Source organism: Amycolatopsis sp. NPDC004378 (assembly GCF_053602455.1).
In genome coordinates, this window is record NZ_JBSGDR010000015.1 from 1 (window position 1) to 55,580 (window position 55,580).

At 71.6% G+C, this 55,580-nt stretch carries 55 protein-coding genes; 25 read left to right on the forward strand and 30 right to left on the reverse strand.

Going from position 1 to position 55,580, the window contains the following annotated elements:
• Nucleotides 1-234: 234 nt before the first annotated feature.
• The 6 genes from pheT to infC form a co-directional block, all read right to left on the reverse strand.
• A complete protein-coding gene (pheT, locus tag ACWEN0_RS33820; RefSeq protein ID WP_451982955.1) occupies nt 235-2,796 on the reverse strand; it encodes a phenylalanine--tRNA ligase subunit beta in 2,562 nt (853 codons plus the stop codon).
• Nucleotides 2,796-3,857, reverse strand: a complete 1,062-nt coding sequence (gene pheS / locus ACWEN0_RS33825; RefSeq protein WP_451982957.1) for a phenylalanine--tRNA ligase subunit alpha — start codon at nt 3,855-3,857, stop codon at nt 2,796-2,798. Before pheS ends, pheT begins: the two co-directional genes overlap by 1 nt.
• 172 nt (nt 3,858-4,029) lie before the next feature.
• Complete coding sequence (locus ACWEN0_RS33830; protein WP_451983513.1) at nt 4,030-4,845, reverse strand: TrmH family RNA methyltransferase; 816 nt, start codon at nt 4,843-4,845, stop codon at nt 4,030-4,032.
• Nucleotides 4,842-5,219, reverse strand: a complete 378-nt coding sequence (rplT, locus tag ACWEN0_RS33835) for a 50S ribosomal protein L20 (protein ID WP_072480094.1) — start codon at nt 5,217-5,219, stop codon at nt 4,842-4,844. Before rplT ends, ACWEN0_RS33830 begins: the two co-directional genes overlap by 4 nt.
• Nucleotides 5,220-5,287: 68 nt before the next feature.
• Nucleotides 5,288-5,482, reverse strand: coding sequence for a 50S ribosomal protein L35 (gene rpmI / locus ACWEN0_RS33840; protein WP_072480095.1), 195 nt, complete (start codon nt 5,480-5,482; stop codon nt 5,288-5,290).
• Nucleotides 5,483-5,548: 66 nt separating this feature from the next.
• On the reverse strand, nt 5,549-6,151 hold the full coding sequence (gene infC, locus ACWEN0_RS33845) for a translation initiation factor IF-3 (RefSeq protein WP_451983515.1): 603 nt from the start codon (nt 6,149-6,151) through the stop codon (nt 5,549-5,551).
• 205 nt (nt 6,152-6,356) lie between these two features.
• Here infC and ACWEN0_RS33850 point away from each other — a divergent pair, with 205 nt between their 5' ends.
• The 3 genes from ACWEN0_RS33850 (at nt 6,357) to ACWEN0_RS33860 (ending at nt 8,475) form a co-directional block, all read left to right on the forward strand.
• Complete coding sequence (locus tag ACWEN0_RS33850; RefSeq protein ID WP_451982960.1) at nt 6,357-6,716, forward strand: DUF1844 domain-containing protein; 360 nt, start codon at nt 6,357-6,359, stop codon at nt 6,714-6,716.
• A gap of 122 nt (nt 6,717-6,838) precedes the next feature.
• Complete coding sequence (locus ACWEN0_RS33855; RefSeq protein ID WP_451982963.1) at nt 6,839-7,483, forward strand: GntR family transcriptional regulator; 645 nt, start codon at nt 6,839-6,841, stop codon at nt 7,481-7,483.
• A complete protein-coding gene (locus ACWEN0_RS33860) occupies nt 7,480-8,475 on the forward strand; it encodes a 1-aminocyclopropane-1-carboxylate deaminase (protein WP_451982966.1) in 996 nt (331 codons plus the stop codon). The genes ACWEN0_RS33855 and ACWEN0_RS33860 overlap by 4 nt, the downstream gene beginning before the upstream one ends.
• A 32-nt stretch (nt 8,476-8,507) precedes the next feature.
• Here the strand turns inward: ACWEN0_RS33860 and ACWEN0_RS33865 are convergent, their stop codons facing one another.
• The 3 genes from ACWEN0_RS33865 to ACWEN0_RS33875 are packed head-to-tail and all read right to left on the reverse strand — an operon-like array spanning nt 8,508 to nt 10,617.
• Nucleotides 8,508-8,891: a RidA family protein gene (locus tag ACWEN0_RS33865; RefSeq protein WP_451982969.1), complete on the reverse strand. Its 384-nt coding sequence runs from the start codon at nt 8,889-8,891 to the stop codon at nt 8,508-8,510.
• The gene (locus ACWEN0_RS33870; protein WP_451982972.1) at nt 8,891-9,649 is read right to left on the reverse strand and encodes an IclR family transcriptional regulator; all 759 of its coding nucleotides are present in this window, start codon (nt 9,647-9,649) and stop codon (nt 8,891-8,893) included. Before ACWEN0_RS33870 ends, ACWEN0_RS33865 begins: the two co-directional genes overlap by 1 nt.
• Nucleotides 9,646-10,617: a sugar kinase gene (locus ACWEN0_RS33875; protein WP_451982974.1), complete on the reverse strand. Its 972-nt coding sequence runs from the start codon at nt 10,615-10,617 to the stop codon at nt 9,646-9,648. Before ACWEN0_RS33875 ends, ACWEN0_RS33870 begins: the two co-directional genes overlap by 4 nt.
• A 113-nt stretch (nt 10,618-10,730) precedes the next feature.
• On the opposite strand from ACWEN0_RS33875, the gene ACWEN0_RS33880 reads away from it, so the two are divergent.
• The 8 genes from ACWEN0_RS33880 (at nt 10,731) to ACWEN0_RS33915 (ending at nt 20,662) form a co-directional block, all read left to right on the forward strand.
• Nucleotides 10,731-12,029, forward strand: a complete 1,299-nt coding sequence (locus tag ACWEN0_RS33880) for an amino acid deaminase (RefSeq protein ID WP_451982977.1) — start codon at nt 10,731-10,733, stop codon at nt 12,027-12,029.
• On the forward strand, nt 12,029-13,615 hold the full coding sequence (locus tag ACWEN0_RS33885) for an N-acyl-D-amino-acid deacylase family protein (protein WP_451982980.1): 1,587 nt from the start codon (nt 12,029-12,031) through the stop codon (nt 13,613-13,615). Before ACWEN0_RS33880 ends, ACWEN0_RS33885 begins: the two co-directional genes overlap by 1 nt.
• On the forward strand, nt 13,612-15,000 hold the full coding sequence (locus ACWEN0_RS33890; RefSeq protein WP_451982983.1) for a GntP family permease: 1,389 nt from the start codon (nt 13,612-13,614) through the stop codon (nt 14,998-15,000). The genes ACWEN0_RS33885 and ACWEN0_RS33890 overlap by 4 nt, the downstream gene beginning before the upstream one ends.
• Before the next feature lie 62 nt (nt 15,001-15,062).
• Entirely contained in the window at nt 15,063-16,190 is a 1,128-nt protein-coding gene (locus tag ACWEN0_RS33895) for a lactonase family protein (RefSeq protein WP_451982986.1), read from the forward strand.
• 30 nt (nt 16,191-16,220) lie between these two features.
• The gene (locus ACWEN0_RS33900; RefSeq protein WP_451982989.1) at nt 16,221-17,504 is read left to right on the forward strand and encodes an extracellular solute-binding protein; all 1,284 of its coding nucleotides are present in this window, start codon (nt 16,221-16,223) and stop codon (nt 17,502-17,504) included.
• Nucleotides 17,504-18,451, forward strand: coding sequence for a carbohydrate ABC transporter permease (locus tag ACWEN0_RS33905; RefSeq protein ID WP_451982992.1), 948 nt, complete (start codon nt 17,504-17,506; stop codon nt 18,449-18,451). Before ACWEN0_RS33900 ends, ACWEN0_RS33905 begins: the two co-directional genes overlap by 1 nt.
• Nucleotides 18,448-19,290, forward strand: a complete 843-nt coding sequence (locus tag ACWEN0_RS33910) for a carbohydrate ABC transporter permease (RefSeq protein WP_451983517.1) — start codon at nt 18,448-18,450, stop codon at nt 19,288-19,290. The genes ACWEN0_RS33905 and ACWEN0_RS33910 overlap by 4 nt, the downstream gene beginning before the upstream one ends.
• A gap of 1 nt (nt 19,291) precedes the next feature.
• Nucleotides 19,292-20,662, forward strand: coding sequence for a beta-N-acetylhexosaminidase (locus ACWEN0_RS33915; protein WP_451982995.1), 1,371 nt, complete (start codon nt 19,292-19,294; stop codon nt 20,660-20,662).
• 22 nt (nt 20,663-20,684) lie between these two features.
• Here ACWEN0_RS33915 and ACWEN0_RS33920 read toward each other — a convergent pair whose 3' ends face one another.
• The 4 genes from ACWEN0_RS33920 to ACWEN0_RS33935 form a co-directional block, all read right to left on the reverse strand.
• Nucleotides 20,685-20,927: a hypothetical protein gene (locus ACWEN0_RS33920; protein WP_451982998.1), complete on the reverse strand. Its 243-nt coding sequence runs from the start codon at nt 20,925-20,927 to the stop codon at nt 20,685-20,687.
• Between the two features lie 18 nt (nt 20,928-20,945).
• The gene (locus ACWEN0_RS33925; RefSeq protein WP_451983001.1) at nt 20,946-22,694 is read right to left on the reverse strand and encodes a M64 family metallopeptidase; all 1,749 of its coding nucleotides are present in this window, start codon (nt 22,692-22,694) and stop codon (nt 20,946-20,948) included.
• A gap of 68 nt (nt 22,695-22,762) precedes the next feature.
• Complete coding sequence (locus tag ACWEN0_RS33930) at nt 22,763-23,431, reverse strand: response regulator (protein ID WP_451983004.1); 669 nt, start codon at nt 23,429-23,431, stop codon at nt 22,763-22,765.
• Nucleotides 23,428-25,002, reverse strand: a complete 1,575-nt coding sequence (locus ACWEN0_RS33935) for a sensor histidine kinase (protein ID WP_451983007.1) — start codon at nt 25,000-25,002, stop codon at nt 23,428-23,430. The genes ACWEN0_RS33930 and ACWEN0_RS33935 overlap by 4 nt, the downstream gene beginning before the upstream one ends.
• A 157-nt stretch (nt 25,003-25,159) precedes the next feature.
• Between ACWEN0_RS33935 and ACWEN0_RS33940 the strand changes: the two genes are divergently transcribed.
• Nucleotides 25,160-26,518, forward strand: a complete 1,359-nt coding sequence (locus ACWEN0_RS33940) for a cation:dicarboxylate symporter family transporter (protein ID WP_451983010.1) — start codon at nt 25,160-25,162, stop codon at nt 26,516-26,518.
• A gap of 98 nt (nt 26,519-26,616) precedes the next feature.
• On the opposite strand, the gene ACWEN0_RS33945 is transcribed toward ACWEN0_RS33940, so the two are convergent.
• Complete coding sequence (locus ACWEN0_RS33945; RefSeq protein WP_451983013.1) at nt 26,617-27,009, reverse strand: winged helix-turn-helix transcriptional regulator; 393 nt, start codon at nt 27,007-27,009, stop codon at nt 26,617-26,619.
• Between the two features lie 122 nt (nt 27,010-27,131).
• Here ACWEN0_RS33945 and ACWEN0_RS33950 point away from each other — a divergent pair, with 122 nt between their 5' ends.
• Nucleotides 27,132-28,544, forward strand: coding sequence for a DHA2 family efflux MFS transporter permease subunit (locus tag ACWEN0_RS33950; RefSeq protein ID WP_451983519.1), 1,413 nt, complete (start codon nt 27,132-27,134; stop codon nt 28,542-28,544).
• Here ACWEN0_RS33950 and ACWEN0_RS33955 read toward each other — a convergent pair.
• From ACWEN0_RS33955 to ACWEN0_RS33970, 4 genes are all read right to left on the reverse strand, one after another.
• Entirely contained in the window at nt 28,532-28,975 is a 444-nt protein-coding gene (locus tag ACWEN0_RS33955) for an SRPBCC family protein (protein WP_451983016.1), read from the reverse strand. The two genes, ACWEN0_RS33950 and ACWEN0_RS33955, sit on opposite strands and share 13 nt — an antisense overlap.
• 4 nt (nt 28,976-28,979) lie before the next feature.
• A complete protein-coding gene (locus ACWEN0_RS33960) occupies nt 28,980-29,696 on the reverse strand; it encodes an anti-sigma factor family protein (protein WP_451983018.1) in 717 nt (238 codons plus the stop codon).
• On the reverse strand, nt 29,693-30,244 hold the full coding sequence (locus tag ACWEN0_RS33965) for a sigma-70 family RNA polymerase sigma factor (protein ID WP_026469270.1): 552 nt from the start codon (nt 30,242-30,244) through the stop codon (nt 29,693-29,695). The genes ACWEN0_RS33960 and ACWEN0_RS33965 overlap by 4 nt, the downstream gene beginning before the upstream one ends.
• A 145-nt stretch (nt 30,245-30,389) precedes the next feature.
• Nucleotides 30,390-30,896: a hypothetical protein gene (locus ACWEN0_RS33970; RefSeq protein ID WP_451983020.1), complete on the reverse strand. Its 507-nt coding sequence runs from the start codon at nt 30,894-30,896 to the stop codon at nt 30,390-30,392.
• A 228-nt stretch (nt 30,897-31,124) separates the two neighbouring features.
• On the opposite strand from ACWEN0_RS33970, the gene ACWEN0_RS33975 reads away from it, so the two are divergent.
• Nucleotides 31,125-31,661, forward strand: coding sequence for a fibronectin type III domain-containing protein (locus tag ACWEN0_RS33975; RefSeq protein WP_451983023.1), 537 nt, complete (start codon nt 31,125-31,127; stop codon nt 31,659-31,661).
• Nucleotides 31,662-31,665: 4 nt separating this feature from the next.
• Here the strand turns inward: ACWEN0_RS33975 and uvrA are convergent, their stop codons facing one another.
• Complete coding sequence (uvrA, locus tag ACWEN0_RS33980) at nt 31,666-34,527, reverse strand: excinuclease ABC subunit UvrA (protein WP_451983026.1); 2,862 nt, start codon at nt 34,525-34,527, stop codon at nt 31,666-31,668.
• A 76-nt stretch (nt 34,528-34,603) separates the two neighbouring features.
• Nucleotides 34,604-35,809, reverse strand: coding sequence for an acyltransferase family protein (locus ACWEN0_RS33985; protein WP_451983029.1), 1,206 nt, complete (start codon nt 35,807-35,809; stop codon nt 34,604-34,606).
• A 108-nt stretch (nt 35,810-35,917) separates the two neighbouring features.
• Between ACWEN0_RS33985 and ACWEN0_RS33990 the strand changes: the two genes are divergently transcribed.
• Complete coding sequence (locus tag ACWEN0_RS33990) at nt 35,918-36,595, forward strand: MBL fold metallo-hydrolase (RefSeq protein WP_451983032.1); 678 nt, start codon at nt 35,918-35,920, stop codon at nt 36,593-36,595.
• Between the two features lie 33 nt (nt 36,596-36,628).
• Here the strand turns inward: ACWEN0_RS33990 and ACWEN0_RS33995 are convergent, their stop codons facing one another.
• Both ACWEN0_RS33995 and ACWEN0_RS34000 read right to left on the reverse strand, forming a co-directional pair.
• Nucleotides 36,629-36,808: a hypothetical protein gene (locus tag ACWEN0_RS33995; RefSeq protein WP_451983035.1), complete on the reverse strand. Its 180-nt coding sequence runs from the start codon at nt 36,806-36,808 to the stop codon at nt 36,629-36,631.
• The gene (locus ACWEN0_RS34000; protein ID WP_451983038.1) at nt 36,805-37,251 is read right to left on the reverse strand and encodes an HNH endonuclease; all 447 of its coding nucleotides are present in this window, start codon (nt 37,249-37,251) and stop codon (nt 36,805-36,807) included. Before ACWEN0_RS34000 ends, ACWEN0_RS33995 begins: the two co-directional genes overlap by 4 nt.
• 315 nt (nt 37,252-37,566) lie before the next feature.
• Here ACWEN0_RS34000 and ACWEN0_RS34005 point away from each other — a divergent pair, with 315 nt between their 5' ends.
• Nucleotides 37,567-38,052, forward strand: coding sequence for an AMIN-like domain-containing (lipo)protein (locus tag ACWEN0_RS34005; RefSeq protein ID WP_451983040.1), 486 nt, complete (start codon nt 37,567-37,569; stop codon nt 38,050-38,052).
• On the opposite strand, the gene ACWEN0_RS34010 is transcribed toward ACWEN0_RS34005, so the two are convergent.
• From ACWEN0_RS34010 to ACWEN0_RS34025, 4 genes are all read right to left on the reverse strand, one after another.
• Nucleotides 38,049-38,831, reverse strand: coding sequence for a DUF1684 domain-containing protein (locus ACWEN0_RS34010; protein WP_451983043.1), 783 nt, complete (start codon nt 38,829-38,831; stop codon nt 38,049-38,051). The two genes, ACWEN0_RS34005 and ACWEN0_RS34010, sit on opposite strands and share 4 nt — an antisense overlap.
• Nucleotides 38,832-38,851: 20 nt before the next feature.
• Nucleotides 38,852-39,454, reverse strand: a complete 603-nt coding sequence (locus tag ACWEN0_RS34015; protein WP_451983046.1) for a hypothetical protein — start codon at nt 39,452-39,454, stop codon at nt 38,852-38,854.
• 7 nt (nt 39,455-39,461) lie between these two features.
• Nucleotides 39,462-40,424, reverse strand: coding sequence for a hypothetical protein (locus ACWEN0_RS34020; protein ID WP_451983049.1), 963 nt, complete (start codon nt 40,422-40,424; stop codon nt 39,462-39,464).
• Nucleotides 40,425-40,847: 423 nt separating this feature from the next.
• The gene (locus tag ACWEN0_RS34025) at nt 40,848-41,555 is read right to left on the reverse strand and encodes a Crp/Fnr family transcriptional regulator (protein ID WP_451983053.1); all 708 of its coding nucleotides are present in this window, start codon (nt 41,553-41,555) and stop codon (nt 40,848-40,850) included.
• Between the two features lie 86 nt (nt 41,556-41,641).
• Between ACWEN0_RS34025 and rnhA the strand changes: the two genes are divergently transcribed.
• The 4 genes from rnhA (at nt 41,642) to ACWEN0_RS34045 (ending at nt 46,990) form a co-directional block, all read left to right on the forward strand.
• Complete coding sequence (rnhA, locus tag ACWEN0_RS34030; protein WP_451983056.1) at nt 41,642-42,103, forward strand: ribonuclease HI; 462 nt, start codon at nt 41,642-41,644, stop codon at nt 42,101-42,103.
• 32 nt (nt 42,104-42,135) lie between these two features.
• Nucleotides 42,136-42,516, forward strand: coding sequence for a YchJ family protein (locus ACWEN0_RS34035; protein ID WP_451983059.1), 381 nt, complete (start codon nt 42,136-42,138; stop codon nt 42,514-42,516).
• A gap of 60 nt (nt 42,517-42,576) precedes the next feature.
• Nucleotides 42,577-43,809, forward strand: coding sequence for a hypothetical protein (locus ACWEN0_RS34040; protein ID WP_451983062.1), 1,233 nt, complete (start codon nt 42,577-42,579; stop codon nt 43,807-43,809).
• 154 nt (nt 43,810-43,963) lie between these two features.
• Complete coding sequence (locus tag ACWEN0_RS34045; RefSeq protein WP_451983521.1) at nt 43,964-46,990, forward strand: glycosyl hydrolase 2 galactose-binding domain-containing protein; 3,027 nt, start codon at nt 43,964-43,966, stop codon at nt 46,988-46,990.
• Nucleotides 46,991-47,024: 34 nt separating this feature from the next.
• On the opposite strand, the gene ACWEN0_RS34050 is transcribed toward ACWEN0_RS34045, so the two are convergent.
• Nucleotides 47,025-48,410, reverse strand: coding sequence for a carboxylesterase/lipase family protein (locus tag ACWEN0_RS34050; RefSeq protein WP_451983065.1), 1,386 nt, complete (start codon nt 48,408-48,410; stop codon nt 47,025-47,027).
• A gap of 55 nt (nt 48,411-48,465) precedes the next feature.
• On the opposite strand from ACWEN0_RS34050, the gene ACWEN0_RS34055 reads away from it, so the two are divergent.
• From ACWEN0_RS34055 to ACWEN0_RS34065, 3 genes are read left to right on the forward strand one after another with little or no spacing between them, the layout of a single operon-like run.
• Nucleotides 48,466-48,873 carry a nuclear transport factor 2 family protein gene (locus tag ACWEN0_RS34055; RefSeq protein WP_451983068.1) on the forward strand — a complete coding sequence of 136 codons (408 nt, stop codon included), beginning with the start codon at nt 48,466-48,468 and terminating at the stop codon, nt 48,871-48,873.
• A gap of 33 nt (nt 48,874-48,906) precedes the next feature.
• Complete coding sequence (locus ACWEN0_RS34060) at nt 48,907-50,790, forward strand: Na+/H+ antiporter (RefSeq protein WP_451983071.1); 1,884 nt, start codon at nt 48,907-48,909, stop codon at nt 50,788-50,790.
• A gap of 10 nt (nt 50,791-50,800) precedes the next feature.
• Complete coding sequence (locus ACWEN0_RS34065; RefSeq protein WP_451983074.1) at nt 50,801-51,487, forward strand: histidine phosphatase family protein; 687 nt, start codon at nt 50,801-50,803, stop codon at nt 51,485-51,487.
• Here the strand turns inward: ACWEN0_RS34065 and ACWEN0_RS34070 are convergent.
• From ACWEN0_RS34070 to ACWEN0_RS34080, 3 genes are all read right to left on the reverse strand, one after another.
• Nucleotides 51,471-52,226, reverse strand: coding sequence for an ABC transporter permease (locus ACWEN0_RS34070; RefSeq protein WP_451983077.1), 756 nt, complete (start codon nt 52,224-52,226; stop codon nt 51,471-51,473). The genes ACWEN0_RS34065 and ACWEN0_RS34070 overlap by 17 nt on opposite strands.
• A 7-nt stretch (nt 52,227-52,233) precedes the next feature.
• Complete coding sequence (locus tag ACWEN0_RS34075; RefSeq protein WP_451983080.1) at nt 52,234-52,722, reverse strand: MmpS family transport accessory protein; 489 nt, start codon at nt 52,720-52,722, stop codon at nt 52,234-52,236.
• 119 nt (nt 52,723-52,841) lie between these two features.
• A complete protein-coding gene (locus ACWEN0_RS34080) occupies nt 52,842-53,255 on the reverse strand; it encodes an NUDIX hydrolase (RefSeq protein ID WP_451983083.1) in 414 nt (137 codons plus the stop codon).
• Between the two features lie 10 nt (nt 53,256-53,265).
• Between ACWEN0_RS34080 and ACWEN0_RS34085 the strand changes: the two genes are divergently transcribed.
• The gene (locus ACWEN0_RS34085) at nt 53,266-54,324 is read left to right on the forward strand and encodes a helix-turn-helix domain-containing protein (RefSeq protein ID WP_451983086.1); all 1,059 of its coding nucleotides are present in this window, start codon (nt 53,266-53,268) and stop codon (nt 54,322-54,324) included.
• Nucleotides 54,325-54,429: 105 nt separating this feature from the next.
• Nucleotides 54,430-55,407 carry a LacI family DNA-binding transcriptional regulator gene (locus tag ACWEN0_RS34090; protein ID WP_451983089.1) on the forward strand — a complete coding sequence of 326 codons (978 nt, stop codon included), beginning with the start codon at nt 54,430-54,432 and terminating at the stop codon, nt 55,405-55,407.
• The last annotated feature ends 173 nt before the right edge of the window (nt 55,408-55,580 follow it).

A 55,580-nucleotide genomic window follows, 5' to 3' on the forward strand; every position in this document is an offset into this window, starting at 1 on the left:
CTGCTCCGGATACTTCGACCTGCGAGACACCAGGACATCCTCCCTCCAGACCACTGTCTGGAATCAAGGTGTCCGGCCCCACGGGGCAACTCCACACGTGTGATTGGCAGGGCATCACGCGTGATCAGGGAGGCGACACGCGTGATTGGCAGGGCATCACGCGTGATTAGAAGGTCGACGCGGGTGGGAGGGGCCGGGGTGCCGGCCCCTCCTCGGCCTTGTCGCGTCCTGTGGTCAGGCGCGCAGGGTTGCGTCGAAGCGCTCGCCTGCCGCCGCCACTGCCGCGTCGCGGGCCTTGGTGGCCTCGTCGACCGTCAGTGTGCGGTCCGCGGCGCGGAAGCGCAGCTTGTACGCCAGGGACCGCTTGCCCTCGCCGACCTGCTCGCCCGTGTACACGTCGAACAGCGTGATGTCTTCCAGCAGCTCGCCCGCGCCTTCGCGCAGCACCGCGGCCAGGTCGGCCGACGGCACTTCCGAAGCCGCGACCAGGGCGACGTCGAGCAGCACCGGCGGGTAGCTCGAGACGCTCGGCGCCGGGCGGGAGTCCGGCAGCGGGATCGCGTCCAGGTCCAGCTCCATCGCGACCGTCCGCGGCGGCAGGCCGAGGGCCTCGACCACCTTGGGGTGCAGCTCGCCGGCGTGGCCGACCGGCCAGTCGCCGACCTGCAGCCGGGCGCAGCGGCCCGGGTGCCACGGCGGGAGGTCCGCGGCCTGCACCGTCAGCTCGATGCCGGCGGCCGCGGCGACCGTCCGGGCCGCCTGCACCGCGTCCGCCCAGTTCGCCGGCTCGCCCTGGCCCCACCAGCCGGCGCGGCGCAGCTGGCCGCCCAGCACCACCGCGACGTGCAGCGGCTGCTGCGGCACGGCCGCTTCGAGCAGCGCGAGCTCCTCGTCGGTCGGGCGGTGGTCGACGCCGAGGTCGGGCACCTTCAGCGGGTTCGGCGCGGGCAGCACGACCTGGCCGATGTGGAACAGCGAGACGTCCTTCATCCCGCGCGACACGTTGCGCTGCAGCGTGTCCAGCAGGCCCGGCAGCAGCGTCGTCGCCAGCCGGTTGCGGTCGGCCTCCAGCGGGTTGCGGACCACGACCGCGTTGCGGCGGACGTCGTCCTCCGGCAGGCCGAAGGCGTCCCACACCGCGTCGCCGACGAACGGGAACGGGCGCACCTCGACGTACCCGGCCTCCGCCAGGGCCCGTGCCACGCTGCGGCTGCGGCGCTGGGTGTCGGTCAGGCCACGGCCGGCCGGGGCGGCGGGCAGTGTCGACGGGATGCTGTCGTAGCCCTCCAGCCGCAGCACCTCTTCGACGAGGTCCGCGGGCTGCTTGAGGTCGCCGCGCCAGCTCGGCGGGATCGCGGTGACCAGGCCGGTGCCGTCGTCACCCGTGCCGACCGAGACCTTGCAGCCGATCTGGGTGAGCCGGCGGACGGTCACGCCGCGCTGGTAGTTCACGCCCGCGATCCGGTCCGGCAGGTTGATCGGCATCACGACGGGCGGGTTCGGTTCGACCGTGCCCTCGTCGGTGCGGCCGGGCTGGATGGCGGCGTCGCCGTACTGGCGCAGCAGCCGGGCGGCCAGCTCGACGGCCGCCGGGCACAGCTGCGGGTCGGTGAACCGCTCGAACCGCTTGGCGGCCTCGGAGAACAGCTTGTGCCGCCGGGCGGTGCGGCTGATCGCGGCCGGGTTCCAGTGCGCCGCCTCGAGCAGGACGTCGGTGCTCTCCGCCGTGATCTCGGTGCTCGCACCGCCCATCGTGCCGGCGAGCGAGATGACCCCGCTGTCGTCGGCGATGATCACGTCGTCCGGGTCGAGCGTGCGCTCGACGTCGTCCAGCGTGGTCAGCTTCTCGCCCGGCTTCGCCCGGCGCACCACCAGGTCACCCTGGATGGCCTTGGTGGCGAACGCGTGCAGCGGGTGCCCGAGCTCGAGCATCACGTAGTTGGTGACGTCGACGGCCAGCGAGATCGAGCGGATGCCGGCCAGCATCAGCCGCCGCCGCATCCACCACGGGGTCGGCGCGGTCGCGTCCAGGCCGGTAACCCGGCGCAGCACGAACCGCGGGCAGCCTTCGGGGTCCTCGACGTGGACCGGCCACGCGTCGCCCTCGGCCGCCGGGACCTCCAGCATCGCCGGGTCGCCGAAGGCGACGTCCAGCGCGTTCGACAGCTCGCGCGCGAGGCCGCGGACGGACAGGGCGTAGCCGCGGTCCGGGGTCGGCGCCAGCTCGATCACCGAGTCGTCGAGGCCGAGCAGCTCGCGGGCGTCGTCGCCGGGGCTCGCGGTGCCGGAGGGCAGCACGAGGATGCCGGCGTGGTCGTCGCCGAGGCCGAGCTCGCGGGCCGAGCAGATCATGCCGTCGCTGACGCGGCCGTAGGTCTTGCGGGACGCGATCGTGAAGTCGCCGGGCAGGACCGCGCCGGGCAGCGCGACGACGACCAGGTCGCCCTCGGCGAAGTTGCGCGCGCCGCAGACGATGCCGCGGGTCTTGATGCCGTGCGGGCCCTCGTCGAACTCGCCGGTTTCGTCGTCGTCCTCGTCTTCGTCGTCTTCCTCGACGACGGGTTCTTCGGCTTCCTCGCCGACGTCGACGCGGCAGAACCGGATCGGCTTCTTGAACTCGGTGAGCTCCTCGATCTCGGCCACCCGGCCGACGACCAGCGGACCGGTGACCGGCCCGAGCTCGCTCAGGTCGTCGACCTCGATGCCGATGCGCACGAAGGCGTCGGCCAGGTCCTGCGGCGTGACCTCCTCGCCGATGTCGAGGTGCTCGGTCAGCCAGCTGACGGGGACTCGCACTACGCCTCCGTTCCGAAGGGAAGGGTGAAGCGGACGTCGCCCTCCACCATGTCGCGCATGTCCGGGATCCCGTTGCGGAACTGCAGGGTGCGCTCGATGCCCATGCCGAAGGCGAAGCCCGAGTACACGTCGGGGTCGACGCCGCAGGCGCGCAGCACGTTCGGGTTGACCATGCCGCAGCCACCCCACTCGACCCAGCCGGGGCCGCCCTTCTTCTCCTCGAACCAGACGTCCACCTCGGCGGACGGCTCGGTGAACGGGAAGAAGTGCGGGCGCAGGCGGGTCTTGGAGTTCTCGCCGAACATCGCGCGGGCGAAGGCGTCCAAGGTGCCCTTGAGGTGCGCCATGGTGATGCCCTTGTCCACCGCGAGGCCTTCGACCTGGGTGAACACCGGGGTGTGCGTCGAGTCCAGCTCGTCGGTCCGGTACGTGCGGCCCGGGCAGACGACGTACACCGGCAGGTCGCGGTGCAGCAGCGTGCGGGCCTGCACCGGCGAGGTGTGCGTCCGCAGCACCAGGCCGGAGTCCTCCTCGCCGACGTAGAAGGTGTCCTGCAGCTGGCGGGCCGGGTGGTCCTTGCCGAAGTTCAGCGCGTCGAAGTTGAACCACTCGGCTTCGAGCTCCGGGCCCTCGGCGACCTCGTAGCCCATCGCGACGAACGCGTCCGCGACGCGCTCGGAGAGGGTGCTGATCGGGTGCCGGGCACCGCGCGCGACGCGGTCCCACGGCAGCGTGACGTCGACCGCCTCTTCGCGCAGCACGCGCTCGTCGCGCTCCACCTGGAGCTCGGCGCGGCGGGTGTCGAAGGCCGACTGGATCGCCTGGCGGGCCTCGTTGACGCGCTTGCCCGCCTCGGCCTTCTCCTGCTTGGGCAGGGCACCGATCTCGCGGCGGGCCAGCATCAGCGGCGAGTGGTCGCCGAGATGAGCCGGCTTGACCTCGGCCAGCGCTTCGAGCCCGGTCGCGGCGGCGAACGCGGCTTCGGCGGCCTTGACCGCCTCCTGCAGCGTCTCGGGGGCCAGCACCGCGCCCTGGGCTTCCTTCTCCTTGGCTCCGGACATAACTCCTCGGCGTCCGCTGGGACTGGTCGTGCGCGCGCCGCCGGACACGCGGCGCGCGAAAGGTCAAAGGCGAGAAAAGTCTATGGGATCGGGTCGGCGCGCCCCCGCTCGCCCCGGGCCGTGCCGATGCACGGTCAGCGCGGTCGCGGCGGGCGGGCGCGGGCCCGCCCGGTCAGCGCCGCGCCGCCATCGCGCTCGTGTACACGCAGACGGCCGCGGCCGTGGCGAGGTTGAGGCTTTCGGCCTTGCCGTACAGCGGGATCCGGACGGCGAGGTCCGTGCGGTCGAGGACGTCGGCGGGAAGGCCGTGGGCCTCGTTGCCGAACACCCACGCGGTCGGCTCGGTGAGATCCACCCGATCGAGTTCGGCGTCGGCGTAGCCGTGGGCGGCAAACGTGCGCAGGCCGGCCGCCGAACAGGCGTCCAGCGCGACCGGGACGTCCCGGACCCGGGCGATCGGCAGGTGGAAGAGGCTGCCGGCGGCCGCGCGGACACACTTGCCGTTGTGCGGGTCGACGGTGTCGCCCGCCAGGACGACGGCGTCGGCGCCGGCCGCGTCCGCGACGCGGATCACGGTGCCCGCGTTGCCGGGGTCGGCGACGTCCACCAGGACGACCACGAGCCGGGCACCCGGTGCCACGGCGAGTTCGAGGGGACGGTCCAGCAGCGCGCAGACGGCCACGATGCCCTGCGGCGTCACGGTTTCACTCAGCCCGCTCGCCGCGCGGTCGGTGATCGGCGAGATCGGGACGCCGGCCGCGCGGGCCGCGTCCACCAGTTCCGCGTGCTGCGCGGCGGCGCGCCCGGTGACGAACAGCTCGTGCACGGTGCCGTTCGCCAGCGCGGCCTCGACGGCGTTGGCCCCTTCGGCGAGGAACCGGCCGGTCTTGTCGCGGTCCGCGCGCCGCGTCAGCTTGCGCGCAGCAACGACCCGGGGGGTCCGCTCGGTGAACGGATCCGCCCCGGGCCGGGGAGAACTGCCGGTCAGGCCGACTTCTTTTCGCCGGTGTTCACGTTGGCCTTGGCGAGCTCGGCCAGCGCGGTGAAGGCGGCGGCGTCGTTGACGGCGAGGTCCGCGAGGATCTTGCGGTCGACCTCGACACCCGCGGCCTTGATGCCCTGGATGAACCGGTTGTAGGTCACGCCGTTGGCGCGGGCGGCCGCGTTGATGCGGGTGATCCACAGCTGGCGGAAGTCACCCTTGCGGGCACGGCGGTCCCGGTAGGCGTAGTTGAGCGAGTGAAGCGTCTGCTCCTTGGCCTTGCGGTACAGCCGCGAACGCTGGCCGCGGTAGCCGCTGGCCAGTTCGAGAGTTGCGCGACGCTTCTTCTGGGCGTTGACCGCCCGCTTGACGCGTGCCACGGGTCCATCCTGTCGATATCGGGGGGCGAGGGGGAACGCCCCGGGTGGTTACTGCAAGTTCTGCGGGGTCAGCGGCCGAGGAGGCGCTTGACGCGGCCGACCTCGGTCTTCGCCAGCTCGGTGGTGCCCTCGAGACGGCGGGTGAGGCGGCTGGACTTCTTCTCCATCAGGTGGCGGCGGCCGGCCTTCTGGCGGCGCAGCTTGCCCGTGCCCGTGACGCGGACTCGCTTCGACGTCCCGCTGTGGGTCTTCATCTTCGGCATTTGGTGTCCTCTTTCGCGGCGGCTCACCGGAAACCCGGTGAGCCGCTGACATGTGCTGGTCGGCGCTTACGCCTCGGGGGCCTGCTCGGCCTTCGCCTTCGGCTTCACCTTTTTGTGCGGGGCCAGCACCATGATCATGTTGCGACCGTCCTGCTTGGGCGACGACTCGACGAAGCCCAGCTCGGTCACGTCGTCGGCGAGCTTCTGCAGCAGCCGGAAACCGAGCTCCGGCCGGGACTGCTCGCGACCACGGAACATGATCGTGACCTTGACCTTGTTGCCGGCCGCCAGGAACCGCGACACGTGACCCTTCTTGGTCTCGTAGTCGTGCTGGTCGATCTTCGGACGCAGCTTCTGTTCCTTGATGACCGTGAGCTGCTGGTTGCGGCGGGACTCGCGGGCCTTCTGGGCAGATTCGTACTTGAACTTGCCGAAGTCCATGAGCCGGGCCACGGGCGGGCGCGCCTGGGGAGCGACCTCGACGAGGTCGAGATCCTGCTCCTGAGCCAACCGCAGCGCATCCTCGATCCGGACGATGCCGACCTGTTCGCCGTTCGGTCCGACGAGCCGGACCTCCGGCACCCGGATGCGTTCGTTGATGCGTGTCTCGGAGCTGATGGGGCCTCCTTGGTCCGAGGGCTGTTCTTCTCGTTTCGACCTGGTGCCCACATAGCGAAGGCCCCGACACCGGTTCGGTGCGCGGGGCCCACTCTGTTTCCGATCGTGCCCGGCCCGGAGGCTGGACACTTCACCCTGGACTGGCGTCCGGGCGAGACCGGACCCGGCCACCTTGAGGGTGACGCGGGTGGGAGCGGGGCTCCACTTGCCGCCCCCGATCGCTCGGGAGCTGGTCGCTCGTGGAAGGGTACCAGACGTGTCAGATCAACCCTCCGAACAGCCCCCGTATTCCCCCGATCCCCGCCACCTCGAGGACATCCCCAGCGTGGAGGTGATCAGCCGCGCGGCGGTGATGCTGCTGTCGGCCGGCGCCGAACGGCTCGGTCTCGCCGACGCCGACCCGGCGACGTCCCCGCACCGCGACCTCGACGAAGCCCGCCGCCTGATCACCGCGCTGGCGGGTCTCGTGACGGCCTCCGCGGAATACCTGGGCCTGCACGCCGGGCCGTTGCGGGACGGCCTGCAGTCGCTCCAGAAGGCCTTCCGGGAGGCTTCAGCCGTGCCGGACGAGCCGGGCCAGGGCCCCGGGGAAAAGTACACCGGCCCCGTTTACTGAGTCTGCCGCACCTCGTCGTGGGTGGTCAGGGCGATTTTGACCGCGCTGACCACCCACGACAGCCACAGCCGGAGCACCGCCGCCGGATTCAGGTCTTCCGCAGTTCACCTCTGGCATCTAACATGTTAGATGTGAGTCTCTCGAAGGTCACCAGGCCATTGCTGCGCGATGAGGCGTACGACCGCATCCGGCACGCCATCGTCGACGGGTCGCTGCCACCCGGCGCTCCGCTGCGCGACGGCGACCTCGCCGAGCAGCTCGGCCTCTCGAAGGCCCCGGTGCGGGAGGCGCTGCGGCGGCTCACCGACGACGGGCTCGTCGAGTCGAAGCCGCAGAGCTACACCCGGGTCTCCGAGGTGATGTCGCCCGACGTCGTCGACGCGCGGGAGATCGTCCGGGTGCTGCACGAGTTCGCCGTGCGGCAGGCCGCCGCGAAGATCCGGGCGGCCGACGTCGCCGCCATGCGAGCCGCCAACGACCGGTTCGCGAAGGCCATCGAGGCCCGCGACATCGAGGCCGCCGTCAAAGCCGACGACGAGCTGCACGACATCCCCGTCCGGCTGGCCGGCAACGCCGCCGTCGCCGCCACCCTCGACCGCTACACGCCCCTGCTGCGCCGGCTGGAGCACGCGCGCTTCAGCTCGACGCTCGCCTGGAACTCGGTGGCGCGCCACACCCGGCTCATCGACGCCCTCGAAGCCCGCGACACCGAAACCGCCGTCTCCGTGATCTCGACCATCTGGACCGACCTCCTGGAGGACCGATGACCCTCGCCGACTTCCCGCGCTATCCCCTGCTGTTCGGCCCGTCGCCGGTGCACCCGCTGGACCGCCTCACCGAGCACCTCGGCGGCGCGAAGATCTGGGCCAAGCGCGAAGACGTCAACTCCGGCCTCGCGTTCGGCGGCAACAAGACGCGCAAGCTCGAGTACCTCGTCGCCGACGCGCTCGCACGGAAGGCCGACACGCTCGTCTCCATCGGCGGCGTCCAGTCCAACCACACCCGGCAGGTCGCGGCCGCCGCGGCGCGGGCCGGGCTGAAGGCCGTGCTGGTGCAGGAAAGCTGGGTCGACTGGCACGACCCGCTCTACGACAAGGTCGGCAACATCCAGCTGTCGCGGATCCTCGGCGCGGACGTCCGGCTCGTCGAAGCCAGTTTCGGCATCGGGTTCAAGCAGGCCTGGGAAGACGCCGTCGCGGAGATCGAAGCCGACGGCGGGAAGCCGTACGCCATCCCGGCCGGCGCGTCGGACCACCGGCTCGGCGGGCTCGGCTTCGCGAACTGGATCGTCGAACTGGAAGAACAGGAAGAGCAGCTCGGCGTCTTCTTCGACACCGTGATCGTCTGCTCGGTCACCGGCAGCACCCAGGGCGGGATGGTCGCCGGGGTGGCCGGGCACAAGAACCGGCGGATCCTCGGCATCGACGCTTCCGCCAAGCCGGACGAAACCCGCGCGCAGGTCACGCGCATCGCGCGCACCACCGCCGAGCTGATCGGCGCCGGGGAGATCCCGGAGGTCGAGCTGGACGACCGCTACCACGCCGGGACCTACGGCATCCCCGACAAGTCCACTGTGGACGCCATCGAGACGTGCGCACGGCTGGAGGGGATGATCACCGACCCGGTGTACGAGGGCAAGTCGATGGCGGGACTCATCGACCTCGTCAAGAACGGCGAGATCGACAGCGGCTCGAACGTCCTCTACGCCCACCTCGGCGGGCAGCCCGCGCTGAACGGCTACACGAGCGTGCTCGGCTGAGCGCCCCGGGGCCGCGGCCCCGGGGCAAGACCTCAGTCCAGCACGCAGAGCACGTCGATCTCGACGAGCAGCTCGCCCGGCAGGCCGACGTAGACGGTCGTGCGGGCGGCGTGCGGCGCGTCGCCGATCAGCTCGTCGTAGACCTCGTTGAACGGCGCGAAGTGCGCCGTGTCGGTCAGGTACACCCGCACCATGATCGCGTCGGCCAGGCTCGAGCCCGCCTCCGCCAGCACGGCTTCGATGTTCTTGAACGTCTGCCGGGTCTGGCCGGCGACGTCGTCGCCGACGATCGCGTTCGTGGCCGGGTCGAACGCGACCTGGCCGGCCACCTGCAGCAGGTTTCCCTTGCGGACGGCCTGCGAGAACTTCGCCGGCGGCTTCGGCGCGTTCTCGGTGGAAACTGCCGTCTTGCTCATCAGTGCCCCTTTCCGTTCTCCGTCCATCCGCTGTGGACGGAAGCTTCCGTGGTCGCGGCCCGCAGGTCGGGCACCAGCGCCAGCAGTCCTTCGTAGTCGAGCAGCACCTTCGGCACCGACATCGACGCGGCGGCCAGGACTTCGCCGTCCGCGCCGCGGACCGGCGCCGCGACGCAGTGGATGAAGTCCTCGTGCTCGGCGTTGTCGACGGCGTACCCGCGCTGGGCGACCAGGTCCAGCTCGGCGAGGTACGCCTCGGCGGAGGTGATCGTGTTCGGCGTCAGCGCCGGGTACTGGATCGACCGCGCGATCTCCTCACGCCGCGCCGCCGGCATCGCCGCGACGAGCACCTTGCCGACCGCCGTGCAGTGCAGCGGCGCGCGCTTGCCGACGCGCGAGTACATCCGGACCGAGTGGCGGCCTTCGTACTTGTCGATGTAGACGACTTCGCCGTCGTCGTAGCTGGCCAGGTGCACGGTGTGCCCGGTGCGGGCGTTGAGCGCGGCGAGCGCGGGCTGGGCGCTGCGCCGGACGTCGATCGAGTCGAGCGCCTGGTTGGCCAGGTCGAACATCGCGCTGCCGAGCCGGTAGTACCGCGTGCCCTCGCGGCGGACGAAGTGGTGCTGCTCGAGGGTGCGCAGCAGGCGCAGCACCGTCGACTTGTGCACGCCGATCTCGTCGGCGAGGTCGTCGAGCGTGCGCGCGTCCTTCGCGATCGAGTTCAGCAGGGTCAAGGCCCGGTCCAGGCTCTGGCTCACGTGAGCACCCCTTCCCCGGTCAGCCGCGCGGAACGCCACTCGTCCGGGCCGGCCTTCAGCAGGGTATCCACGATCGGGCGCGGCAGCGGCACCCCGACGTCGTCGTGGGTCAGCAGGGTCGCCGCGGCCTGGAGGTGGCCCCGGCGCAGGCGTTCGAGCGGTGACGCGCCGCGCAGCGTCGCGGCGAGGAAGCCCGCGGCGAACGCGTCCCCGGCGCCGACCGGCTCGACGACGTCGACGCGCAGCGCGGGCGCGAACAGCGGCTCGCCTTCGACCAGCGTCGCGCCGCGTTCACCGTGCTTGACCACCAGCATGCGCGGCTCGGGCAGCAGCGCCCGCAGCTCGGCGGGGTCGCCGGTCCCCCAGACGTGCTGGGCTTCGTCGTCGCCGGTCAGGACGATGTCCGCCCGCGCGGCCAGTTCGGCCAGCAGGCGCGGGTCGCGCCCCGCCCAGAGCGCGGGGCGCAGGTTGACGTCGAAGGAGATCAGCCGGTCACCGCGGGGCATCTCCAGCAGCGCGCGCACCAACGCGAGGCAGCTGTCCGACAGCGCGGGCGTGATCCCGGACAGGTGCAGCACGCGGACGCCGTCGAGGGTCAGCCGGTCCAGCAGGGCGGGGCCCATGCCGGACGCCGCCGAGCCGGCGCGGTAGTAGCGGACCGGGCTGCCGCCGGCGCCGCTTTCCTTGATGTAGAGCCCGGTCGGGCGCGCCGGGTCGGTGTAGCACGCGCTGACGTCGACGCCGTGGGAGGCGATCTCGCGGAGCACCGCGCGGCCGAACGGGTCGTCGCCGACCGCGCTCACCCAGCCACTCGGCACGCCGAGCGCGGGCAGGTGACTGGCCACGTTCGATTCGGCGCCGCCGATCGTGCGCAGCCACCGCTTGACCTCGTCCGGCGGGCCGGGTTCGGCGGGCACGAACAGCGCCATCGTCTCGCCGACACAGAGCACCTCGGGCCCGCTCGTCACTTTCCGTCTCCCCCGTCCGTCACCCCGTTGACCTGTGGCGACCCGGATGCTACACCTATTGCACTCAAAATGCGCAACAGTCGTTGCAACATACGCAACCGAGGTCGCCGCCGATGAACCCTTGCCAGATGGACCCCGCCGCGCTCGACGCCCTCCGCCAGGAGCGGATCGACTGGCGCTTCCGCTCGGCCGCCCCCGCGCTGAGCGGGCTCACCCTCGCCGAAGCCGCGGATCGCCGGCTCAACCTGTTCACGGACGGGTTCTTCGGGCCCTTCGTGGTCCTCGACGAGGAAGCGCTCGAGCACAACCTGCGGACGATGGCCGCCTGGTGCGCCACCCGCGGCGTCGTGCTCGCCCCGCACGGCAAGACGACCATGGCGCCGCAGCTGTTCGCCCGCCAGATCGAGCACGGCGCGTGGGGCGTGACCTGCGCGAACGCCGGTCACCTCCGGATCTACCGCGCGTTCGGCGTCTCCCGGATCCTGCTGGCCAACCAGCTCCTCGACCCGTCGGGCCTGCGGTGGCTGGCCGCCGAACTGGCCGCGGACCCGGACTTCGAGTTCGTCTGCTGGGTCGACTCGGTCCGCGGCGTCGAGCTGATGACCGAGGCCCTCGCCGGGTCCCAGCGCCCGGTCGACGTCCTCCTCGAACTGGGTGCCGACGGCGGCCGCACCGGCGTCCGCGACACCGAGACCGCGCTGGCCGTCGCCGAGGCGGTGCACGCCAGCCCGGTGCTGCGGCTGCGCGGCACCGGCGGTTACGAGGGCGCGCTCTCGCACGACACCGACGAAGCCGCGCTCGCGAAGATCAGCTCCTATGTGGACGGTCTGCGCGACCTCGCGATCACGTTCGCGGACAAGGGACTCCTCGACGGCCAGATCATCGTCACGGCCGGGGGAAGCGCCTACTTCGACCAGGTCGCGAACGAGCTGACCAAGCCGTGGCCGGCCGGGCTCGACGTGCTGCCGGTGCTGCGCAGCGGCGCGTACGTCACCCACGACGACGGCTTCTACCGCGAGATCTCCCCGCTCGGCGACCACCCGCGCATCGACGGCGTCGCGTCGTTCCGGCCCGCCCTGCACGCCTGGGCGCAGGTGACGTCGAAGCCGTCGGACGAGCTCGCGCTGCTGACGATCGGCAAGCGTGACGCGTCCTTCGACGAAGGCATGCCCGAGCCGCAGCTGCGGCGCACGCCGAACGGCCCCGCCGAGCCGCTGAAGGACCACGTCGTCGCGAAGATGAACGACCAGCACGCGTTCCTGACCCTGCCCGCCGGGTCGCCGGTCGAGGTCGGCGACTGGATCCGGCTCGGTCTGTCGCACCCGTGCACGGTGTTCGACAAGTGGCCGCTGCTGCCGGTGACCGCGGCCGACGGCGAAACCGTCGTCGACCTGGTCCGGACGTGGTTCTGATGGACGTCGTCGTTAAGAACGCGCTGGTCGCCGACGGCACCGGCGAACCACTCGCCCGCCACGACGTCGGGATCAGCGACGGCAAGATCGCCGAGGTCGGCTCGCTCACCGGACGACGCACGATCGACGCCGACGGCCTGGTGCTCGCGCCCGGGTTCATCGACATGCACTCGCACTCCGACCTGCAGCTGCTGGCCAACCCGGACCACGCGGCCAAGATCACCCAGGGCGTCACGACCGAGGTGCTCGGTCAGGACGGCCTGTCGTACGCGCCGGTCGACGACACCGTTCTCGAGGCCCTGCGGCAGCAGCTCGCGGGCTGGAACGACGACCCGGCCGGGTTCGACTGGAACTGGCGCTCGGTCGGCGAGTACCTCGACCGCCTGGACCGGGGTGTTGCCGTCAACGCGGCCTACCTGGTGCCGCAGGGCACGGTCCGGATGCTGGCCGTCGGCTTCGACGACCGCCCGGCCACGGACGCCGAGCTGACGCGGATGAAGGAACTCGTCGCGACCGGCCTGGCCGAGGGCGCGATGGGGATGTCGTCCGGGCTCACCTACACGCCCGGGATGTACGCCGGCACGAGTGAGCTGGTCGAGCTGTGCCGGGTGGTCGGCGAGGGCGGCGGGTTCTACAGCCCGCACCACCGCAGCTACGGCAAGGGTGCGCTGGAAGCGTTTGCGGAGATGATCGACGTCAGCAGGCGCTCGGGCTGCCCGCTGCACCTGGCGCACGCGACGATGAACTTCTCGGTGAACAAGGGGAAAGCGCCCGACCTGCTGAAGCTGCTGGACGACGCGCTCGACGACGGCTGCGACGTCAGCCTCGACACCTACCCGTACCTGCCGGGCGCGACCTACCTCTCGGCGCTCCTGCCGAGCTGGGCCTCCGAAGGCGGCCTCGACGCCACCCTCGCCCGGTTGTCCGATGTGGACGAACGCGAGCGGATCCGCGAAGCGATCGAGGAGTCCGGTTCGGACGGCGCCCACGGCGTCCCGATCGACTGGGACGCCATCGAAATCAACGGCGTCCGCAACGAGCACAACACCCACCTCGTCGGGCACAGCGTGGCCGCGTCGGCACGCGCCGCGGGTACCGAACCGGCCACGCTGTACTTCGACACCCTCCTCGACGAAAAGCTCGGCACGTCCTGCCTGATGCACGTCGGGCACGAGGAGAACGTCCAGGCGATCATGCGCCACCGGACGCACACCGGCGGCAGCGACGGCCTGCTCGTCGGCGCCCGGCCGCACCCGCGCGCCTGGGGCACGTTCCCCCGCTACCTCGCCCGGTACGTCCGCGAACTGGGCGTGCTGGACCTCACCGAGTGCGTCGCCCACCTCACCGGGCGGGCCGCACGGCGGCTGCGGCTGACCGACCGCGGCCTGGTCCGCGCCGGGTACGCCGCCGACCTGGTGCTGTTCGACCCGGACCGGGTCGCCGACACCGCCACCTTCGACGATCCGCGGCAGCCCGCCGCGGGCATCAGCCACGTCTTCGTCAACGGCGTCGCCGCGCTCGACGACGGCCGTCCCACCGGCGCCCTCGCCGGCCGGTCCCTGCGCAACCCCGGGAGAGCCCGATGATCCACTGGCTGCAACACACCACGGGCGGTCTGCTCACGCTCGCCGCCGTCTCGATCGCCGTCCTGCTGCTGTTGATCGTCAAGCTCAAGGTCGAGCCGTTCATCGCGCTGATCGTCGTCGGCCTGCTCACCGCGCTGGCCGCGGGCCTGCCGGTCGGGACGATCGTCGGGACCGCGCAGAAGTCGTCGGATTCGTTGCTGGAAAAGGGCTTCGGCAGCATTCTCGGGCACATCACGGCGATCATCGGGCTCGGCACGTTGCTCGGGTCGATCCTGGAACGCTCGGGTGGCGCGAAAGTCCTGACCGGTGCGCTGCTGAAGGCGTTCGGGGAGAAGCGGGCGCCGCTGGCGATGGGCATCGCCGGGTTCATCTTCGGCATCCCGGTGTTCTTCGACATCGGCATCTTCGTGCTCGCACCGCTGGTCTACGTCGCGGCGCGCCAGGGTGGCCGGTCGCTGGTGCTCTACGCCATGCCCCTGATCGCGGGCCTGTCGATCACGCACGCGTTCCTGCCGCCGCACCCGGGTCCGGTGGCCGCGGCCGGGCTGCTGCACGTCGAGCTCGGCTGGATCATCCTGATGGGCCTCGCCTGCGGTGTCCCCGCGTTCCTCATCGGCGGCGTACTGTACGCGACCTGGATCGGCAAGCGCATCGACATCGCCGTGCCCGAGGACATGATCGTCGCCGAGGAAGAGGGCGAACAGGAAGCGGACGTGCCGTCGCTGGCGCTGGTCGGCTCGATCATCGCGGTGCCGCTGGTGCTCATCCTCGCCGGGACGTTCGGCAGCATCTGGCTGCCCAAGAACTCCACGCTCTCGGGCGTCGCCGCGTTCATCGGGACGCCGGCCGTCGCGCTCACCATCGCGGTGCTGCTCGCGTCGTGGCTGCTCGGCCTGCGCCGCGGGTTCACCGGCAAGGACCTCAACGAGCTGGCCGCGAAGTCGCTGCGGCCGGTGGCGATGATCCTGCTGGTCGTCGGCGCGGGCGCGTTCTTCGGCGCGGTGCTTTCCGCGACCGGCATCGGCAAGGCCGTGGCCGACTCGCTGCACGACGCCGGGCTGCCGGTGCTGCTCGCCGCGTACGTCATCAGTTGCGGCATGCGCATCGCGCAGGGCTCGGCGACCGTCGCCATCGTGACGACGAGCGGGATCATCGCGCCGACCGTGGCGCAGCTCGGGTATTCCCAGGTGCAGCTGGCCTTGCTGGTGATGGCGATCTCCGCCGGGTCGATCATCGCCTCGCACGTCAACGACGGTGGCTTCTGGATCGTTTCGCGGTACTTCAACATGAGCGTCCTGCAGACGCTGAAGTCCTGGACGGCGCTGGAAACCGTGCTTTCCCTGTCCGGTTTCGGGGTTTCGGCATTGCTCATGGCCGTGGTCTAGACCATACTGGGGTGAGCCGCCGACCCGAACTCCGCCGCCCTCGAAAGCACTGGGAGACAATGATGACCGGACTTTCCCGTCGCACGTTCCTCGGCGCCGCCGCGGGCGCGAGCGCTGCCACCGTTTTCGGCCCGCAGCTCGCGTCCGCGGCCACCACCTCGAAGGGCTGCATCGCCGGAGGAACCGTGTACATCGGCAGTTACACCAGCGGGGCGAGCGGCCACGGCCTCGACGTCTCCAGCCGCTCGGGTGCCACGCTGAACCCCGTGCGCACGGTGCCGGGGATCACGGACACGTCGTGGTTCGACCGGAGCGCGGACGGCAAAACCCTTTACGTGACCAACGAAGGCGACCCGAACGGGTTCGTCTCGGCGCTGAACATCGCCGACGCGGCGAACCCGAAGCCGCTCAACAAGGTGACGTCGAAAGGCGGCGCGCCGACGCACCTGAGCGTGCACTCGAGCCAGAAGTACGTGCTGGCCGCGAACTACAGTTCGGGCAGCGTCGTCGTGCTGCCGATCCAGGCCGGCGGCAAGCTCGGCGCGGCCACGGACCTGGTGACGCACCACGCCGATTCCGGGCAGGCCCACGCCCACCAGGTCGTCAACGACCCGACCGGCCGCTGGGTGCTGTCGGTCGACCTCGGCGCCGACTCGGTGTACGTCTACTCCCTCGACGTCGGCACCGGGAAGCTTTCGCTGCACCAGCAGCTGAAGCTGCCCGCCGGTGCCGGGCCGCGGCACCTCGCGTTCGACAAGACCGGGTCGTTCGCCTACATCCTGCAGGAACTGCGGCCGGAGGTGACGGTCGCGAGCTGGGACGCGGCCGCCGGGAGGCTGAAGGCGCTTTCCGTCGTCCCGGCGGTGCCGCCGGGCAGCACCGGGGATCTGTTCCCCGGCGAGATCACCCTGTCCAAGGACGGGAAGTTCGCCTACGCCACCGTCCGCGGCCCCAACACCCTGGCGACGTTCTCCGTCGCCGGCGACCGGCTGCAGCTGGTGTCCACTGTGTCCAGTGGCGGCAACTGGCCGCGGCACGTCGCCCTCGACCCCGGCGAAAACTGGTTCTACGTCTCCAACCAGCGGTCCGGCACCGTCACCTGGCTGCCCCGCGACCCGGCCACCGGCCTGCCCGGCGCCGTCGCGGGCAGCCTCGCCGTGCCCGACGTCAACTCGGTCCATTTCGCCTGACGCCGTTCAGGTACCCACTGGAGGATCGTCATGAGACTGCGCCGCACCCTGCCCGTGATCGCCGGGCTGGCCCTGCTCGCCGGCTGCGCCCCCACCCAGTCCGCACCCGCCGGCGCCGGCGGGGACGACCGGACCGGCACCGTCCGCGTCTGGCTGTTCGACGAGGCCAACCGCGCGCCCAAGGAGGCCGCGGTCAAGGACGCCATCACCGAGTTCAAGGCGGCCCACCAGGGCGTCGAGGTCGACGTCCAGTGGGTGCCGGTCGAAGGCCGCGCAGACAAGTTCTCCGGCGCCTTCAACGACCCGGGCAACGCGCCGGACGTCGCCGAGTTCGGCAACACCGACGTCTCCAGCTACGCCGCCACCGGCGCGCTGGCCGACCTCACCGGCGACCTCGCGTCGTGGCGCGAGGGCAAGGACCTCATCCCGACCGTCGTCGACACCGCGAAGTCCGGCGGCAAGACCTACGGCCTGCCCTGGTACACCGGGATCCGCGCGTTGTACTACCGCACCGACGTCTTCACCGAGCTCGGCCTCAAGCCGCCGGCGACGCTCTCGGAGCTGACCGAAACGGCCCGGCGGATCCGCGCCGCGAAGCCGGACCTCTACGGCATCTCCGTCGGCGGCAAGTACACCTACGCGATGCTGCCGTTCCTCTGGGCCAACGGCGGCGAGCTGGCGACCGACACCGGCGGCAAGTGGACCTCGGCCGTGACCGAGGACAAGGCCAAGGCCGGCGTGACGCAGTACGCGAGCCTGCTCAAGGACGACATCTGCCCGCCCGCGCAGTGCGCGAACCTGACCGGCACGCAGAGCGTCACGGCGTTCGCGGGCGGCAAGGCCGGGATGACGATCGGCGGCGACTTCAACCGCAAGGCCGTCGAGCAGGGTGCGGTGAAGGGCAAGTACGCCGTCGTCCCGATCCCGGGCACGACCGCGGGCAGCGTCGCTCCCGCGTTCGCCGGCGGCAACCTGCTCGGCGTCTTCACCGCGAGCAAGCACCGCAGCCTGGCCACGGACTTCATCGAGCTGCTCGGCGGCGCGAAGTACCAGGAGAAGATGTACACCGCGATGGGCAACCTGCCGACGCTGAGCAGCGTGCAGCAGAAGCTCGCGGCGAACGACCCGTTCCTCAAGCCGTTCGTCGACACGCTCAAGGCGGGCACGAAGTTCGTCCCGGCGACGCCGGCGTGGTCGAAGATCGACAGCCAGAACGTCCTGCCGACGGCGGTCCAGCAGATCGCCACCGGCGGCAAGGACCCGGCCGCGGCCCTGACCGACGCCGCCGCGGCGATGGACAAGGCCTTCGGCTAGTGGTGACCGTCCAGGAAGCCCCTTCCGTCACGGCTCCCGCACGGCGGCCGCGGCGGACGGGGGACGGCCGGGCCGCCGCGCTGTACCTGGCCCCGGCGGGCATCCTGCTCGCGGCGCTGCTGGCCTACCCGATCTACCAGCTGGTCCTGATCTCGGTCTACGACTACGGCCAGCCGCAGGCCGCGGGCAACGCTCCCCTGGTGTTCCTCGGCTTCGCGAACTACGCCGACCTGCTGTCCCAGGTGCAGTTCTGGACCGTGCTCGGCAAGACGGTGGGGTTCGCCGCGGCCTGCGTGATCGGCTCGCTCGTCGTCGGCACCGGGCTCGCGGTGCTGGCTTCGCGCGTGCGTTCGCTCCCCCGCACGCTGCTGTTCCTCGCCGCCCTGGGCGCGTGGTCGACGCCGGCGATCGCGGGCTCCTACGTCTGGCTGTTCCTCTTCGACACCGACTTCGGCCTGGTCAACGAGGTGCTCTCGGGCATCGGGCTGCCGTTCGAGCACCACTCGTGGACCTTCGGCACACTCGGCGCGTTCGGGCTCGTCGCCGCCGAGGTGATCTGGTGCTCGTTCCCGTTCGTGCTGGTCACGATGTACGCCGGGATCAAGGGCGTCCCGGACGAGGTCCTCGAAGCCGCGTCGCTCGACGGCGCGTCGGTGTGGCGCACGAGCTGGTCGATCGTGCTGCCGATGGTGCGGCCCCTGCTGATGATCGCGACCGTGCAGTCGATCATCTGGGACTTCAAGGTCTTCACCCAGATCTACGTGATGACCAACGGCGGCGGCGTCGCCGGCCGCAACCTGGTCCTCAACGTCTACGCGTACCAACAGGCTTTCGCCGGGCAGGAGTACGGCCTCGGCTCGGCGATCGGAGTCGTCATGACGCTGTTGCTGCTGTCGGTCACCGGGCTGTACGTCCGGTCCCAGCGCCGGAGCGCGGCGTGGCTGTGAAACGCCCCGGCCGGCTGATCGCCGAAGTCGTCACGGTCGTGATCGCCGGGATCGTCGCGTTCCCGCTCTACTGGATGCTGCTCTCGGCGTTCAAGCCACCGGGTGAGATCCAGTCGGCGAACCCCAAGCCGTGGACGTTCAGCCCGTCGCTCGACAGCTTCGAGCGCGTGCTCACGGTGTCCGGCTTCGGGCGGTTCTTCGTGAACAGCCTGGTGGTGGCGCTGGTCGTCGTGGTGCTCTCGCTGCTGCTGTCGTTCCTCTCGGCGGTGGCGCTGACGCGGTTCTCGTTCAAGGGCCGGACCGTGCTGCTGGTGATGATCCTGGTCGCCCAGATGGTGCCGGTGGAGGCGCTGACCATCCCGCTGTTCTTCCTGATGCGCCAGATCGGCGGCGTCGTGCCGGCGTTCGGGCTCAACGAGCTGGGCTCGCTGGTGCTCGTGCACCTGGCGTTCAGCCTGCCGTTCGCGATCTGGATGCTGCGCGGGTTCGTCGCCGCGGTGCCGGTCGAACTCGAAGAGGCCGCGAAGCTGGACGGCGCGTCCCGCCTGCGGTTCACCTGGCAGATCCTGTTCCCGCTGGTCGCACCCGGGCTGGTGGCGGTGAGCGTGCTCGCGTTCATCCACGCCTGGAACGACTTCCTGTTCGCCAAGACGTTCATCATCTCCAAGACCGAGAACCAGACGCTGCCGCAGGCGATCCTGGTGTTCTTCAAGCCGGAGGACACCGACTGGGGCGCGGTGATGGCGTCCTCGACGCTGATGACCGTTCCGGTGCTCGTGTTCTTCGTCCTCGTGCAACGACGGCTGGTGTCCGGTATGGCCGGCGCCGTGAAGGGCTGAAATGGCTTTCGACACCCTGCTCCCCCGCCCGGTTTCCGTCGAGCCCGCGGAAGGTTCGTGCCCGTGGCCGTCCCCTGTGGACGTTCGCCGGGCGGACCTGCCGGCGGAGGGCTACCGGCTGGAGATCTCCCCGGCCGGGATCGTGCTGCACTGCGGCGACGCCGCCGGGGAGGTCCACGGCCGCCAGACGCTGCGGCAGCTCGTGGGCCCGGACGCGTTCCGCGCGGCTTCCCTCGAGGACGGGCTCACCGTGCCCTGCGGCGTCGTCGAGGACCACCCGCGGTTCGGCTGGCGCGGCTGCCTGCTCGACGTCGCCCGGCACTTCCGGACCAAGGCGGAGGTGCTGCGGTTCGTCGACCTGCTGGCCGCGCACAAGCTGAACGTGCTGAACCTGCACCTCACCGACGACCAGGGCTGGCGTTTCGAAGTCCCGGAGTACCCCAAGCTGACGTCCGTGGGCGGCTGGCGGCCGTCGTCGATGGCGGGCAGCGGGGGTGCCCAGGACGGCCGTCCGCACGGCGGCTTCTACACCGGCGACGACCTGCGGGAGATCGTCGCGTACGCGTCGGCGCGCGCGATCACCGTGGTGCCGGAGGTCGACATCCCCGGCCACGCCCGCGCGGCACTGGCGGCGTACCCCGCGCTCGGCACCGAGGACGCCTACGAAGTCTGGACCGCCTGGGGCATCAGCACTTCCCTGCTGAACCCGTCGGAGTCCACTTTGGACTTCTTCCGCACGGTGTTCGACCACCTCCTCGACATCTTCCCTTCGCCGGTGATCGCGCTGGGCGGCGACGAGACGCCGGGCGCGACCGGCGAGCACCGCGAGTTCGTCCGGCTCCTCGCCGAGCACCTGGTGGCCCGCGGCCGGACGCCGATGGGCTGGGACGAGGTCCTCGACATCCCCGGCCTGCCACCGATGGTCATCGGCTCCTGGCAGAACGAGGCGGCGGGCCTGCGCGCGGCCGAGGCCGGCCACGACGTCGTCATGTGCCCCGAGCAGCACGTCTACCTCGACCACCGGCAGGCCGACCACCTCGGCGAGCCGGTCCCGGTCGGCTGGGTCCACACCCTCGAGGACGTCTACACCTACGAGCCGGCGCTGACCGGGCCGCGCCTGCGGGGCGTGCAGGCGCAGGTGTGGAGCGAGCACCTGGACACCGTCCGGCGAGTGGACTACATGGCGTTCCCGCGGCTGTCGGCGTTCGCGGAGGTGGCGTGGAGCGGCGGCGCGCGGGACTACGCCGAGTTCCTGCCGCGGCTGCGGGACCACCACCTGCCGCGGCTGGACGCGCTCGGCGTCGAGTACCGGCCGCTGGCCGGGCCGCACCCGTGGCAGACCCGGCCGGGCGTGCCGGGCCGGCCACGCTGATCAGGGCAGCAGGCCGACGGGCTCACAACCGGAATTCCGGCAGGACCCAGTTCGTGAGCAGATCGGTCACGTCCGCCACCGCGTCTTCGTCGTCGTCCCGGCCCTCGGCACGCAGGAAGTGCATCGTGTCGAGGAGTTCCTGGTACAGGTCCGCGCGCTTCACCCCACGCTCGAGCTGCTCCACGAGCAGCGGCCTGATCTCGATAACGCTCCGCCCGGCTGCCACGGCGGCCAGGAGCCGGGCACGGAATCCGCCATCGTCCATGTCCGGCTCAGCCTCCCTCTACGGCAACAGCGTCACCGTAACCGACCGCGTCGGGCCCACGTTGCCCGCCGCGTCGATCGAGCGGTACTCGATGCGGTGGCGGCCGTAGCCCGGGGTGCGCGTCGCGAACGGCGAGACCGTCAGGCCGCCGGAGCCGAGGTTGCCGTACGCCAGGCCGTCGATCTCCGTGCCGCGGGCCGTGAACAGGTACGGGGCGTTCGGGTCCGTCGGCCAGCCGTAGTACTTGTGCCAGCCGTCGCCGTCCACGCGGAACTCCGGCATTCCGTCCGGTGACGTCAGGCGCATCGGGAACGAACCGTGGAACACCGTGCCCGGCGGCAGTTCGACGCTTGTCGTCGGGCCCGTCGCGTCCACCGGCCACGCCAGGGTGGTGCCGCCCGTGGTCGCGGTGAGCGTGTGCGCTCCGCGGGACTCGTCGAGGGCGTAGTCGGAGCCGGTCGCCACCGGGCGGCCGTCGAGCGCCCAGCGGACCTGCGGGATCGAGCCCGTCGGCTCGCCGGTCTCGACGTAGACGACGTCGTGGCCGCCGACCGCCGCGGTGGTCGGCGTCGACGCCTCGACCGCCACAGCGGCCTCCGGCGGGGTGGTCACCGAGGTGTCGACGGTCCACGTGCGCGACGCCGTCGGGCGGACGGCCGGGTCGCGGACGAACGGCGTCGGGTCCGCCACCGTCGCCGTCAGCGTGTGCTTGCCCGGCTTGACGTGCGCCCGCCGGAGGTCGAGCGCGTCGGAGCCGCGCAGGGGGACGCCGTCGAGGGTCCACGTCACCGCGAGGCGGTGCCCGACCGGGTGCATCGTCCGCACCCAGACGACGCGGTCGGCGCCGATCGTCCCGGCCGGCGTGCCGCCGCTCAGCAGTGGCACCTTCGCCGAGATCCGCTGCGTCATGCGTTCGCGGCCGACCTGGTCGAAGGCGTAGCCCAGCGTCTTCATCATCGAGTGCTCGCTCGGCCGCCAGACGCCGGTCTGCGTGTAGAGCCCGCCTTCGAACCGGCCGATCGTGCCGCCCGCCTCGCTGGGCTCGCCCAGCCAGCGCCACCACTTCGCCTTCTGGTCGCGCATCTGCCGCTCGGTCAGCAGGGTGTGGTGGATCGACGCCGGCTCGCCGCCTTCGTAGGCGCCGCCCGGGACGTTGCGGGCGTAGTAGTCGTACTCGTCGTCGAGGCCGCCGAGCGAATGGCCCAGCTCGTGCGGCGAGATCAGGGCGGACAGCGCGTTCCCGCCGGACGCCGTCGCGTAGGTGCCGCCCGCGCCGCCGTAGGTGCTGCTGTTGGCCAGCGCCAGGATCTGCCGGTTCGCGGGGGTCGTGCCGGGGACGAGATCGGCGTAGCGCTGCGCCGCGTCGTCGTCGACGGTCAGCAGGCGCTGGACGCTCTGCGCGTTGCAACCGCCCCAGAAACCCATGTTCAGCGGGGTGTTCCGGCGGGGTGCGTCGAGTGACGGGTCACAGTCCACACCGGACTCGGGCGAGGCGATCGACACGGCGTAGACGTTGAAGTAACTGCGGTAGGACTTGAACGGCTCGAGCGACCACAGCGTGCTGACGTGCCGCTGGACGTCGGCGAAGAACTTCGGCTGCTCGGCGGCGGTGTAGCCGTCGCCCAGCACGACGAGGTTGAACCGCTGGGCGACGGGCCCGGTCACCTGGACGTCGGTGACGCTCGCGGCGGGCTCGGCGGCTTGTGCGGGAGTGACGATTCCGACGGTGATCAGCAGTGCGGCGAAGAACCCGGCCCACTTCGACATGGTCCCGGTCTACCGCAGTGCTTTCGCCACCGGAACCGCCGGAAGTCGGTGGCGCGCCGGGTAGGTCGTTATACGCGGGTGAGGCGGTACCAGACCTCGGGCCGCCCGACTTGGCCGTAGTGCGGCTCGCGGTGGGCCATCCCGTTGTCCGCCAAGTACTCCAGGTACCGCCGGGCCGTCACGCGGGACGCGCCGATCGCGCTCGCCGCCGCGCCGGCGGAAAGCCCTTCCGCGGCGCCCGACAGCGCGTCCGTGATCGCCTCCAGGGTCTGGACGCTCATCCCCTTCGGCAGCGGCGGCTGCTCGGTCGTGCGCAACGCGCCGAGGGCCCGGTCGATCTCCGCCTGGCCGGTGACTTCGCCCGACGCTTCCCGGAACTCGGCGTAGCGTTCCAGCTTTTCGCGCAGCGTCGCGAACGTGAACGGCTTCAGCAGGTACTGCACCACCCCGACCGACACCGCGGCCTTCACCAGCCCCAGGTCGCGCGCCGACGTCACGGCGATGACGTCGATCGGGAGCCCGGCCGCGCGCAGCGAGCGGCACACCGCGAGGCCGTGCGTGTCCGGCAGGTAGAAGTCCAGCAGCACCAGGTCGACCGGCTCGCGTTCGCAGAACCGCAGCGCGTCGCCGCCGGAATGCACGACGCCCGCGACCGAAAAGCCCGGCAGGCGCTCGACGTACACCCGGTGAGCCTCGGCGGCCACCGGCTCGTCCTCCACCACCAGCACCCGGATCACCGGTCCGCCTCCCGCCGCGGCAGGCGCACGGTGAACACCGCGCCGCCGTCCCGTCCGACGTCGACCGTGCCGCCGTAGCGGCGCACCGCCTGCCCGACCAGGGCCAGCCCGAGCCCGTGGCCGTCCCCGGCCTTCGTCGACCAGCCGCGGCGGAAGACGTCGGCATCCTCGGGGACGCCCGGCCCGGTGTCGGCGACGCGCAGCAGCAGTGCGGCGGCCTCCGAGCGGGCGGTCACGACCACCGCCGGCTTGCCGCCGCCGCGGGTGGCGGCCTCGATGCCGTTGTCGATCAGGTTGCCGAGGATCGTCACGAGGTCCCGCGAAGCGACCCCGAGCGACACGTCGTCGATCACCGTGTCCGGCGTGATCGTCAGCTCGACCCCGCGTTCGCTGGCTTCGGCGGCCTTGCCCAGCAGCAGCGCGGCGAGCACGGGCTCGGCGACCGCGCCGACGACGCGGTCGGTCAGCTCCTGGGCGAGCGCGAGCTCGGCGGTCGCGAACTCGACGGCCTGCTCCGGCTTGCCGATCTCCACCAGGGAAACGACGGTGTGCAACCGGTTCGCGGCCTCGTGCGCCTGCGACCGCAGCGCTTCCGCGAGGCCGCGGGCCGTGGTCAGCTCGCCGGTCAGGGTCTGCAGTTCCGTGTGGTCGCGCAGGACGACGACGGTGCCCTGCGACCGTCCGCCCGAGCGGACCGCGGTCGTGCTGACGAGCAGCACGCGCGCGTCCGTCAGGTGCAGTTCCTCGGCCCGGTTTTCCGCCGACGTGAACGCCTTTGCCAGCTCCTGAGGCAAGCCCAGCGACGCCAGTTCGCGCCCGACCGGGTCGCCGTCCAGGCCGAGGAGGGTGCGTGCGCCGTCGTTGCAGAGCCCGATCCGCCCGTCCCGCCCGACGAGCAGCACCCCCTCGCGCACCGAATGCAGCACGGCTTCGTGGTACTCGAAGAGGTTGCTCAGCTCGTCCGGCGCGATCCCGCGGGTCTGGCGCCGCAGCCGGGCGCTGATCAGCCAGCCGCCGAGCGCCCCGACGACCAGCACCGCGCCCGCGACGCCGAACAGCGGCCAGAGCCGTTCGCGCAGTTCCGCGGAGATCGCCGCGACGGTGATCCCGACCGCGACGAGCGCGACGACCCGCTGTCCCGGCCCGAACACCGGCACGACCGTGCGCACCGACGGCCCGAGCGAGCCCGTGTAGGTCTCGGTCAGCTCCTGGCCGTGCTGCGCCTGCTCGATCGTCCCGATGTAGTGCTGGCCGATCAGGGCCGGGTTCGGGTGGGTGTAGCGGATCCCGGCCGGGCTCATGATCGTGATGAAGTCGACGCCGGTGTCGGCCTGCACCCGCACCGCGTACGGCTGCAGCGTCGCGCTCGGGTTCGCCGTGGCGGCCGCGGTGACGACGGTCGGTGCGTCCGCCACCGCCGAAGCCACCGCGCGGACCTGGTCGCGCGCGTTCTCGTTCACCGCTCGGGACGCGTCGAGGTAGGCGAACGTGATGCCGGCGCCCGCGAGCACGCAGAGCACCGCCAGCTGCAGCACGAGCAGCTGACGGGCGAGGCTCCAGCGGGACCGCATCGTCGGGGGCACCTCCTCATACCAGCACACGCGCGCTCCGGTGTCCGAAGGGGACGGTGAGATCGCCACGCGAACTCAATGAACACAAGTGAGCCGGGTCACCGGAGTGCGCCTACAGTGTGCCGCAACCTGGAACACCCCTGAGCTGGAGGCAACGGTGCCGACCCCACCGACCACGGAGGAGACCCCGCGCAAGCGGGACAAGACCCACTACCTGTACCTGGCCGTGATCGTCGCGGTCGTGCTCGGAATCCTGGTGGGCTTCCTCTTCCCGGGCTTCGCCAAGGGCCTCAAGCCCCTCGGCGACGGATTCGTCAACCTGATCAAGATGATGATCACGCCGATCATCTTCTGCACCATCGTCATCGGCGTCGGCTCGGTCGCGAAGGCGGCCAAGGTCGGCAAGGTCGGCGTGATGGCCCTGGTCTACTTCATCGTCATGTCGACCTTCGCCCTCGCGATCGGGCTCGTCGTCGGCAACCTGCTGCACCCCGGCACCGGCCTGCACCTCAACCCGGCCGACGTGAAGAGCGTCCAGAAGTCCGCCGGCGGCGCCGAAGGCCCGGTCGACTTCCTGCTCGGCATCATCCCGAAGACCCTCGTGTCCGCCTTCACCGAAGGCGAGGTCCTGCAGACGCTGCTGGTCGCGCTGCTCGTCGGGTTCGCGCTGCAGAAGCTGGGCCCGAAGGGCGCGCCGATCCTGCGTGGCGTCGAGCACCTCCAGAAGCTGGTCTTCCGGATCCTGGCGATGATCATGTGGGCCGCCCCGATCGGCGCGTTCGGCGCCATCGCGGCGGTGGTCGGCGCGACCGGCTGGGCGGCGTTGAAGAGCCTCGCGGTGATCATGATCGGGTTCTATGCGACCTGCCTGGTGTTCGTGTTCGTGATCCTCGGGATCGTGCTGTGGCTCGGCGCCCGCGTGAACATCTGGCACCTGCTGCGCTACCTCGGCCGCGAGTTCCTGCTGATCCTGTCGACGTCGTCGTCGGAGTCGGCGCTGCCGCGGCTGATCGCGAAGATGGAGCACGTCGGCGTCGGCAAGTCGGTCGTCGGCATCACCGTGCCGACCGGGTACTCGTTCAACCTGGACGGCACCGCGATCTACCTGACCATGGCGACGCTGTTCATCGCCGCGGCGCAGGACGAGCCCCTCTCGCTCGGCGCGCAGATCGGGTTGCTGGTGTTCATGATCATCGCGTCGAAGGGTGCCGCGGGCGTGTCCGGCTCGGGCATCGCGACCCTGGCCAGCGGCCTGCAGTCGCACCGGCCGGAACTGGTCAACGGCGTCGGCTTCATCCTCGGCATCGACCGGTTCATGTCGGAAGCCCGCGCACTGACCAACTTCGCGGGCAACGCCGTCGCGACCGTCCTCATCGGAAACTGGGTGAAGGAGTTCGACCGGGAGAAGGCACAACGCGTCTTCGCCGGGCAGGAACCCTTCGACGAAGCCACGATGCTCGACGACGACGCCCACGGGGCGAAACCCGAGCCGGAGAGCGAAAAGGTCCCGGTTTGATCCCCCTCGTTCGTGCTCACTGCCCCCGCTGAGCACGAGCCACGACGGGCCGCTGTGCGAGTCTCCCCGACCTCGCGCAGCGGCCCGTTTCCACTTGTTCAGGCGGCGTCGTAGGCGACGCGGGCCGCGGCGATGTCGTCGCGGTGCCGCTCCGCCCAGCCGAGCAGGCCGTTCAGCGACTGGTAGAGCTCCTTCGCCATCGCCGTGGCCTCGTACTCCACGCGCGGCGGGACCGTCGGGTAGATCGTGCGCTTGAGCAGGCCGTCGCGCTCGAGGTTGCGCAGGGTCAGGGTCAGCATCCGGCGGCTGATCCCGTCGACCGCGCGTTCCAGCTCGGTGAACCGCACGGGCCCGCGGATGGCCTCCAGGAGGATGCCGATCGCCCACTTGCCGCTGATCCGGTTGATGACCTCCAGCACCGTGCAGACGTCGAGTTTCTCCGGGTCGATCTCGGTGACCTGGACGGGTACACCGATGTTCCCCTGGGACATGAAAGTGCCTCCTTACGCGGTCTTCCATGGTCACACATGATGAGCACTGTTACAAGAAGTGCCCTGGCACCGACCAGGGAGAACGCTCATCTGGAGGGCCTGCTGTGCCATTCGACACCACGGTGGCCGAGAACCACCCCACCCGCTCCCGCGGCCTCGCGCTCGCGGTGCTGTGCGCCGCGTCGCTGATGGTCGTGCTGGACAGCAGCATCGTCGCGGTGGCGCTGCCCACGATCCAGGCCGACCTGGGTTTCACGCCCGCCGGCCTCGCCTGGGTCGTCACGGCCTACCTGGTCGCCTTCGGCGGCCTGCTGCTGCTCTCCGGCCGGCTCGGCGACCTGCTCGGCCGCCGGCGCGTCTTCCTCGGCGGGCTGACGATGTTCACCGCCGCGTCCCTGGTGGCCGGGCTCTCGGAAAGCGCCGGTGTGCTCGTCGTCGCGCGGTTCGCCCAAGGCGTCGGCGGGGCACTGGCGGCAGCGGTCGTGCTCGGCATGATCGTCACGATGTACCCCGAACCGCGAGCCCGCGCGAAGGCGATCGGCGTCTACAGCTTCACGCAGGCCGCGGGCGCGTCGATCGGGCTCATCGCGGGCGGCGCGCTGACGCAGGCGCTGAGCTGGCACTGGACGTTCTACGTCAACCTCCCGATCGGCGTGACCGCGCTGCTGCTGGCGGTACGGGTCGTCGAGGCCGACCGCGGCACCGGGCTCCGGGCGGGCCTGGACGTCCTCGGCGCGGTCCTGGTCACCGCCGCCGTGATGCTGGGCGTGTACGGGGTTTCGTCGTCCGCGTGGGGCGCGCTGGTCGCCGCGGCCGTGCTGCTGGCCGCGTTCGTGGTGCGGCAGGCGAAGGCGCGGACCCCGTTGCTGCCGCTGCGGCTGTTCCGGATCCGCGCGGTCACCGGCGCGAACCTGGTGATGGTGCTGATGGTCGCCGGGATGCTGGGCTTCCAGTTCGTCACCGCGCTGTACCTGCAGCAGGTGCTGGGGCTCGACGCGCTCCGGACCGGCATCGCGTTCCTGCCGGTGCCACTGGTGATCGCGGCGTCGTCGCTGGGCCTGGCGGGCCGGCTGGCGGCGCGGTTCGGGCCGCGGACGGTGCTGCTGTCCGGGCTGGGCCTGGTGATCGCCGGCCTGCTGGCGCTCACCCAGGTGTCCGGCAGCTACTTCACCGGCGTGCTGCCGCCGCTGCTGCTGATGGGGCTGGGCGCCGGCGCGGCCCTCCCGACGCTGATGGGACTGGCGATGGCGGACGTCCCGGCCGGGGACGCGGGGGTGGCGTCCGGCCTGATCAACACGACCCAGCAGGTCGGCGCCGCGATCGGCACGGCCGTGCTGGCGACGGTGGCCGCGTCCCGCACGGCGGGCCTCGGCGCGCTGGAGCACCGCGAGGCGCTGGCATCGGGGTTCCGGCTGGCGTACGGCGTCAGCGCGGGCTTCCTGCTCGCCGCGGCCGCCCTGGGCGGTCTGGTGCCGGCCCGCCGCCCGCGGCCCGCCGCGGTCCCGGAGGTCCGCGTCGCCGGTCAGGCCAGGTAGTCCGACAGCCCACGGTGGCCCCGCCGCATCATCAGCGCGTGGTTCGCGCGGAAGAGCGGCCGGGCCACCGCGTCGAGCCGCCGCAGCAGCTCCTTGCGAGCCTGGACGTCCTGGGTGATCTCCAGGAGCGTGCCCGCGCCCGCCGCGCGGACCGCTCCCGCCAGCACCCCGTCCAGGTCGCCGCTCAACCGGACCCGCATCTCCCCCGCCCGTTCGTCCTGGTGGTCGCGGTGCATCCGGACCACGAGGCGGAAGGGGAGCCGGGACCGGCAGACCAGCTCGGCGGTGTCGTCGTCCACGCGGCGCACCGTGCGGACGTCCGACCACCACCGCGGGTAGCCGGCCAGGTCGGTGACCACGCCGAACACCCGCTCGGGCGCGGTACCGGGGAGCAGCCACGTGCTGCGGAACCGGTAGCGCGCGCCCGTCACGGCCTCACACCTGCGCCGAGACCAGCTTCCGGCCGTCCACCGTGACGATGTCGACCGACTTGACGTCGTCGGGCGCGACCAGGGCGGACCCGTCGAGCGAGAAGCCCTGGCTCTCCCACTTCTCGGACACCTTCCAGCTGCCCGCGGTGACCGCCTGGCCTTCCTTGGTCACGACCTGCAGCAGGCACTGCTCGCCGGCCTTGACGCCCTTCACGGCGACGTTCACCCGCACCCAGCCCTGGAAGGGGCTCACCGACGCGGCCAGCTGCACGCCGGTCGTCGGATCCCGGCCTTCGGCGCTCTTCGTGCCGGGCACTTCGGTCGGCGGCGCGGGGATCGCGAGCGGTTCGCTGCCGCCGCCGGTCTGCCGCCCGACCAGGATGCCGCCGCCGAGCGCGGCCACGACCAGCACGGCCGCCGCGACCAGGGCCAGGCCCCGCCGAGACGTCGAGCGGGCCGGCGCCACGGTCTCTTCTTCTTCGCGCACCCGCCGCAGGGTCTTCTGCAGCAGCAGGTCCCCGCCCTCGGGCGGCCCGTCGAGGAACGCCTCCGGCGGGACCTCGTCGAGCGACTCCCGCAGGGCCACGAGCTCGTTGAGGTCGAACCGGCACTGCGCGCAGGTCTGCAGGTGGCGCCGCTCGAAGTCGGCCGCCTCCGCGGGATCGAGCGCGCCGAGGGCGTACGCGCCGAGCTGCGTGTGACTCTCGTCCACCGAGTTCATCGCGCCACCTCCGTTCCGCTCGAAATCATCGCTGCTCTCAGTGCTCTCAGTGCGTAGTAAGACCTTGATTTCACGGTACCCGGTGCGACGCCGAGTGTTCTCGCCGCTTCGGCCACCGTCCGTCCCCGGTAGTAGATCTCCACCAGGACCTCTCGGTGCTCGTTAGAAAGGCCGTCCATCGCGCCGAGCACCGTCATCGAGTCGACCACGCCCTGGGCGTGATCGCGCTCGACGGCCGGCGTCGGCACGCCTTCGGCCGGTTCGGCCACCTCCTGTGGCCGGGCCGCCCGGGCACGTGCCCGGTCGGTGACCAGGTTGCGCGCGACGGTCAGCAACCAGCCGCGCACCGAGCCCTTCCCGTCGTTCTGCAGGTCGTCGGCGTGCTTCCACGCCCGGACCAGCGTTTCCTGGACCACGTCCTCGGCTGCCGCCCGATCACCGGTCAGCCTCGTCGCGTAGGCCAGCAGGCTCCGCCCGTGCTCGGCGTAAAGCTGCCGAATCAGGTCCTCGCCCTTGGCCTTCTTAGGCCGCCTGCCTCCGATCGCCACCCTCGTCCTCCCGACGGTGTTCTGAGTCGGCGAGGACAGTACTGCAACCCGCAGCGCCACCGGCGGTGCGTGCGTCGAGCGCAGCGCGACCATGGTGTTCATCGGCTGCCCGTCCTTCCTCGTTCTGCCCGGAAATCCGTCGGTTTCAGTACCCGGAGCCACCGGCCGCGGGCTGGGCCGCGGTGATCTTTCCGCCGTCCGGGGCGACGGCGAACCAGGCGCCGTTGACGCCCTGGCCGTTCACCTGCCCCGCGGCCTTGTCGCCGGAGAACTCGTAGAGCGCCCAGCCGCCCAGCGTGAGCTGCTTCGAACCGTCCTTGCGGGTCAGCGTGCCGACCTGGGACTGCTGGATGCCCTGCAGCATCGGCATGGCCTCCCCCGCGAGCGCGGGCGGCCAGGTGGTCGCGCACTCGGCGTTGCAGTTGGACGTCGGCGGCTGGGCCATGTCCTTGTCGAAGCGGTAGAGCGTCTTGCCGTTGGCGTCGGTCACGACCGCGCCGACACCGTCGACCGTCGTCGCGGCCAGCATCACGTGCCCGGGCTGGCCGTGCTCCGGGTTCTGGGCCCCGGAGGCCATGTCGCCGCAGGCCGACAAGGGGGCGACGACAGCGATCGCGGCGGCGCAGAGGACGGCCGTCCGGCAACGGTTCATGGCGTTTCTCTCCTCGGTGAGGGCGGCACCGCCGTCCGGCGGACCTCGACACCGGGTACACGAAGGCCCGTGCGAAACGGTTCACGGGATTTCGGGCGGTTCGGTGCCCGTTCACGGCCGGATTGGTGTGTTCCGGTGATCGGCACGACCTTGTCGCCGGGCGGGCGGGGTTCCTAAGCTGATCGCGTTCGCACCGCCGCCCCGTCCGTCCCGGGAGCCGCCGTGCCCGTGAAAACCCTTCTCCTGGTGGCGCTGCTGGCCGCCGGATGCGCGGCTGCCGCGCCACCGCCCTCGTTCACCGCTTCGCTGACGTCACCGACCGACGTCGTGCTGACGTGGCCGGACGACGGCGACGGCCACCGCGTCGAGTACGCGAACGACCCGGCCGGACCGTGGACGACGCTGCGGTTCCTGCCGGCGCACACCACGAGCTACCGGCACCCGGACCTGATCCCCGAGACGCCGTTCTACTACCGCGAACAGCCGTTCACGGGCCCGGTCTCGGCCGACCTGCGCACGGTGACGTCCGGCGACACGGTGACGTTCACGTGGACCGACCGCACGAGCGACGAAGCCGGGTACCTGCTGGAGATCCGGCGTCCGGGCGCGCCGGACTTCGACCCGGTCGAGGTGACCGACCCGGACGCGACGACGTGTGCGCTGTCCTTGCTGCCGGGCGAAGCCGGCTCGGCCTTCCGGCTCCGGACGCTGCACTACGGCCCGCTCTCCCCGGTGGTCCACCAGACCACCGGGAAGGAGCGGTGAGCCGCTACTCCGCCGTGAGGACGTGGCGCAGGAACTCGCCCGTGTAGCTCTCCTCGACCTCGGCGATGTGCTCCGGCGTGCCCTCGGCGACGATCGTGCCGCCGCCCGAGCCGCCCTCCGGGCCCATGTCGATGATCCAGTCGGACGTCTTGATCACGTCGAGGTTGTGCTCGATCACGATCACCGTGTTGCCCTTGTCCACCAGGCCGTTGATCACGCCGATGAGCTTGCTGATGTCCTCGAAGTGCAGCCCGGTCGTCGGCTCGTCGAGGATGTACACCGTCTTGCCCGTGGAGCGCTTCTGCAGCTCGCTGGCCAGCTTGACGCGCTGGGCCTCACCGCCCGAGAGCGTCGGCGCGGGCTGCCCGAGCCGGACGTAGCCGAGGCCGACGTCCACCAGCGTCTGCAGGTGGCGGTGGATGGCCTTGATCGGTTCGAAGAACTCCGCGGCCTCCTCGATGGGCATGTCGAGCACGTCCGAGACGGTCTTGCCCTTGTAGTGCACCTCGAGGGTTTCCCGGTTGTACCGGGCGCCCTTGCAGACCTCGCAGGGGACGTAGACGTCCGGCAGGAAGTTCATCTCGATCTTGATCGTGCCGTCGCCGGCGCACGCTTCGCAGCGGCCGCCCTTGACGTTGAACGAGAACCGGCCCTGCTGGTAGCCGCGGACCTTCGCCTCGGTCGTCGCCGCGAACAGCTTGCGGACGTGGTCCCAGACGCCGGTGTAGGTGGCCGGGTTGGACCGCGGGGTCCGCCCGATCGGCGACTGGTCGACGCGCACCAGCTTGTCGACGTTGTTCAGGCCGTTGACCCGGGTGTGGCGGCCCGGCACCTGGCGGGCGCCGTTGAGCTTGTTCGCCAGCACCGTCGCGAGGATGTCGTTCACGAGCGTCGACTTGCCCGAGCCCGAGACGCCGGTGACCGACACCAGCGCGCCGAGCGGGAACGAGACGTCGAGACCGCGCAGGTTGTGCTCGCGCGCGCCGACGACGGTCAGCTGCCGCTTCTTGTCGATCGGCCGCCGGATCGCCGGCACCTCGATCTTGCGCCGCCCCGACAGGTACTGCCCGGTGAGCGATTCCTTGCTCTTCAACAGCTTCTTGTACGGTCCACTGTGGACGATGTGGCCGCCGTGCTCGCCTGCGCCCGGGCCGATGTCGACCACCCAGTCGCTCGAGCGGATGGTGTCCTCGTCGTGCTCCACGACGATCAGCGTGTTGCCCAGGTTCCGCAGCCGCGTCAGCGTCTCGATCAGGCGGTGGTTGTCGCGCTGGTGCAGGCCGATCGACGGCTCGTCGAGCACGTACAGCACGCCCACCAGACCCGAGCCGATCTGCGTCGCGAGCCGGATGCGCTGCGCTTCTCCACCCGAAAGTGTGGCGGACGCGCGGTCGAGCGAGAGGTACGTCAGGCCGACGTCGAGCAGGAAGCGCAGGCGGGCCTGGATCTCCTTGAGCACCGCGCCGGCGATCATCGACTCGCGCTGCCCCAGCTCCAGCTCGTCGAGGAACTGCGACGCCTCCGCGATGGACAGCGCGCAGACCTCGGCGATCGACATGTCGCCGCGGGTCTTGTGCTGCAGCGTGACGGCGAGGATCTCCGGCTTGAGCCGGGTGCCCTGGCAGGCCGGGCACGGCACCTCGCGCATGTAGCCCTCGTACCGCTCGCGCATGTACTCGGACTCGGTCTGCTCCTGGCGCCGCTCGAGGAACGGGATGACGCCCTCGAAGTTCGCGTAGTACGAGCGCTGGCGGCCGTAGCGGTTCTTGTAGCGGACGTGCACCTGCTCGTCGACGCCGTGCAGCACCGCCTTCTGGGCGCGGGCCGGCAGCCGCCGCCACGGCGTGTCCATCCGGAAGCCGATGGTCTCCGACAGCGACTCGAGCAGCCGGATGAAGTAGTCCGCGCTCTGCCCGCCCGACCACGGCGCGATGGCGCCTTCGGCCAGGGACAGCTCGTCGTCCGGGACCACGAGCTCCGGGTCGACCTCCTTCCGGATGCCGATGCCGGTGCACTCGGGGCAGGCGCCGTAGGGCGAGTTGAAGGAGAACGAGCGCGGCTCGAGGTCCTCGATCGCCAGGGGGTGGCCGTTGGGGCAGGCCAGGTTCTCGGAGAAGCCGCGGATCCGGTGCGGGTCGCCCTCGGGCAGGTCGACGAACTCCAGCTCGACCAGGCCGTCGGCCAGCCGCAGCGCCGTCTCGACCGAGTCGGTGAGCCGCTGGCGCGAGCTCGACTTCACGCTCAGCCGGTCGATCACCACGCCGATCTGGTGCTTCTCCTGCTTCTTCAGCTTCGGCGGATCGGTGAGCGGGTGCACCGTGCCGTCGACGACCACGCGCGCGTAGCCCTGCTGCTGCAGGTTCTCGAACAGGTCGACGTACTCGCCCTTGCGCCCGCGCACCACCGGCGCGAGCACCTGGAAGCGGACGCCTTCGTCCATCTCCAGCACCTGGTCGACGATCTGCTGCGGGGTCTGCTTGCTGATCGGCTCGCCGCACTTGGGGCAGTGCGCCTTGCCGGCGCGGGCGTAGAGCAGGCGCAGGTAGTCGTAGACCTCGGTGATCGTGCCCACGGTCGACCGCGGGTTGCGCGACGTCGACTTCTGGTCGATCGACACCGCGGGCGAGAGGCCCTCGATGAAGTCGACGTCCGGCTTGTCCATCTGCCCGAGGAACTGGCGCGCGTACGCCGAGAGCGACTCGACGTAGCGGCGCTGCCCTTCGGCGAAGATGGTGTCGAAGGCGAGGCTCGACTTGCCGGACCCGGAGAGACCGGTGAACACGATCAGGCTGTCGCGGGGCAGGTCGAGATCCACGCCGCGGAGGTTGTGCTCGCGGGCACCGCGAACAACGAGGCGATCAGCCACGCCAGGGTCCCTTCAGTGTCATTCTCAGCTGCGGTAGCCGGCCCGGTAGGAGGCTGCACGGGCGGCCGCTCCCATGCTACGAGCCACCACCGACAGAAACTGGTTCCGAGCCTTCGACCTGCGGTTTCTCCGGCTTCCGGCGGGTGGTGAGCCACCGGTGGAGCGGCCGCTCCACCCACGCGGTGACCGCCCAGCCGCCGAGGACGACGGCGGCCAGGACCAGCGGGAGGCGGAACCAGCCGGGGAGGCCGAGGTCGAGGAGCGCGCGGGCCAGGACGTAACCCAGTTCCTGGTGCACCAGATACAGACCATACGAGATGCCCGCGATCCAGGTGACGGCCGGGGCGACCCGCGCGAGGCCGGGGAAGCGCCAGTCCGGGCCGCGGGCGGCCAGGCAGACGAGCAGCAGGAGCACGGCGAACCCGATCGTGGAGGGCCAGCGCTCGGCGTCCTGCGGCAGCGCCGTGTGGAACGGGAACACCTGCAGGTCCTGCGCCGCGACGGCGGCGGCCGCGAAGAGGGCGATGTGCCAGTGCGCGAGGCGCCCCTTCGACCACAGCCAGATCGCGACGCCGATCGCGAAGACGTGCAGGCGGTGCAGTCCCAGGCCGTAGAAGACGGTTTCGGTGAGCTGGCTCGCGGCTCCCGGCGGGAAGACGAGGAAGCGGAGCGCGAGCGGGACGAGGATCAGGGCCCACAGCAGCGCGACGGTCAGCCGGTGCGTCCGCCACGACCGCGGCCAGAGCAGGGCCGCGCCGGTGAAGGCCAGCAGCTGCACGGGCAGCGTCCAGTAGGAGCCGTCGAGGTAGTAGAAGGTGCCCGAGCGGACGCCCCACTCCTGCACCATGCCGAGGTTGGTGACCAGGTCCAGCCAGGTCGGGATGTACCACGGCGACGGGTTCGACGGCGGCCCCTGCGGCACGCCGAACAGGAACCCGGTGACGCCGGGCGGGTAGGGCAGGCCGCTGAAGGAGATGGCGGCGTACCGCGTCACGACGTAGGTCACCAGGACGGCGACGAGGTAGGCGGGCACCAGCCGCGCGACCCGGTTCCACAGCCACCGGCCCGGGTTGCCCTTGCGGAGGCCGGCGCAAACGAAGAAAGCGGAGATCACCAGCAGGATCGCGGCCCCGAACTGCGCTGTCACCCGCACGGGGTACCCCGTGAGCTCCGGGTGCAGGAGAGCGCCCTGGTGGGTGACGTGCCCCAGGATGACCGCGAAGACGGCGACGACCCGCAGCAGGTCCCAGCTGATCCGGCGCGGCGTCGGGGAGGGGGGCAAGATCGTCCTGAGGTCGGCTGGCGGGGGCTCCGAAGAGCCTACGTTGCGGGGCGGCCGCGCGCTTGTGCGGGTGGAACCGCTTGGAGCGAAACGACTACCGTGTGCACGGTGAACATCGTGGAGACCTACACGGGGCACGTCGACCCGGGCGGCGACGCCGCCCGCCGCACCCTGGACGCGCTGACCATCACCAAGCTGTCCGTCGGCCCGATGGACAACAACACGTACCTGCTGGTGTGCCGGTCGTCGAACGAGGCGCTGCTCGTCGACGCGGCGAACGACCCGGAGCGCATCTCGGACCTGATCGGCCACGGCCCCGACCGGCCGGCGCTGCGCACGGTGGTCACGACCCACCAGCACCAGGACCACTGGCAGGCTTTGGGCGCGGTGGCCGGCGCGAACGGGGCCAACACGGCGGCCCACCCGCTGGACGCCTCGCCGTTGCCGGTCCCCCCGGACTTCCTCGTGGAGCACGGCGACACGGTGACGGTGGGCGAGGTCACGCTGTCGGTGATCCACCTGCGCGGCCACACACCGGGGTCGATCGCGCTGCTGTACCGCGACCCCACGGGTCATCCGCACCTGTTCACGGGGGACTCGCTGTTCCCCGGCGGGGTGGGCCGGACGACGTCGCCGGAGGACTTCGCGTCGCTCCTGGGGGACGTGTCGTCGCGGATCTTCGCCGAGCTGCCGGACGAGACGTGGTTCTACCCGGGCCACGGGGACGACTCGACGCTGGGCGCGGAGCGGCCGAAGCTCAAGGAGTGGCAAGAGCGCGGCTGGTGAGCTTTCCGAGGGGGCGCCGCGCCCGGCGCCCCCTCAGCGGTGGCGACGCCGGAGGAGCATCCGGAGCACCTCCATCGCCGCTTCACGACGGGCTTTCTTCGCGGTGAGCATCGCGACGGACCCGGCGAACACGATCATCGCCAGGTAGACGGCCGCCGAGCAGAACAGAACCGCTTCGGAAGCGCGCGACACCGCCGGCCACGACACGGTCATCCCGCGGACTCCCGGAGCAGGTCGGCCAGCTGCGCCCGCTGCCACGTCTGCAGCAGCTCGGCCGGGTAGTCGTCCTCGTCCCGGTCGATGCACCAGTGGCAGTTGCTGCACAACACGATCAGGTTTTCGAGGACGTCCCGTGAGCGGGCGGGGTCGTACCGGACTCCGCCGGGAGCGAGCGCCCGGATGTGCGCGAGCTGCCCCATGGCACGCAGGCTCCCGCTCCCGCCGCTCCAAAGGGGAAGGCCGCACCGCGGATTGCCGCAGCGGACGGCCCGCAGCATGAACCGGGCCAGCGCGCGCCGATCGCCGGAAACCGTCACCTTGCGCGGGGGCATCTTCCGGAGCGCTTCGAGGTAGGAGCAGCCGTGTGCTGCCTGGTACTCCTTGGCCTGCCGACGGCGCGCGCGGTTCGTCCGCGGCTTGCGTGCGTTTTCACCCACGACGTCCTCCGCGAGGTTCCACGCCCCTCGGACGAGGTCGGGCGAACCAGGCGCTGAGTCGGAGACGTCTTGTCCTCGATGCCACCAGCAGCGTGGATGCCTGCGGCTCGGAGTGGGGCCTGCGCCTTGCCCGGCACGAGGATAGCGGTTCCGGCGCGGATTCGGGGGACCGCCCCGCGCCGCGTCGCGACCGCCCCGTTCGGAGCAGCCGGGTAACGATAAGGGACGCCGGGGCAACTCCCGGGACGAACCGGGCGTCCCTCACGAACCCAGCGCTGGGACTTCCACCGGTTCTCTCCCGCCAGGAGGCCCATCATGTCCAGACCCGTGCGACGCGCGCTCGCCGCCGTCACGCTGCTGCTCGCCGGATGCGGAATCGCCGTCACTCCCGCGCAAGCCGCCGCGCCCGTCGTTCCCGCCATGACCACCATCCGGACCGGGAACAACCCCACGTTCGACCGGGTGGTCCTCGACCTGACGGCGGGACCGGCGCCCGCCGTGAGCTACCGGCTCACCGACGAGCTCACCGCCGATCCGAGCGGGGAGGTCGTCTGGCTCACCGGGCAGTACTTCGTCGACGTCACCGCGACGCCCGCCGCCGCGCACGATGCCGCCGGCAGCCCCACCTACACCGGGGCGCAGAAGTTCCGGACGCGGAACCTGAGCAACGTCATGGCCGTCGCCGTCACCGGGGACTTCGAGGGGCACCTCTCCGTCGGGCTCGGCGTGCGGTCGCGGACCGCGGTGAACGTCTTCACGCTCACCGGGCCCAACCGCGTCGTCATCGACGTGGCCCACTAACCGCGTTCGTACGGGATCTTCTCCCCCGCCTCCACCGCGAACGGCAGGTGGTTGCCGGCCGGCGGCAGCGGGCACGTCGCGAAGTCCGTGAACGCGCAGGGGAGGTTCGTCGCGCGGTTGAAGTCCAGCGTCACCGAGCCGTCCGCCGCCGGTTCCGCGACCGGCAGCGAACGGTTCGCCGCGTACGTCGTGACGCCGCTCGTCTCGTCCGTGAACAGGATGTTGAACCCGCTCCCCTTGCCGTTGAAGGCGGTCAGCGCGTGCGGCACGCCGTCCCACGAGAAGTGGATCACGCCCGGGGCCGTGTAGACGTGGCTGAGGCCCTCGACCACGGCGCCCACCGTGGTCGGCCGCGGCTCGTCGAACGGCTCGAACCGGCCGGAAACCACCCAGCCGGGCGACGGCTCGTACGCCGGGACGCCGTGGAATTCGCGCAGCACCTCGGCCTTCGGGTCGTGCACGCGGATCAGGTACCCGGACCGCCGCGCGACTTCGATCTCGACGTCGCCGGCCAGCACCCGCGTACCCGCGCCGCTGTTGACCAGCTCGAACCGCCGAACGCCGGTGACCGGGGCGCCGTCGAAGACGAGCGACGCGCCCGCGGGGTCGACGTACGCCGCGTCCGCGTCCTGCCACCAGCGGCCGGGAATGCCGGGGTACTCGCGCGGGGCGTCGGTCAGCCAGTCGAGCGAAACCAGCGCCAGCCAGCCGTGCGGCGCGGCGAGGTCCGTTTCGCGCCGGGTCTTCCAGTCCTGCCAGTCCTGGGTGAACGTGCTCATCGCGAGGCCCTTCCCGTCGGCTACGACGGTGCCAACCCGTCGTCCGCGCCGGTATTCCACGTCCCAGTATCCGGACCCGTCCGCAGCCACGCGATTTCCCGCTCGCCACCGGCCGGGACGACGACCCGCCGGAAGCCCGCCGGGTCCAGCGCGGAGTGGAACCGGTCGGAGACGATCAGCAGGTGGTCCCGCTCGGGGGCCGCGGCCATCGCCGCCTTCAGCTCCCCCGACTCGCACAGCCAGACCGCCAATGCGATCGCGGCGCCGCCGAAGTGCGGCGGGCGCAGCACGACGTCGCCCTGGTCGGCGGCCAGGCGCAGCCGGAGCCTGCCGAACTCGTTGAGGTGGCGGTTGCGGCGGCGCAGCGCGTCGTCGACCAGGCCGGTCAGCCCGGTCGCGAGCCACCCGAGCGGCACGGTCGGCGGGATGACCAGGGTCGTGCTGTCCCCTTCCGGACGGCGGAACCACGTCGGGCTGCGGTACGGCACCGGGACGTGGTCGAACACCTCGTCCAGCACTCCGTCGAGGGTGGCGCCGAGGTGCACCGCGCGGGCGGTGCCGCCGCGGCTCGGGGCGACTATCCCGATCCGGACGACGGTCGCGGTCACCGGCTCGGTGCGCATGACCTGCTCAGTCCTCCCGGGCGTCGAAGGACCACTGGAGGCCGTAGCTCAGGCCCTGGTGCAGTTCGTGGAACTCGAGCCCGACCTCGCCGACGCGGTTGACCGTCAGAGCGTCGCCGGAGTCGACGCCGTCGTCGATCACCCGGCCGGGCACGCCGTTGAGCCGCCAGACCCGGGACGGCGGGGCCGAGCGGTCGAACCGGACCCGCACGGAGAACTCTTCGCAGCGCCGCAACGGCGTCATGACGTAGTACGGCCGCAGCGACGTGCGCCGCGGCGCGAAGCGGATACCGTATTCGTGCCGCTGGCCGAGCCGCAACGGGCTCGGCAACCGCATGACGAACTGCGCGTGGCTCACCGAAACCTGGCGCGCCTCGACGATCTCCCCGCCGAACAGGACGTCGGCGGTGATGTCCGGGACCGGGTCGCGGCCCGGCTCGGCCGGGACGCTGAACGAGAGCACCAGCTCGTCGAGCTCGTCGACCTCCGCGACGATGCGGCGTTCCTCCTGCAGGTCCGGTGGGTCGCGGTCGAGCCGGAGCATGGCCTTCATCGACTCGACGTACCAGCCGGCGAGCGGGTGCAGGTCACGCGGCGCCGCGGGGGCGCTGAGCAGTTCCTCGAGCCTGCGGAACGCGAGGTCGATGCGACGGCGCGCGGTACGCGGGTCGCGGTCCAGGACGCTGGCCAGCCACGAGATCCGGCGGTCGAGGAACTCCCCCGCGGCCTCTTCGTGCAGGCCCAACGCGGCGAGGGCGGCCAGCCGCAGGTCGGCGGGCAGCCGCCCGCACAGTTCGGTGAGCCGCAGCACGAGCTTCTGCCGGGCCGCGCTCGGCTGGTCGGCCTCGGTGATCTCGCACGCCTCCCGCAGGCAGGGGCCGATCCGCTGGTGCAGGTCGGCCGCGTCGAGCCCGCGGCCGCGGCGCAGTTCGTTCAGCTCGCGCACGAACGGGAAGGCCTCCGGCGTCATCCCACCCCCTTCCGGCACCGCGACGGAAATGACGGCCAACGCTACCAACCGCGGTTCCCCGGGGGCATGACAAATCACGGACACCCGCATTCGCGGAATACCCGGCCGACCGGCCCCCCACGAGCCGGCCGGCCGGGCTGCCGCGGGTCAGTTCACGCCGAAGATCAGCGCCCAGATCGAGTGGCTCTCCATCACACACACCTCCTCATCGCTGCGCCCAAGCCCGGGCGAAGACCGGAGCGCGGCCACGGAACGCCGCGTATCCGGTGGCCGCCGGGAATCCGGCGACGGCACCGTCCGCGAACGCGGCGAAGACCGATTTCCCCGTTCTCACCCGGAAAGGAATCCGGCCGGTGGCATCCGTTTCTTTTCCCGGCCGGGTTCCAGAATCACGGCGGGGCGGCGTCCGTCAGATGCCGGTTGTCACGGGCCTTGTGTGCCGTTCGGCTCAGAACGGGCCAGCGCGCGAAGGACGCGCAGCCGGCGGATCAGGATCCGGCGCCGGCCGGTCTCGACGATCCCGCGCTCCCGCAGTACGCGCAGCGCCCGTGCGACGGTACGCCGGGCCGCGCCGATCTGCGCGGCGATGTCCTCCTGCGAAAGCGCGGCCTCGATGACCACGCCCTCCGGTACGGTCCGGCCGTGTTCTTCGGCCAGCCGGACGAGGTGCACGGCGACGCGGCGGCTGACGTCGAACGCTGCGGAGTCGATGCGCGCCGATTCGGCGGCCCGCAGCCGCGCGGCGACGGTCTTGATCGTGGCGATGGCGATGGCGGGCCGGGTGTGCAGGACGTCGACGAACTCCGCGCCGGTCAGCTGGAAGACGGTGCAGGGTTCGATCGCGCGCACCGACGCCGTCCGCGGGCGCCCGGTCACGGCCGCGAGGTCGCCGAGCACTTCGCCGGGGCCGCGCAGCCCGAAGAGCACCTCGCGGCCGTCCTCGACGATCGAGGAGACGCGCACCCAGCCGGACACCAGCACGTGGACGTGGTCGGACGGGTCGCCTTCCATGAGCACGACGTCGTTGGCGCGGAACCGGCGCCGGGTGCCCCGCGCGAGCAGGTACTCGCGATCGGCGTCGGCGAGGTAGGCCAGGAGCGCCCCCTCCGCCGTGTCGTCGTGCCCGTTCATCGCCGCGACTCCCGCTTCGCTCCGGAGGTTCACCGTAACCCGGCGTGGCGGCCGGGGGCGAGGGCCGGGACGGGTAGGGTCTGCGCGTGGACGTGGAGATCTTCACCGACGGCGCGTGCAGCGGGAACCCCGGACCGGGCGGCTGGGGCGCGGTGCTCCGCTACGGCCGCCACGAGCGCGAGCTGTACGGCGGCGAAGCCACCCCGACCACGAACAACCGGATGGAGCTGACGGCGCCGATCCGCGCGCTGGAGAGCCTGACCCGGAAGTCGCAGGTCCGCGTGTACACCGACAGCACGTACGTGCGCAACGGCATCATGCAGTGGCTGCCGCGCTGGAAGAAGAACGGCTGGCTGACGGCGTCGCGCGAGCCGGTGAAGAACGCGGACCTCTGGCAACGCCTCGACGCGGCGGTCGGCGGCCACGAAGTCGAGTGGCTGTGGGTGAAGGGCCACGCGGGCCACCCGGAGAACGAGCGAGCGGACCGGCTCGCGGTGCGCGGGGCCCAGGAGGCGCGGGAAACCGGGAAGCCGGTCAACGCGGGTTAGTCCGCAATGGACAGACGTGGGACACTTCCCGGGTGCCTCCCGCATCGTGCCCGTGCGGCCTCGCCGAGTCCTACCCCGCCTGCTGCGGCCGGTTCCACGACGGCGGCTTGGCGGCCCCGACGGCCGAACTGCTGATGCGCTCGCGGTTCAGCGCGTTCGCCGTCCGCGACACGGCGTACCTGCTGCGCACCTGGCACCCGGACACCCGCCCGCGCCGCCTGACGCTCGACGCGGGCCAGGAGTGGACGCGGCTGGAGATCCTCGGCCGTACCGGCGGCGGACTGCTGCACAACGAAGGCACGGTGGAGTTCCGCGCCCACTACCACCACCGCGGCCGCGACGGCTTCCTGGAGGAGAACAGCCGCTTCCGCCGCGTCGAGGGCCAGTGGGTCTACCTCGACGCGGAAGCCTGACCAGCCGAGTCGCCGAGACCCGCCCCACGCACCACCATCGCCGTGCTAAACAGGGCGGCGATGGGAAAACTGACGCGCCGCGCCCGGGCGAAGGCGGACTACCTCGGCTTCGTCGGCGCCCGGGAATGGCCGCTCGCCGCGTCCGGGCTCGGGGTTGTGCTCGGGGTTGTCACCATCCTGCCGAGCGCCGTCGGTGTGGTGCTCTCGATCGTTGCCCTCGCGCTCGGCGTCGCCACCTTCGCCCGTGACGTGCGGCTGCTGCGCCGCCGCTGGGCCGGGTTCGAGTTCACCACCATCGCCGCGCCCTTCCCGACCGCGGAACTGCCGCCGCCGTCGGGCTACCCGGCGGCGGACTACCTCGCCGTGCCCGCTCGCGGGACCGCGCTGGTCAGCGCCGCGATCGACCGGGAGCTGTGGGCGGAGCGGCACACCATCGCCGTCGCCGAGGAGCCCTACCGGCTGCCTCCCGCGTTGCGGGCGACCGCGCCGCACGTGCTCCCGCTGCGGGCCCGGGGACGCCTGCTGTTCAACGGCCCGATCGTCGGCATGCGCGGCGACCCGCTGCCCGCCGCCGGTGCGCGGCCCGCGCCGATCCGGCTGCACCGGGCCCGGTTCTTCGACGCCGTCTGCACGAACGAGCTCGGCGCGCTCCGCATCACGCGCGCCGACACCGGTGAGGAGTACGACCTGCGCAAGGCCGAGCTCACCGACACCGACGGTGCGCTGCGGGAGCTGAGCAGCAGCACGCTGGCCGACCTCGTCGGCGTCTCGACGGTCGCCTTCACCACCGACGGCAAGCTGGTCACCGTCCGGCAGTCCTCCCTCAACGCCGTGAGCGGGCTGCTGCTCGCGCCGTCCGGCAGCGGCTCGCTCGAACCGCGCGACCTGCGCACGCCCGACGGCGGCACGCGGCGGCTGCTGCACACCGCGGTCCGCGCCGGGATGGAACGCGAGCTGTGCGAGGAGAGCGGCCTCGAGCCCGGAGACCTCCGCTCGACGAAGCTGGTCGGCTTCGCGCGCTGGATGGAACGTGGCGCCAAGCCGGAGTTCTTCGGCGTCACCGAGCTGGCGGTCGACAGCGCCGAGGTCGCCGCGCGCCGCCCGGTCAGCGGGGAACGCCTCTACAGCGCCGGGCTGACGCTCTTCGACGTCGACCTCGCCGCGGTCGGCGCCGCGCTCGCCGGTGGTGTCCCGCTGAGCGAAGCACTTCCTCAGCGGCTCTGGGAAGACGGCTCGCTGCCCCTTCTCCTGGCCTTGCGCGCCGCGGCGGCGTGGCGGACTGCCCGGGTCTGACCGAAACGCCCCTGTTCTCCGGGTGACCGGGCCGCTACGATCGTCCGCAATTGTTAGGAAAGTTCCCTAACGATGGTCCCCCACGCCGCCGTGGTGCCTAGGAGGCGCGCTAGTGAGCTATCGGCAGAGAAGAAGGACCCTACTCGTGGCGGCGGTGCTCGCCGTCGGGGTGAGCGGGGCGACGGTCCCGGCGGCGACCGGGCAGGAGCGGGCGGTGGTCACCGCCGCGGCGCCGGCCACCGCCGTCCCCGGCTTCCTGATCCAGACGTCCGCGCAGGTCGGCGACGACTCGGCGGTCTCGAAGCCCGGCTACAACACGGCCGGCTGGTACCCCGTCGGCCCGCGGTCGACCGTCTACGCCGGACTGCTGGCCAACGGCAAGTACGCCGACCCGTTCTACTCGACGAACATGAAGAACGTGCCGACCGCGGACTTCAAGGTCCCGTGGTGGTACCGCACCGACCTCACGGTCACCGACACCACCCAGCGCACCTACCTCGACTTCAGCGGCGTGCTGTCCAAGGCCGACGTCTGGGTCAACGGGACGAAGATCGCGGACAAGGCGCAGGTCACCGGCGCCTACACGCGGCAGGACCTGGACATCACCGCGCAGGTCAAGGCGGGCACGAACAGCGTCGCGTTCAAGGTCTACCCGAACGACCCGGACAAGGACCTGTCGATGGGCTGGATCGACTGGGCGCAGACCCCGCCGGACCAGAACATGGGCATCGTGCGGGACGTCCTCGTCCGGCGCAGCGGCGCGGTGGCCCTGCGCGGCGGGCACGTCGTCACGAAGCTGACCGGGCTGAGCCACGCCGACCTCACGGTGAAGGCCGACGTCCGCAACGACTCGGCGAGCGCGGTGAGCACGACGGTCTCCGGCACGGTCGCGGGCCAGCCGATCAGCCAGACGGTTTCCCTGGCGGCCAAGGAGAAGAAGACCGTCACCTTCGGCGTGGTCGGGATCGACAACCCGCAGGTCTGGTGGCCGGCCGGGATGGGCGGGCAGCCGCTCTACGACCTCGACCTGACGGCGAACGTCGGCGGCACGGCGTCGGACACCTCGCACTCCACCTTCGGCGTGCGAACGGTGACGGCGAACAAGAACTCCAGCGGCGGCCGGTCGTACACGATCAACGGACGCCCGCTGCTGATCAAGGGCGGCGGCTACTCGCCGGACCTGTTCCTGCGCTGGAACGAGCAGTACGCGGCGGACAAACTCGCCTACGTCAAGGACCTCGGGCTCAACACCGTGCGCCTGGAGGGGCACATCGAGCCGGACGAGTTCTTCGACCTCGCCGACCGGATGGGCGTGCTGACGCTGCCCGGCTGGGAGTGCTGCGACAAGTGGGAAGGCCAGGTCAACGGCGACGAGAAGGGTGACCCCTGGACCGCGGCCGACTACCCGGTCGCGAAGGCGTCGATGACCGCGGAGGCCGAGCGCCTGCGCGACCACCCGAGCGTCATCTCGTTCCTGATCGGCAGCGACTTCGCACCCGACGCGACGATCGAGAAGAACTACCTCGACGCGCTCACCGCCGCGGACTGGCCCACGCCGGTGGTCCCGGCCGCGTCGGCGAAGTCGTCGCCGCAACTGGGTTCGTCGGGCATGAAGATGAACGGCCCGTACGACTACGTCCCGCCGAACTACTGGTACGACAAAGCGCACAGCGACCTCGGCGGCGCGTGGAGCTTCAACTCCGAGACCAGCGCCGGGCCGGACATCCCGACGATGGACACGCTCAAGCGGATGATGTCCTCGAGCGAGCTCGACACCATGTGGAAGAGCCCGCAAACCGCGCAGTACCACCGGTCGTCGTCCTCGACGTTCGCCAACCTGAAGCTCTTCGGCGACGCGCTCACCGCGCGCTACGGCAAGCCGGCGAGCCTGGACGACTTCGTCCGGAAGGCGCAGCTGGCGCAGTACGAGAACGTCCGCGCCGAGTTCGAGTCGCACTCGCGCAACTTCAGCGACAGCTCGAACCCGGCCACCGGGATCATCTACTGGATGCTCAACAGCGGCTGGACGTCGCTGCACTGGCAGCTCTTCGACGCCTACCTGGACCAGAACGGCTCGTACTTCGGGGCCAAGAAGGCGAACGAGCCGCTGCACATCCAGTACTCCTACGACACCAAGTCCGTCGTGGTGGTCAACCACAACCACGACGCGGCGTCGAACCTCACCGCGTCCGTCAAGCTCTACAACCTCGACGGCACGGAGAAGTTCGCCCAGTCGAAGAGCGTCTCGGTGGGCGGTGACGGCGCGAAGACGACCGCGCTGACCCTCGGTTCGGTGAGCGGGCTGTCGACGACGTACCTGGCGAAGCTGGTCCTGACGGACTCGGCGGGCAAGGAGGTCAGCCGGAACGTCTACTGGCTGTCCACCAAGGCCGACACGCTGAACTGGGGCTCCAGCGACTGGTACTACACGCCGCAGTCGGCCTACGCCGACCTGTCCGGGCTGACCGGCCTGGCGCAGGTGTCCCTCGGTTCGACGGCGACGTCGACGACCAACGGCGACGGCACCACGACGACCAAGGTGACGTTGACCAACGGCTCGGCGACCAAGGTGCCGGCGTTCTTCGTCGACGCGCACGTCCTCGGCGCGGCGGGCGCGCCGGTGCTGCCGGTGCGGTGGACCGACAACCAGGTCAGCCTCTGGCCCGGCGAGTCGACCACGCTGACGGCGACCTACCGGACCGCGGACCTCAAGGGCGCCAAGCCGTCCGTGCGGGTCGCGGGCTGGAACACCGGGACGAAGACGATCCCGGCGGACGGCACGACCGGCCCCGGCCCGGCCGACCCGGTGGACTACCAGGCCGAGGACGCCACGCTGTCGAACGCCACGGTGGCTTCGAACCACGCGGGCTTCACCGGCACCGGGTTCGTGGACTACACGAACGCGACCGGCAGCGCGGTGGAGTTCACGGTCGACGCGGCCGCGGCGGGCGCCGCGAACGTCGTCCTGCGGTTCGCCAACGGCACCACGGTGAACCGGCCGATGGACATCACGGTCAACGGCACAAAGGTGGCGTCGGCGGTGGCGTTCGGCGGCACGGGCAGCTGGGACACCTGGCAGACGGTCACCGTGCCCGTCTCCCTGCTCGCCGGGGCGAACAAGATCAAGGCGACCGCGACGACCGCCAACGGCGGCCCGAACGTCGACAAGATCACCGTCTAGGTCCGAGCCGGGGCGGTCTCGCGGCCGCCCCGGCTCAGTCCCAGAGGAGACGCTGCTCGCGGTCCGGGTCGGACACCGTCGTGGAGACGTCGTCGAAGAGGCGCGTGACGCGGTCGGCCGTCGTGTAGCGCGGCCAGCCGGGGTCGCCGGTCGCGATGAAGCGGACCCACGCGCCGGACATCTCCGTCGCCATCGCCTGCATCCGCTCGGCCGGGAACGTCCGGCCGGCGAACAGGAAGCGCCAGTTCTTGTTCCGGATGTCGTCGAACACCAGCGGCAGGTCGAGCCCGTGCGGCGCGCCGAGCCCGCGGCCGCGCGGGGCGATCCGCCAGTCGAGGCGGTACATCCAGGCGTCGCGCTGCTTCTCGGCGAAGCGGATCGCCGGGATCCACCAGTCCCCCGCGGTCAGCGCGCGGTTGCGGACCTGGTCCTCGGGCCAGTCGAGCAGCCCGGCGTACGCCGCGACGGCCTTCTCGACCGCGGCGGCGTCCAGCATCGTCGAGCCGACGCCCAGGAGCTTCGCGCCGCCCGACTGCAGCCAGCTGAACAGGTCCTCCTCGTCGGCCGTCGTCCCGATGAGCAACCGGACCTGGCGGACGGCGTCCAGCGGACGCGAAGGCAGCAGCTCGTCCCCGACGACCACGCGGTAGGTCACCTTGGTCCCCGAAACCGCAGAAACCCGTTGCTGCGCTTCGAGAATCCGCCTCACCGGGAGACCGGCGAGATCACCGGGAGCAGCGTCCAGCTCGGACAGAACGGCCGAGGCGATCGCCGCGCCTTCGGCCGGGGTGTGCACGACCGAGCCGACGCCGGTGCCGCTCTGCACGATCGCCTGGTGCACGAGCCCGCGCGTCGCGGGCACGGCCAGCAGCGTCCCGGCCGTGCGCCCGCCGTTGGACTGCCCGGCCAGCGTCACACGGCCCGGATCGCCCCCGAACGCGGCGACGTTGTCGCGCACCCACTCCAGCGCGGCGACCTGGTCCCGCAGGGACAGGTTGGTGTCGGCGACGCCGGGCAGGTGCAGCATGCCGAGCACGCCGAGCCGGTAGGCGACGGTCACCACGACCACGCCGCGCCGCGCGTACGCGGACGCGTCGAACTGGTGCGGAGCGCCCATCACGCCGCCCCCGCCGTGGATCCAGACGAGCACCGGGTACGAACCGGGCGACGCGGGCGCGTAGACGTTCAGGTAGAGGCAGTCTTCGTCGCCGGTGAAGCCGCGCCCGGTCAGCTCCGGCTGCGGCGCCCGGGCGGCCCACTTCGTCGCGTCACGGACCCCGGACCAGGGCGTCACGGGCCGGGGCGCGCGGAACCGCAGCTCCCCCACCGGCGGCTCGGCGTAGGGCACGCCGAGGAACGTCCTGGTCCCGTCCCCCGCGGACCCGCGCAGGGCGCCGGCCGCGGTCTCCACCGTCGTCACGGACCCAGCCTAGGAGCTTGCCCTGGAGCGCGCTCCAGCGTGTTGACTGGGCACCATGAGCGCAGCCGAAAACAAGCAGCTCCTGAAGACGGCGTTCGACGGCTGGGCGGCCGGCGACATCCGGCCGCTGCTCGCCGCGATGGCCGACGACGTCACCTGGACGGTCAGCGGCCACAACAGCTGGTCGGGCAGCTTCCGCGGCAAGGACGCGGTCCGCCGCGACCTGCTCGGGCCGCTCGGCGAGCAGTTCGAGGGCACCTACACGAGCACCGCGAGCCGGTTCGTCGCCGAGGACGACGTCGTCGTGGTCGAGACGCGGGGCAGCGTCGCCACCAAGACCGGACGGCGCTACGACAACCAGTACTGCTTCGTCTTCCGGCTCGACGGCGGCCGGATCCGGGAGATCACCGAGTACATGGACACGCAGCTGGTCGCCGAAGTGCTCACCGAGCTGGCCAGGTGACACCCGCCGCGGTGGACGGGTAATGATTACCCCGTGCACATCGCGGCAGAGATAGTGGCGCTGGTCGTGACGGTCCTCGTCGTCAGCGCGGCGGCGCGGCGGCTCGACTGGTCCGCCCCGCTGTGCCTGATCGTCGTGGGCGTCGTCGCGTCCTACATCCCCGGCGTGCCGGAGTACCACCTCGACCCCGAGGTCGTGCTGCTCGGCCTGCTGCCCCCGCTGCTGTACTCGGCGGCCATCCAGACGTCCCTGGTCGACTTCCGGAAGAACCGCGGCGCGATCGGCCTGATGTCGGTCGGGCTCGTCGTGTTCACCGCCTTCGGCGTCGGGCTGGTCGCCTGGGCGGTGATCCCGGGTCTCCCGCTGGCCGGCGGCATCGCGCTCGGCGCGGTCGTCGCCCCGCCGGACGCGGTCGCGGCCAGCGTCGTCGCCCGCCGGGTCGGCATGCCCCGCAAGCTGATCCGGCTGCTCGAAGGCGAGAGCCTGTTCAACGACGCGGCTGCGCTGGTCGCGCTGCGCACGGCCATCGCCGCGCTGGCCGGCTCGGTCAGCCTGTGGCAGGTCGGGGCCGACTTCCTGCGCGCCGCGATCGGCGGCGCGGTCGTCGGGCTCGCCGTCGGGTTCGCGGCCGCGTTCATCCGCGCCCGGCTGAACGAGCCGGTGCTCGACACCGCGCTGTCGTTCGCGGTGCCGTTCATCGCCTACATCCCGACCGAGGCGATCCATGGCTCCGGCGTGCTCGCGGTGGTGATCGCCGGGCTCATCCTCGGCCACAAGGCACCGCAGATCCTCTCCGGCTCGACGCGCCTGGCGTCCCGGCTGAACTGGCAGACCATCCAGTTCCTGCTGGAGAACATGGTCTTCCTGCTGATCGGCCTGCAGCTGCGGCGGATCCTCGCCGAGGTCGGCGACAGCGGGGTGTCGCTGCCGATGCTCGTCTGGATCTGCGTGGCCGTGCTGGGCGCCACGATCGTCACCCGGATCCTGTACATGATCGGCATCGGCACGGTGAAGCGCGTCGAACGGCGTTTCCTGCCGGACAAGCCCCGGGCGAAGATCTGGCCGTGGCGCTACTCGGCCGTGATCGCCTGGGCGGGCATGCGCGGCGTGGTGACGCTCGCGGCGGCGTTCGTCCTGCCCGCCGACACCCCGCAGCGGGCCGTGCTGGTGCTCGCGGCGTTCGTCGTCGTGGCCGGCACCCTGGCCGTGCAGGGCATGACGCTGCCGCCGCTGATCCGGCGCCTGCGGCTGCCCCGGCCCGACCCGGCCGAAGACGCGCTGCAGGAGGCCGCCGTCCTGCACGACATGACCCGCGCGGCGCTGGCCAAGCTGGAGGAGATCCGGCAGCCCGACGACCCGCCGGAGATCATCCAGCGCCTGCGCGACCGGCTGCAGCACCGCTCCGACTCGGCGTGGGAGCAGCTCGGCCGGCAGAGCGCGCTGGCCGAGACGCCGAGCGACGCCTACCGCCGGCTGCGGCTGGAGCTGCTCGACGTCGAGCGCCGTCAGTTCCTGAAGGCCCGCGACAGCGGCAGCGCCGACGACGACGTCCTGCGCAAGGTCCTGGAACGGCTCGACATCGAAGAATCCATGCTGGACCGCGACGAGGCCGAGCCGGACATCGAAGGCCGCGAGCTGCGCACCCCGGCCGCGACGGCCGGGTCGTGCAAGCACCTGGCCCACGAGTGGGTCGAAAAGGACCCGAGTTCGCCGGACACCTGCGCCGCGTGCATCGCCGAAGGCACGACGTGGGTGCACCTGCGGATGTGCCTGAAGTGCGGCAACGTCGCCTGCTGCGACTCCTCGCCGCGCAAGCACGCCACCCAGCACTTCCACGAGTCGCGCCACCCGGTGATGCGCAGCTTCGAGCCGGGCGAGACGTGGCGGTGGTGTTTCGTGGACAAGCAACTCGGTTAGGGTCGGGGTTATGAGCACCCCCGAGCAGGAGATCGAATACCGCCAGCACCGGTTCAGCCCGCCGCCGGGCGCGACGGAGATCTTCCTGGTGCGGCACGGGGAATCGGCTCCGGCCCGCGGCGACAACCCCTTCACCCTGGTCGACGGCCAGGGCGACCCGGAGCTCGCGCCCGAGGGCCGCGACCACGCCCGGCGCGTCGGCGACCGGCTGGCCGGCGAGCGGATCGACGCGATCTACGTGACGACGCTGCGCCGCACGGCGGAGACCGCCGCGCCGCTGGCCGGGAAGCTCGGGATCACCCCGGTCGTCGAGCCGGACCTGCGCGAGATCCACCTGGGCGACTGGGAGAACGGCCTCTTCCGCAAGTACACGGCCGAAGGCCACCCCATCGTCGAGCGGCTGTGGACCGAACAGCGCTGGGACGTCATCCCGGGCGCGGAGTCCGACGAGCGGTTCGGCGCCCGGCTGCGCGGCGCGCTGACGCGGATCGCCGCGGCGCACCCCGACCAGCGCGTCGCCGTGTTCACCCACGGCGGCGTGATCGGCGAGGTGTTCGCGCAGGCCAGCCGCTCGGTCGAGCGGTTCGCCTTCCTCGGCGCCGACAACGGCTCGGTCTCGCACCTGGTGCTGCACGGCGACACCTGGATCATCCGGCGCTTCAACGACACCGCGCACCTGGCTACGCCGCTCGGCTGAGCTTCCCGGCCGCGACGAACTGGACCGTCACCAGGATCGAGACGGCTTCCGCGGCCAGGAGCCCGATCAGCACCAGGACCTGCGTCAACCCCGCTTGGATCGGCCCGGCGCCGCCGAGCAGAACGCCGACGTAGGCGCCCGGGAGCGTCACGAGCCCGACGGTGCGCGTCTGGTCGAGCGCCGGGATCAGCGCGTGCCCGGCCGACGGGCGGCAGATCTCGAGCGCGGCCGGCCGGGGCATGAACCCGAGGGCCAGCGCGGCCTCGTATTCGCCGTGGCGGGCCTTCAGCTCGTCGAGGGCCCGCCTCGCGGCCTGCGACGTCGCCGTCATCGCGCCGCCGATGACGATGCCGGCGATCGGCACGACCGCGATCGGCTTCGGCGGGACCACGCCGGCGCCGAGCACCAGCGCCAGCACCGGGGCGACCCCGGCGGCGATGGCCAGCGCCGTCCACGGCAGGTTGGCCCAGGTCCCGGCGCGACGCGCGGACGTCACCGCGGCGATGGCGAACATCAGCAGCACGAACAGGCCGGTGAGCGGCGTCGAGCGCAGCACGGCCGTGATCACCAGGGACACGAGGGCGAGCTGCACGACGGCCCGGACGGCGGCGATGAGCACCGCTCGTCCCGGCCCGAGCCCGCCGGCCTGGACGACGGCGGCGCCGACGATGGCGAGCAGGACCAGGACCACCACGAGGGCGGGACCGAAGGTGATCGCGGCGTTGGTCACGCCGCCCATGGTGCCGTCAAACGGCGCAGCTGAAGAGCCGGCCCGGTTCGGACACGGCCTTCTCGGCGACGACCACGCCGTCGACGAGGATCCGGCAGCGCAGTTCGCCGGGCCCGGGGTTCCGGGCGGCGATGCTGTAGAACTCGGTGCGGCCGACCGGGCCGACCCGCGTGAACTCCGTCGACCACGGCGTCGTGACCTCGGCGGTCTGGGTCAGGACCGAGCCCGCGGCGGCGAAGGTGACGTTGCGGGCACCGTGCGCGCCGAGCAGCTCGTAGACGACGGAGTGGCTGACCGTCCGGACCGCGGCCGGCGCGACCGGCGCGGCCACCGGCTCTTCCTTGACCGGCCCGCGCGAGGACCGCGGCACGACGTAGGCCGTCACCGCGAAGGCGGCGGCGAGCACGCCCAGGACGACCACGACGTTTCCGGCCGACCTGGCCCGGCCCGTGCAGTCACGGCGGGACGTGGTCGCGGCGGGCTCGGTCGCGGTGGGAACACCCATGGAGAGGTCTTCTCTCGTCGGGCGCACTTCCGTCGAGTGCGTCGTCTACATCTCGCCGTGACCTCACTGCGCGTTAGCCGTGATTCGCGAGATGTCCAACTTTCACCCAAACGGGTGGCTCAGTCGACGAGTCCCGCTTCGGCGAGCATCCGCAGGACCCGCCGGCCGGCGGGCGGGCACACGTCCGCCTCGGCCGAGGTGAGCCACGCGGCTTCGGCGATCTCGCGCGAGGGCGTCGGCACGCCGTCGTGGTCGGCGGTGTAGCAGGTCATCCGCACGAGCCGGCCGTCGGCGAACCCGTCGGCCTGTTCCTCGAGGGCGGCGAAGAAGCGGAAGCTGAGGGGGTCGAGGGTGATGTCGAGCTCCTCGCGGATCTCCCGGCAGAGGCCGCCGACGTCGCCTTCGCCCGGCTCGCGCTTGCCGCCGGGGAGGTAGAACTTGGCTTTCCCGCTGGAGCGGACGGACAGCAGCCGGCGGTCGCGGACGTGGATCCAGGCCAGTGAGTCGATGGTTTTGTCGGTGCCCGGGTGCATGATCTGGAGTATGTACGAAGAGGCGGCACCGCCCGGGCCGCTGGCGGGCGTGGCGCGCTGCGTGTGGAGGTCGGTTTCGACGGGCCCGAAGCGCATCGTCCCGGACGGCTGCCTGGACCTGGTCGCCGGCGACGGCGGCGTGTTCGTCGCGGGCCCGGACACGTCGGCGTGGTCTTCGGCGACGGCACCGCGGGCGGAGCTGCGAGGAATCCGCTTCAGGCCGGGCCGCGCGTCGGCGGTCCTCGGCGTGGCGGCGGACGAGCTGCGCGACCAGCGGGTACCGCTGGCCGAGCTGTGGGGGCGTGAAGGCGAGTTGGTGGCGGAGCGGTTGTTGTCGGGCGAACTGACGTTGGCGCAAGCGGTTGCTTCGCGGTTGGCGGAGGCCCCGGCACCCGACCCGGCGGTGGCGGCGCTGATCGCCCACCTCGACGCAGGCGCGGCCCGGGTCACGGAGGCGGCAGCACTCAGCCGATCCGGAACCGACCCGGCGTGGCCCGCGGAGGCGGCGGCACTCAGCCGACCCGACCCGATGTGGCCCGCGGAGGCGGCAGCACTCACCCGGCCCGGAACCGACCCAGCGTGGCCCGCGGAGGCGGCAGCACTCGCCCGATCCGGAACCGACCCAACCCGGACCGCGCAGGCTGCCGCGCTCGGGCGCCCCGGAACCGACCCGGCGTGGCCCGCGGAGGCGGCGGCACTCGCCCGACCCGAGACCGACCCAACCCGGACCGCGCAGGCAGCGGCACTCAGCCGACCCGGAACCGACCCAACCCGGACCGCGCAAGCAGCCCGTCCCTTCGCGGTCAGCGAGCGGCGGCTGCGGCGCCGCTTCGTGCAGGCCGTCGGGTACGGCCCGGCCACCTACCTCCGCGTCACCCGGTTCCAACGCGCCGTCGCCCTCGCTCCGCGCGTCCACGGGCTCGCCGCACTGGCCGTCGCCGCCGGGTACTCCGACCAAGCTCATCTCAGCCGGGACTGCCGGGCCCTCACCGGGCTCACCCCGCGGGCCTACTTCCGTGGATCCTCCACTGTGGACACGGCGGAGCGTGACCGGCTCCGTTCGGCGTAACCCGCGCGGACAACCGGAAGTGGGACGCCATCGCAGGAGGTAAGCGGACGGTAAACGACCACCGAGAGCGCTATTCTCCCCTCGACGGATGATCAGGGAGGGCGTGTGGCCACCATCAGCGACGTCGCCGCGAGGGCCGGCGTCTCCACGGCGACCGTGTCGCGCGCGCTCAACGGGAAGTCCACTGTGGACCCGACGCTCGCCGCGCGCGTGCAGGCCGCCGCCACCGAACTCGGGTATCACCCGAACGGCTTGGCCCGGAACCTGCGCCGGCAGGAGACCGCCGTCCTCGCGCTGATCATCTCCGACGTCGAAAACCCGTTCTTCACGGCCATCGCGCGCGGTGTCGAAGACCTCGCGCAGCGCTCCGGCTACTCGGTCGTCCTCTGCAACTCCGACGAAAACGAGGACAAGGAGCGGCGCTACATCGAAGTCGCGCTTCAGGAGCGCGTCGCCGGGGTGGTGCTCTCGCCCACCGGCCGCTCGACGAACGTCGAAGGCCTGCGGCGCCAGGGCACCCCGCTGGTGGCCGTCGACCGCCCGCTGCCGGCCGACGCGGGCGACCAGGTCCTCGTCGACACCCGGCACGCGGCCGCCGAGGCGACGCGGCACCTGCTCGCGGGCGGCTACGGCCGGGTCGGCTGCCTGACCGGGCCCGCGGGCGTCCGCACGGCCGACGACCGCCTGGCCGGCTACGCGGACGTCGTCGGCGAAGCGAACGTCCTCGCCCGGCGGGCGGAGTACCGCGCGGAAGGCGCCCGGCTGGCCGCACTGGAACTGCTGGACGAGCCGACGCCGCCGGACGCGCTGCTCGTCGCGAACAGCACGATGGCCATCGGCGTGCTGGAGGCGCTCTCGTCCCGCGGCCTGCGCTCCGGCCGGGACGTCGGCATCGTCTCGTTCGACGACGCGCCGTGGACGACGCTGATCGACCCGCCGCTCACCGTGGTCGCCCAGCCGGCGTACGAGGTCGGCCGGGTGGCGGCGCAGCTCCTGCTCGCGCGGATCACCGACAGCAGCCGCGAAGCGACGACCACGACACTCGAAGCGCGCCTGATCGAGCGGAAGAGCTCTCGCCGCTGAAGGGCGGAACGACGTGCCTGGGGGGGCCGGCTCGTGCCAGGCCCCCCAGGCACGCCCCACCCCCTGTGTCCCCCATGGCCGGCGTCACCCGCCGGATCCTGTGAGCACGGAGCGGAAATCGTTTACTCACACGGAACGTAAGATGCCGGGAGCGCACTGTCAAGCCTGGACAA

Bases quoted from the DNA above. Each gene is read 5' to 3' on its own strand.
- ACWEN0_RS34020 (WP_451983049.1), bottom strand. From the start codon at position 40,424: ATGACGCCGGAGGCCTTCCCGTTCGTGCGCGAGCTGAACGAACTGCGC.
- rpmI (WP_072480095.1), bottom strand. From the start codon at position 5,482: ATGCCGAAGATGAAGACCCACAGCGGGACGTCGAAGCGAGTCCGCGTC.
- pheS (WP_451982957.1), bottom strand. From the start codon at position 3,857: ATGTCCGGAGCCAAGGAGAAGGAAGCCCAGGGCGCGGTGCTGGCCCCC.
- ACWEN0_RS34080 (WP_451983083.1), bottom strand. From the start codon at position 53,255: ATGCACCCGGGCACCGACAAAACCATCGACTCACTGGCCTGGATCCAC.
- ACWEN0_RS33865 (WP_451982969.1), bottom strand. From the start codon at position 8,891: ATGAGCAAGACGGCAGTTTCCACCGAGAACGCGCCGAAGCCGCCGGCG.
- ACWEN0_RS34075 (WP_451983080.1), bottom strand. From the start codon at position 52,722: ATGGGTGTTCCCACCGCGACCGAGCCCGCCGCGACCACGTCCCGCCGT.
- ACWEN0_RS33960 (WP_451983018.1), bottom strand. From the start codon at position 29,696: ATGAACTCGGTGGACGAGAGTCACACGCAGCTCGGCGCGTACGCCCTC.
- ACWEN0_RS33900 (WP_451982989.1), top strand. From the start codon at position 16,221: ATGAGACTGCGCCGCACCCTGCCCGTGATCGCCGGGCTGGCCCTGCTC.
- ACWEN0_RS34065 (WP_451983074.1), top strand. From the start codon at position 50,801: ATGAGCACCCCCGAGCAGGAGATCGAATACCGCCAGCACCGGTTCAGC.
- ACWEN0_RS34055 (WP_451983068.1), top strand. From the start codon at position 48,466: ATGAGCGCAGCCGAAAACAAGCAGCTCCTGAAGACGGCGTTCGACGGC.
- ACWEN0_RS34015 (WP_451983046.1), bottom strand. From the start codon at position 39,454: ATGCGCACCGAGCCGGTGACCGCGACCGTCGTCCGGATCGGGATAGTC.
- ACWEN0_RS33945 (WP_451983013.1), bottom strand. From the start codon at position 27,009: ATGTCCCAGGGGAACATCGGTGTACCCGTCCAGGTCACCGAGATCGAC.
- ACWEN0_RS33970 (WP_451983020.1), bottom strand. From the start codon at position 30,896: ATGAACCGTTGCCGGACGGCCGTCCTCTGCGCCGCCGCGATCGCTGTC.
- ACWEN0_RS34040 (WP_451983062.1), top strand. From the start codon at position 42,577: ATGGGAAAACTGACGCGCCGCGCCCGGGCGAAGGCGGACTACCTCGGC.
- ACWEN0_RS34010 (WP_451983043.1), bottom strand. From the start codon at position 38,831: ATGAGCACGTTCACCCAGGACTGGCAGGACTGGAAGACCCGGCGCGAA.
- ACWEN0_RS33895 (WP_451982986.1), top strand. From the start codon at position 15,063: ATGACCGGACTTTCCCGTCGCACGTTCCTCGGCGCCGCCGCGGGCGCG.
- ACWEN0_RS33920 (WP_451982998.1), bottom strand. From the start codon at position 20,927: ATGGACGATGGCGGATTCCGTGCCCGGCTCCTGGCCGCCGTGGCAGCC.
- ACWEN0_RS33880 (WP_451982977.1), top strand. From the start codon at position 10,731: ATGAACCCTTGCCAGATGGACCCCGCCGCGCTCGACGCCCTCCGCCAG.
- ACWEN0_RS33925 (WP_451983001.1), bottom strand. From the start codon at position 22,694: ATGTCGAAGTGGGCCGGGTTCTTCGCCGCACTGCTGATCACCGTCGGA.
- ACWEN0_RS34025 (WP_451983053.1), bottom strand. From the start codon at position 41,555: ATGAACGGGCACGACGACACGGCGGAGGGGGCGCTCCTGGCCTACCTC.
- ACWEN0_RS33860 (WP_451982966.1), top strand. From the start codon at position 7,480: ATGACCCTCGCCGACTTCCCGCGCTATCCCCTGCTGTTCGGCCCGTCG.
- ACWEN0_RS33885 (WP_451982980.1), top strand. From the start codon at position 12,029: ATGGACGTCGTCGTTAAGAACGCGCTGGTCGCCGACGGCACCGGCGAA.
- ACWEN0_RS33935 (WP_451983007.1), bottom strand. From the start codon at position 25,002: ATGCGGTCCCGCTGGAGCCTCGCCCGTCAGCTGCTCGTGCTGCAGCTG.
- ACWEN0_RS33915 (WP_451982995.1), top strand. From the start codon at position 19,292: ATGGCTTTCGACACCCTGCTCCCCCGCCCGGTTTCCGTCGAGCCCGCG.
- ACWEN0_RS33890 (WP_451982983.1), top strand. From the start codon at position 13,612: ATGATCCACTGGCTGCAACACACCACGGGCGGTCTGCTCACGCTCGCC.
- ACWEN0_RS34085 (WP_451983086.1), top strand. From the start codon at position 53,266: ATGTACGAAGAGGCGGCACCGCCCGGGCCGCTGGCGGGCGTGGCGCGC.
- ACWEN0_RS33995 (WP_451983035.1), bottom strand. From the start codon at position 36,808: ATGACCGTGTCGTGGCCGGCGGTGTCGCGCGCTTCCGAAGCGGTTCTG.
- ACWEN0_RS34005 (WP_451983040.1), top strand. From the start codon at position 37,567: ATGTCCAGACCCGTGCGACGCGCGCTCGCCGCCGTCACGCTGCTGCTC.
- ACWEN0_RS34070 (WP_451983077.1), bottom strand. From the start codon at position 52,226: ATGGGCGGCGTGACCAACGCCGCGATCACCTTCGGTCCCGCCCTCGTG.
- ACWEN0_RS33855 (WP_451982963.1), top strand. From the start codon at position 6,839: ATGTTAGATGTGAGTCTCTCGAAGGTCACCAGGCCATTGCTGCGCGAT.